General features: G+C 33.1%; 57 protein-coding genes (2 of these 57 cut by a window edge). 15 read left to right on the top strand and 42 right to left on the bottom strand.

Annotated features, from left to right (window positions below):
- The 8 genes from FNW52_RS04955 to FNW52_RS04920 all read right to left on the bottom strand — a co-directional run.
- Nucleotides 1–493, bottom strand: the 5' portion of a protein-coding gene (locus tag FNW52_RS04955; protein ID WP_143376360.1) for a DUF1572 domain-containing protein. It extends 83 nt beyond the left edge of the window; 493 of the gene's 576 nt are visible here — the first part of the coding sequence; it begins with the start codon at nt 491–493; the stop codon falls past the left edge of the window.
- A 133-nt stretch (nt 494–626) separates the two neighbouring features.
- Complete coding sequence (gene tnpA / locus FNW52_RS04950) at nt 627–1,091, bottom strand: IS200/IS605 family transposase (protein WP_143376359.1); 465 nt, start codon at nt 1,089–1,091, stop codon at nt 627–629.
- Nucleotides 1,092–1,516: 425 nt separating this feature from the next.
- Nucleotides 1,517–1,996 (bottom strand): DUF1016 N-terminal domain-containing protein, encoded by a 480-nt coding sequence (locus tag FNW52_RS04945; RefSeq protein WP_143376358.1) that lies wholly within the window; start codon nt 1,994–1,996, stop codon nt 1,517–1,519.
- 47 nt (nt 1,997–2,043) lie between these two features.
- Nucleotides 2,044–2,616 carry a pentapeptide repeat-containing protein gene (locus tag FNW52_RS04940; RefSeq protein WP_143376357.1) on the bottom strand — a complete coding sequence of 191 codons (573 nt, stop codon included), beginning with the start codon at nt 2,614–2,616 and terminating at the stop codon, nt 2,044–2,046.
- Entirely contained in the window at nt 2,616–2,834 is a 219-nt protein-coding gene (locus FNW52_RS04935) for a DUF6095 family protein (protein ID WP_143376356.1), read from the bottom strand. Before FNW52_RS04935 ends, FNW52_RS04940 begins: the two co-directional genes overlap by 1 nt.
- A 55-nt stretch (nt 2,835–2,889) precedes the next feature.
- Nucleotides 2,890–3,705, bottom strand: coding sequence for an N-acetylmuramic acid 6-phosphate etherase (gene murQ / locus FNW52_RS04930; RefSeq protein WP_143376355.1), 816 nt, complete (start codon nt 3,703–3,705; stop codon nt 2,890–2,892).
- A 191-nt stretch (nt 3,706–3,896) separates the two neighbouring features.
- Nucleotides 3,897–4,565, bottom strand: a complete 669-nt coding sequence (locus tag FNW52_RS04925; RefSeq protein WP_143376354.1) for a ZIP family metal transporter — start codon at nt 4,563–4,565, stop codon at nt 3,897–3,899.
- The gene (locus tag FNW52_RS04920; protein ID WP_143376353.1) at nt 4,565–5,341 is read right to left on the bottom strand and encodes a bifunctional 2-polyprenyl-6-hydroxyphenol methylase/3-demethylubiquinol 3-O-methyltransferase UbiG; all 777 of its coding nucleotides are present in this window, start codon (nt 5,339–5,341) and stop codon (nt 4,565–4,567) included. The genes FNW52_RS04925 and FNW52_RS04920 overlap by 1 nt, the downstream gene beginning before the upstream one ends.
- 93 nt (nt 5,342–5,434) lie before the next feature.
- Between FNW52_RS04920 and FNW52_RS04915 the strand changes: the two genes are divergently transcribed.
- Nucleotides 5,435–6,604: a class I SAM-dependent RNA methyltransferase gene (locus FNW52_RS04915; protein ID WP_143376352.1), complete on the top strand. Its 1,170-nt coding sequence runs from the start codon at nt 5,435–5,437 to the stop codon at nt 6,602–6,604.
- 107 nt (nt 6,605–6,711) lie between these two features.
- Here the strand turns inward: FNW52_RS04915 and FNW52_RS04910 are convergent, their stop codons facing one another.
- The 4 genes from FNW52_RS04910 to FNW52_RS04895 form a co-directional block, all read right to left on the bottom strand.
- Nucleotides 6,712–9,216 (bottom strand): hypothetical protein, encoded by a 2,505-nt coding sequence (locus FNW52_RS04910; protein ID WP_143376351.1) that lies wholly within the window; start codon nt 9,214–9,216, stop codon nt 6,712–6,714.
- Nucleotides 9,213–10,619 (bottom strand): serine protease, encoded by a 1,407-nt coding sequence (locus FNW52_RS04905; protein ID WP_143376350.1) that lies wholly within the window; start codon nt 10,617–10,619, stop codon nt 9,213–9,215. The genes FNW52_RS04910 and FNW52_RS04905 overlap by 4 nt, the downstream gene beginning before the upstream one ends.
- 179 nt (nt 10,620–10,798) lie before the next feature.
- Entirely contained in the window at nt 10,799–11,551 is a 753-nt protein-coding gene (locus tag FNW52_RS04900) for a glycoside hydrolase family 25 protein (protein ID WP_143376349.1), read from the bottom strand.
- A 46-nt stretch (nt 11,552–11,597) separates the two neighbouring features.
- The gene (locus tag FNW52_RS04895) at nt 11,598–12,284 is read right to left on the bottom strand and encodes a peptidoglycan-binding domain-containing protein (RefSeq protein WP_143376348.1); all 687 of its coding nucleotides are present in this window, start codon (nt 12,282–12,284) and stop codon (nt 11,598–11,600) included.
- Nucleotides 12,285–12,882: 598 nt separating this feature from the next.
- On the opposite strand from FNW52_RS04895, the gene FNW52_RS04890 reads away from it, so the two are divergent.
- A complete protein-coding gene (locus tag FNW52_RS04890) occupies nt 12,883–13,119 on the top strand; it encodes a hypothetical protein (protein ID WP_143376347.1) in 237 nt (78 codons plus the stop codon).
- Between the two features lie 212 nt (nt 13,120–13,331).
- Here FNW52_RS04890 and FNW52_RS04885 read toward each other — a convergent pair whose 3' ends face one another.
- The 6 genes from FNW52_RS04885 to FNW52_RS04860 all read right to left on the bottom strand — a co-directional run bounded on the left by FNW52_RS04885 (nt 13,332) and on the right by FNW52_RS04860 (nt 20,469).
- Nucleotides 13,332–14,159, bottom strand: coding sequence for a DUF6048 family protein (locus FNW52_RS04885; protein ID WP_143376346.1), 828 nt, complete (start codon nt 14,157–14,159; stop codon nt 13,332–13,334).
- Nucleotides 14,131–14,670 carry a DUF6452 family protein gene (locus FNW52_RS04880; RefSeq protein ID WP_143376345.1) on the bottom strand — a complete coding sequence of 180 codons (540 nt, stop codon included), beginning with the start codon at nt 14,668–14,670 and terminating at the stop codon, nt 14,131–14,133. The genes FNW52_RS04885 and FNW52_RS04880 overlap by 29 nt, the downstream gene beginning before the upstream one ends.
- A gap of 45 nt (nt 14,671–14,715) precedes the next feature.
- Entirely contained in the window at nt 14,716–16,128 is a 1,413-nt protein-coding gene (gene rlmD / locus FNW52_RS04875) for a 23S rRNA (uracil(1939)-C(5))-methyltransferase RlmD (protein WP_143376344.1), read from the bottom strand.
- A 447-nt stretch (nt 16,129–16,575) separates the two neighbouring features.
- Nucleotides 16,576–18,087 carry a T9SS type A sorting domain-containing protein gene (locus FNW52_RS04870; RefSeq protein WP_143376343.1) on the bottom strand — a complete coding sequence of 504 codons (1,512 nt, stop codon included), beginning with the start codon at nt 18,085–18,087 and terminating at the stop codon, nt 16,576–16,578.
- 390 nt (nt 18,088–18,477) lie between these two features.
- Nucleotides 18,478–18,942, bottom strand: coding sequence for a hypothetical protein (locus FNW52_RS04865; protein ID WP_143376342.1), 465 nt, complete (start codon nt 18,940–18,942; stop codon nt 18,478–18,480).
- 447 nt (nt 18,943–19,389) lie between these two features.
- A complete protein-coding gene (locus FNW52_RS04860; RefSeq protein ID WP_143376341.1) occupies nt 19,390–20,469 on the bottom strand; it encodes an AI-2E family transporter in 1,080 nt (359 codons plus the stop codon).
- Nucleotides 20,470–20,675: 206 nt separating this feature from the next.
- Between FNW52_RS04860 and FNW52_RS04855 the strand changes: the two genes are divergently transcribed.
- Complete coding sequence (locus FNW52_RS04855) at nt 20,676–21,086, top strand: OsmC family peroxiredoxin (protein ID WP_143376340.1); 411 nt, start codon at nt 20,676–20,678, stop codon at nt 21,084–21,086.
- Nucleotides 21,087–21,562: 476 nt separating this feature from the next.
- Here the strand turns inward: FNW52_RS04855 and FNW52_RS04850 are convergent, their stop codons facing one another.
- Together FNW52_RS04850 and FNW52_RS04845 are read right to left on the bottom strand one after the other, a co-directional pair.
- Nucleotides 21,563–21,994, bottom strand: coding sequence for a hypothetical protein (locus FNW52_RS04850; RefSeq protein ID WP_143376339.1), 432 nt, complete (start codon nt 21,992–21,994; stop codon nt 21,563–21,565).
- 17 nt (nt 21,995–22,011) lie between these two features.
- Nucleotides 22,012–22,692, bottom strand: coding sequence for a helix-turn-helix transcriptional regulator (locus FNW52_RS04845; protein ID WP_143376338.1), 681 nt, complete (start codon nt 22,690–22,692; stop codon nt 22,012–22,014).
- A 79-nt stretch (nt 22,693–22,771) separates the two neighbouring features.
- On the opposite strand from FNW52_RS04845, the gene FNW52_RS04840 reads away from it, so the two are divergent.
- Nucleotides 22,772–23,935 (top strand): cytochrome P450, encoded by a 1,164-nt coding sequence (locus tag FNW52_RS04840; RefSeq protein WP_143376337.1) that lies wholly within the window; start codon nt 22,772–22,774, stop codon nt 23,933–23,935.
- 11 nt (nt 23,936–23,946) lie between these two features.
- Nucleotides 23,947–24,303 carry an antibiotic biosynthesis monooxygenase gene (locus FNW52_RS04835; protein WP_143376336.1) on the top strand — a complete coding sequence of 119 codons (357 nt, stop codon included), beginning with the start codon at nt 23,947–23,949 and terminating at the stop codon, nt 24,301–24,303.
- Nucleotides 24,304–24,375: 72 nt separating this feature from the next.
- On the opposite strand, the gene FNW52_RS04830 is transcribed toward FNW52_RS04835, so the two are convergent.
- From FNW52_RS04830 to FNW52_RS04805, 6 genes are all read right to left on the bottom strand, one after another.
- Nucleotides 24,376–24,930 carry a hypothetical protein gene (locus FNW52_RS04830; RefSeq protein ID WP_143376335.1) on the bottom strand — a complete coding sequence of 185 codons (555 nt, stop codon included), beginning with the start codon at nt 24,928–24,930 and terminating at the stop codon, nt 24,376–24,378.
- Nucleotides 24,931–24,938: 8 nt separating this feature from the next.
- Nucleotides 24,939–25,826 carry a cysteine synthase CysM gene (gene cysM / locus FNW52_RS04825; RefSeq protein ID WP_143376334.1) on the bottom strand — a complete coding sequence of 296 codons (888 nt, stop codon included), beginning with the start codon at nt 25,824–25,826 and terminating at the stop codon, nt 24,939–24,941.
- Nucleotides 25,813–26,619 (bottom strand): serine O-acetyltransferase, encoded by an 807-nt coding sequence (locus tag FNW52_RS04820; RefSeq protein ID WP_143376333.1) that lies wholly within the window; start codon nt 26,617–26,619, stop codon nt 25,813–25,815. Before FNW52_RS04820 ends, cysM begins: the two co-directional genes overlap by 14 nt.
- Nucleotides 26,620–26,779: 160 nt before the next feature.
- Nucleotides 26,780–27,460, bottom strand: a complete 681-nt coding sequence (locus FNW52_RS04815; protein WP_185965921.1) for an SGNH/GDSL hydrolase family protein — start codon at nt 27,458–27,460, stop codon at nt 26,780–26,782.
- 274 nt (nt 27,461–27,734) lie between these two features.
- Entirely contained in the window at nt 27,735–28,193 is a 459-nt protein-coding gene (locus FNW52_RS04810) for a hypothetical protein (RefSeq protein WP_143376332.1), read from the bottom strand.
- Between the two features lie 363 nt (nt 28,194–28,556).
- Nucleotides 28,557–29,717: a histidine decarboxylase gene (locus tag FNW52_RS04805; RefSeq protein ID WP_143376331.1), complete on the bottom strand. Its 1,161-nt coding sequence runs from the start codon at nt 29,715–29,717 to the stop codon at nt 28,557–28,559.
- A gap of 154 nt (nt 29,718–29,871) precedes the next feature.
- Here FNW52_RS04805 and FNW52_RS04800 point away from each other — a divergent pair, with 154 nt between their 5' ends.
- Nucleotides 29,872–30,324 (top strand): Lrp/AsnC family transcriptional regulator, encoded by a 453-nt coding sequence (locus FNW52_RS04800; protein ID WP_143376330.1) that lies wholly within the window; start codon nt 29,872–29,874, stop codon nt 30,322–30,324.
- 47 nt (nt 30,325–30,371) lie between these two features.
- Here FNW52_RS04800 and cysK read toward each other — a convergent pair whose 3' ends face one another.
- The gene (gene cysK, locus FNW52_RS04795; protein ID WP_143376329.1) at nt 30,372–31,286 is read right to left on the bottom strand and encodes a cysteine synthase A; all 915 of its coding nucleotides are present in this window, start codon (nt 31,284–31,286) and stop codon (nt 30,372–30,374) included.
- A 168-nt stretch (nt 31,287–31,454) separates the two neighbouring features.
- The gene (lpdA, locus tag FNW52_RS04790) at nt 31,455–32,843 is read right to left on the bottom strand and encodes a dihydrolipoyl dehydrogenase (RefSeq protein ID WP_143376328.1); all 1,389 of its coding nucleotides are present in this window, start codon (nt 32,841–32,843) and stop codon (nt 31,455–31,457) included.
- 281 nt (nt 32,844–33,124) lie between these two features.
- On the opposite strand from lpdA, the gene FNW52_RS04785 reads away from it, so the two are divergent.
- The 3 genes from FNW52_RS04785 to FNW52_RS04775 all read left to right on the top strand — a co-directional run bounded on the left by FNW52_RS04785 (nt 33,125) and on the right by FNW52_RS04775 (nt 34,684).
- Entirely contained in the window at nt 33,125–33,685 is a 561-nt protein-coding gene (locus FNW52_RS04785; protein WP_143376327.1) for a TetR/AcrR family transcriptional regulator, read from the top strand.
- Nucleotides 33,686–33,755: 70 nt separating this feature from the next.
- Nucleotides 33,756–34,295 carry a carboxymuconolactone decarboxylase family protein gene (locus tag FNW52_RS04780; protein WP_221933382.1) on the top strand — a complete coding sequence of 180 codons (540 nt, stop codon included), beginning with the start codon at nt 33,756–33,758 and terminating at the stop codon, nt 34,293–34,295.
- Nucleotides 34,296–34,297: 2 nt separating this feature from the next.
- Nucleotides 34,298–34,684 (top strand): DUF302 domain-containing protein, encoded by a 387-nt coding sequence (locus tag FNW52_RS04775; RefSeq protein ID WP_143376325.1) that lies wholly within the window; start codon nt 34,298–34,300, stop codon nt 34,682–34,684.
- 250 nt (nt 34,685–34,934) lie between these two features.
- Here the strand turns inward: FNW52_RS04775 and FNW52_RS04770 are convergent, their stop codons facing one another.
- The gene (locus tag FNW52_RS04770; RefSeq protein WP_143376324.1) at nt 34,935–36,701 is read right to left on the bottom strand and encodes an ABC transporter ATP-binding protein; all 1,767 of its coding nucleotides are present in this window, start codon (nt 36,699–36,701) and stop codon (nt 34,935–34,937) included.
- A 93-nt stretch (nt 36,702–36,794) separates the two neighbouring features.
- Nucleotides 36,795–37,541, bottom strand: a complete 747-nt coding sequence (gene truA, locus FNW52_RS04765; protein WP_143376323.1) for a tRNA pseudouridine(38-40) synthase TruA — start codon at nt 37,539–37,541, stop codon at nt 36,795–36,797.
- Between the two features lie 284 nt (nt 37,542–37,825).
- Here truA and FNW52_RS04760 point away from each other — a divergent pair, with 284 nt between their 5' ends.
- Nucleotides 37,826–38,320, top strand: coding sequence for a metallophosphoesterase (locus FNW52_RS04760; protein ID WP_143376322.1), 495 nt, complete (start codon nt 37,826–37,828; stop codon nt 38,318–38,320).
- A 138-nt stretch (nt 38,321–38,458) separates the two neighbouring features.
- On the opposite strand, the gene FNW52_RS04755 is transcribed toward FNW52_RS04760, so the two are convergent.
- The 3 genes from FNW52_RS04755 to FNW52_RS04745 form a co-directional block, all read right to left on the bottom strand.
- Nucleotides 38,459–40,051, bottom strand: coding sequence for a tetratricopeptide repeat-containing sensor histidine kinase (locus tag FNW52_RS04755; protein WP_255515491.1), 1,593 nt, complete (start codon nt 40,049–40,051; stop codon nt 38,459–38,461).
- Nucleotides 40,052–40,210: 159 nt separating this feature from the next.
- Nucleotides 40,211–40,873: a response regulator transcription factor gene (locus FNW52_RS04750; protein WP_143376320.1), complete on the bottom strand. Its 663-nt coding sequence runs from the start codon at nt 40,871–40,873 to the stop codon at nt 40,211–40,213.
- Nucleotides 40,874–41,030: 157 nt separating this feature from the next.
- Nucleotides 41,031–41,444: a DUF4293 domain-containing protein gene (locus tag FNW52_RS04745; RefSeq protein WP_143376319.1), complete on the bottom strand. Its 414-nt coding sequence runs from the start codon at nt 41,442–41,444 to the stop codon at nt 41,031–41,033.
- A gap of 182 nt (nt 41,445–41,626) precedes the next feature.
- Here FNW52_RS04745 and rho point away from each other — a divergent pair, with 182 nt between their 5' ends.
- Entirely contained in the window at nt 41,627–43,438 is a 1,812-nt protein-coding gene (gene rho / locus FNW52_RS04740; RefSeq protein ID WP_143376318.1) for a transcription termination factor Rho, read from the top strand.
- A gap of 138 nt (nt 43,439–43,576) precedes the next feature.
- Here the strand turns inward: rho and FNW52_RS04735 are convergent, their stop codons facing one another.
- The 3 genes from FNW52_RS04735 to FNW52_RS04725 all read right to left on the bottom strand — a co-directional run bounded on the left by FNW52_RS04735 (nt 43,577) and on the right by FNW52_RS04725 (nt 48,407).
- Nucleotides 43,577–44,791 carry an RsmB/NOP family class I SAM-dependent RNA methyltransferase gene (locus FNW52_RS04735; RefSeq protein WP_116762675.1) on the bottom strand — a complete coding sequence of 405 codons (1,215 nt, stop codon included), beginning with the start codon at nt 44,789–44,791 and terminating at the stop codon, nt 43,577–43,579.
- Between the two features lie 330 nt (nt 44,792–45,121).
- The gene (locus FNW52_RS04730; protein WP_143376317.1) at nt 45,122–47,092 is read right to left on the bottom strand and encodes a KUP/HAK/KT family potassium transporter; all 1,971 of its coding nucleotides are present in this window, start codon (nt 47,090–47,092) and stop codon (nt 45,122–45,124) included.
- Between the two features lie 124 nt (nt 47,093–47,216).
- A complete protein-coding gene (locus tag FNW52_RS04725) occupies nt 47,217–48,407 on the bottom strand; it encodes a hypothetical protein (protein WP_143376316.1) in 1,191 nt (396 codons plus the stop codon).
- A 117-nt stretch (nt 48,408–48,524) separates the two neighbouring features.
- Here FNW52_RS04725 and FNW52_RS04720 point away from each other — a divergent pair, with 117 nt between their 5' ends.
- On the top strand, nt 48,525–49,586 hold the full coding sequence (locus FNW52_RS04720; RefSeq protein WP_143376315.1) for an oxidoreductase: 1,062 nt from the start codon (nt 48,525–48,527) through the stop codon (nt 49,584–49,586).
- Between the two features lie 239 nt (nt 49,587–49,825).
- On the opposite strand, the gene FNW52_RS04715 is transcribed toward FNW52_RS04720, so the two are convergent.
- The 4 genes from FNW52_RS04715 to FNW52_RS04700 form a co-directional block, all read right to left on the bottom strand.
- Entirely contained in the window at nt 49,826–50,284 is a 459-nt protein-coding gene (locus FNW52_RS04715) for a sensor of ECF-type sigma factor (protein WP_143376314.1), read from the bottom strand.
- 45 nt (nt 50,285–50,329) lie between these two features.
- Nucleotides 50,330–50,755 (bottom strand): hypothetical protein, encoded by a 426-nt coding sequence (locus FNW52_RS04710; protein ID WP_143376313.1) that lies wholly within the window; start codon nt 50,753–50,755, stop codon nt 50,330–50,332.
- A gap of 33 nt (nt 50,756–50,788) precedes the next feature.
- Nucleotides 50,789–51,331 carry an RNA polymerase sigma factor gene (locus FNW52_RS04705; protein WP_143376312.1) on the bottom strand — a complete coding sequence of 181 codons (543 nt, stop codon included), beginning with the start codon at nt 51,329–51,331 and terminating at the stop codon, nt 50,789–50,791.
- Nucleotides 51,332–51,677: 346 nt separating this feature from the next.
- On the bottom strand, nt 51,678–52,784 hold the full coding sequence (locus FNW52_RS04700; RefSeq protein WP_143376311.1) for an SRPBCC family protein: 1,107 nt from the start codon (nt 52,782–52,784) through the stop codon (nt 51,678–51,680).
- A gap of 191 nt (nt 52,785–52,975) precedes the next feature.
- Between FNW52_RS04700 and FNW52_RS04695 the strand changes: the two genes are divergently transcribed.
- Nucleotides 52,976–55,012: a dihydrofolate reductase gene (locus FNW52_RS04695; RefSeq protein WP_143376310.1), complete on the top strand. Its 2,037-nt coding sequence runs from the start codon at nt 52,976–52,978 to the stop codon at nt 55,010–55,012.
- Nucleotides 55,013–55,321: 309 nt separating this feature from the next.
- On the opposite strand, the gene FNW52_RS21065 is transcribed toward FNW52_RS04695, so the two are convergent.
- Nucleotides 55,322–55,510, bottom strand: a complete 189-nt coding sequence (locus FNW52_RS21065; protein ID WP_143376309.1) for a hypothetical protein — start codon at nt 55,508–55,510, stop codon at nt 55,322–55,324.
- 81 nt (nt 55,511–55,591) lie between these two features.
- Here FNW52_RS21065 and FNW52_RS04685 point away from each other — a divergent pair, with 81 nt between their 5' ends.
- Nucleotides 55,592–55,972, top strand: coding sequence for a nucleoside triphosphate pyrophosphohydrolase family protein (locus FNW52_RS04685; protein WP_143376308.1), 381 nt, complete (start codon nt 55,592–55,594; stop codon nt 55,970–55,972).
- A gap of 139 nt (nt 55,973–56,111) precedes the next feature.
- Here FNW52_RS04685 and FNW52_RS04680 read toward each other — a convergent pair whose 3' ends face one another.
- Nucleotides 56,112–57,179: a branched-chain amino acid aminotransferase gene (locus FNW52_RS04680; protein ID WP_143376307.1), complete on the bottom strand. Its 1,068-nt coding sequence runs from the start codon at nt 57,177–57,179 to the stop codon at nt 56,112–56,114.
- Between the two features lie 304 nt (nt 57,180–57,483).
- On the opposite strand from FNW52_RS04680, the gene mnmD reads away from it, so the two are divergent.
- Nucleotides 57,484–57,671, top strand: partial view of a tRNA (5-methylaminomethyl-2-thiouridine)(34)-methyltransferase MnmD gene (gene mnmD / locus FNW52_RS04675; RefSeq protein WP_143376306.1) — the 5' portion only. 472 nt of this gene lie beyond the right edge of the window; the window shows 188 of its 660 coding nt (coding positions 1–188); the start codon lies at nt 57,484–57,486; its stop codon lies off the right edge, out of view.

The following is a 57,671-nucleotide window of genomic DNA, read 5'->3' as shown; positions in this document are numbered from 1 at the left end:
ATTTGTTTTTAGGAATGGACAAACTATCCCAATCACTATTTTTCAGTTGCTTGGCATAAAAAACAATTTGTCCAATATGATACGGATAATGCGCCAGTTGTCTGTTGATGGCTTCAATAACGGTATGTCCCTCGTTCCGAATATAAATAATCTCCGAAAGTTGCTCAGGTTGCAAACTGTCTAAAGCTCCCAAAAAACAATCCCAACCTTTGTTCCAAAAAGCCAAAACGGCTTCTTTCGATTGTAAATCATTTTCAAATTCAGCATCGCGATTTCTAGTCTCTTTTTCGCCATCGGTGGTCAGAAAATCCGTCCAACGCGACAGCATATTTCCCGAAAGATGTTTTACAATTACGGCAATGCTATTCGTGTCTTCATTTACAGCCACAAAAAGTTGTTCTGGTTCCAGTTGTGCCATCGCTTTTTCTCCTAACATTTTATAGTAGAGAAATTGCTTTTTTACGCTTTCAAGGTAAGAAGTAGTTGCATTCATGATTACTCAATTTTGTTAGTTGAAAATTTGTTTCATTTTTATTACCATCATATTCTGAGGTGTTAAAACGGATTTGTTTAGCTATCTCTAAAACACCTTATAATTTCTGTTTTTCATGTTTATCACTATTGTTTTAATCTTCAAACCATTCAAATAAATATTCATTTTTAAATTCGATATTAAATTTTTCTAAAAATCCTAAATATTCTTCTTTGAACGTTTTTTTCTGATGATGTATTTTTTGATTTTGTATATATCCAATAACACTGTCCAATTGGCTATGACTGTATGAAAAAGCTCCAAAACCATCCTGCCAATTAAATCCTAAAGGACAAAAATGACTTTCTTTTATAAAACTATTGGACGCTTTTTTTATTTCTCTAACCAAATCCGATAAACAGCAAGTAGGTTTCATTCCAATAAAAATATGAATATGATCGGGCATCCCGTTTATTGCAAGTAACTTTTGGTCTTTATTTGTAATTATTCCTGTTATATATTTGTACAATTCTTCTTCCCACGAATGACCAATTAGAGATGTCCGATTTTGAACTGCAAAAACAATTTGAATGTAAATTTGAGAATAGGTATTTGCCATGCTTGTTTATTCTTAAAATTAATCAGATTTATGAAATGTCTTTTATTGATTGATAAACGTTCAACCCCTCTGGGGTTGTTGCAACGTGATTTGTTATTTCTATAAACATATAACCGCTCTGCGGTTAGAAAATTTGAGAGGGATTAAATGTCTTATAGTTATTCCTATAAAAAAAAACATAGCTCCATTGTGTTTATAGAATCCCAAAGGTATTATATGTTTTATCTTGATTTGTTATTTATTCGAATCAAGGGTTGAAAAAAAATGTGGATATCCTTTAGATCTGCGTTGAAAACCCAAAAGTTATAGTATCCCCTTGATTCACATTATTTCTATAAACATATAACCGCAATGTGGTTTGAGAATCCCAGAGGAATTACATGTTTATAGAAAAAAGGATATTACCAGTTTCAACCCCAGCGGGGTTATATGTTTATAGAAAATGAATCATGTTTTTGGTTTTGACCCCAGCGGGGTCGCATATTTTCTAGTGCTTGAATTGTTATGAAACCATTTTCATATCTATAATAACTTAATCGCTCTACGATTGTTTTAGATTTCTTACTCATTGTGATTTCCTCGGTATTCAAAATTATTTTGTCTTTTGGAAAAACTCGCGACAGTGTCGCGAGTTTTGGGAAATCTTTATAGGTCTCTACAAATTGCTTCATTCTCCATATATTTTGAGGAGAAAAACCAACTATATTGGGTTCTGACCGCTGAATAAAAAGGGACAAATCATTTACTACCGATTTCCCCCAAGTTTTCTTTTCTACTTGTTGACTTACATATTCCCCAACATGCCAATAGAGAGTTACCAATTCCTTGTTTACAGCATGGAAAGCATTCTCTTTTGCTTTTGATATGAGAGTCGTTATGTGTGAAAATTGTTCTTGGAGTTCCATCGGTTAAATTTTAAACAGCTACAATATACATAAGATAATTCAAACAATCACTCAATTTTTATATCATATTTATCCAAAAGACCAACGATTCCCTGACTAGAAAATTTAGCTTTTTTCATCGGATTGAATTCGGGGTCTATTTTATAATTGTAGGCTGTAGTAAAATCGGCTCCAGCCAAAATAGTATCGTTAAAAATAGCATTATCCAAATTACAGTTTTCAAAAACTGAATTGGTCAAATTAGTTCCAACAAAAGTTACTTCTTTCATCGAACAGGAATTGAATTTGGTTTTGGGCATTTTCTTATTCGCAAACGAGCAGTAATCCAAAGCACTATCTTGAAATTGCACATTGAATAAAAAATCTTCGCAAGTATGAAATTGAATTCCCAAGAGTTTACAGTTCTTGAAACTCACGGTTTTTAGACTAGTTCCTGTTAATTGAGTCATCGATAAATTGCAATCAATGAATTCACAATCCATAAACGTATTATAGGAGAAATCACTATTGGAGAAATCACAGTTTTTGAAAATGCAGTCTTCAAATTCTCGGTTATTGATTTTCTTGTCAATGTATATGACTTTATCGAATGTTTTTTGAACGTGAATTAGGTTTTCCATTAGTCGTTAAATATCCCTTTCATTATTATTTTCAAACCCAAAAACATCAAATACATAGATGCTAGACAAGCAATGATTCCTATGGCTAAAACCAAATAATGCCAGTCGTTTTTTTGATTCATAAATGCATTATAAATCACCGATGGGCCTATAAACATAAGCGGTAATGCACCCGATAAATATTTGATTCCTTTTGCTAAGAGTTCTTTGTTTGCCATTTTTGTATTTTAAAGTTTCAGGTTTAAAGTTTCAAGATTTACTGAAAACTGGTTTTTATTTTTTGTTATAAAAATCAACTGCTTTTCTCACGCTTCCGTGTGTTTTTAGCAATTCGGAGCCTTCTTCGTAGGTTACAGGGATTTCTCCCATAATCATTTTTACGCCACGATCCACTAGTTTGCTATTGCTCAATTGCATATCGACCATTTTGTTTCCTTTCACTTTTCCAAGCTGAATCATAGTGGAGGTGGTAATCATATTCAGTACCAGTTTTTGCGCCGTTCCGGCTTTCATTCTCGAGCTACCGGTTACAAATTCAGGACCCACAATAACTTCGATTGGAAATTTTGCCGTTTGCGAAAGCGGACTTCCAGCATTGCAGGAAATACTTCCAGTGCTAATATTTTGTGCATTGCAGGCTTGTAAACCTCCAATAACATAAGGTGTAGTTCCAGAGGCTGCAATACCCACAACAACATCATTTTCGTTTACATCAAAAGCTTTTAAATCTTCCCAAGCTTGTGTGGTGTTGTCTTCGGCGTTTTCTACGGCTTTGCGAATGGCGGTGTCTCCACCAGCAATAATACCAACAACCAAATCAAAAGGTACTCCAAAAGTAGGAGGACACTCGGAGGCATCCAAAATCCCCAAACGTCCTGAAGTTCCTGCTCCTATGTAGAATAAGCGTCCGCCCAATTTCATTTTGGCAACGATTTCGGTGACCAATGTTTCTATTTGTTGCAAGGCTTTTTCTACAGCAAGAGGCACCGTTTGGTCTTCCTGATTGATGTTAGAAAGCAATTCTTGAACCGACATTTTTTCTAAATGTTCGTATTTGGAGGATTGTTCGGTGGTTTTGGTGAAAGTCATAGTTTTGAGTTGCTATTTTTATTGTGAAAATACGAATTTTATTGTTTTGCCGTGAATTGCGTGAGGGATAGGAGCTAGCTACCTTGTAGCGTGTCCCGATAATTATCGGGAAGCCCGACAGCATTAGGGAAAGGGGCCGAATATGCGGTTGCTAGATTTGGCCCTTTTCCCTAATGGTGGCACGCCCAAATTTATATAAAATACGCCAAGGCTATTCCAATCACAATCATAGATACTTTGGCGATATTGAATTTATGACCTTCACTACTTTCGAAAATGATAGTCGATGAAATATGGAATAATATTCCAATAACCACGGCAGTTATCTGGGTGTAATAGTCATTCAATTGTGGTATAAAATCAGATGCTATCGTACCCAATGGCGTCATGATTGCAAAAGTGATCATAAAGAAAAAAATCGCCTTTTGGTCTAGGCTTGCATTAACGAAAAAGGTGGTCAATATGATGGCAATTGGCAAATGATGAATTGCGATTCCAACGGCTAGATCATGATGATGACCAACAGGAAATCCTTCGAGAAAGGCGTGTATGCAAAGACTGGTGAACAGCAACCAAGGTATTTGATATATTTTGGCATGACCATGAACGTGACCGTGCTCGGCACCTTTGGAGAAAAATTCTAATATGATTTGGAATAAAATTCCAAGCATAATAAAAAGTCCAATGTTACTGTTTTGACTTTCGTACACTTCCGGTAGTAGGTGCATTACGGTAAGAGACAACAGAAAAGAACCACTAAAAGCTAATAGTAGTTTAAGGTTAGTTTTGTTCTGGGGTTTTAAAAATAAAGCTATTATATAACCTATTATTACGGAAAGTAAGGGTAAAAGGTAATTCATTATTTAAAAATCATGATTAATCGTTCGCTTTCGGTTTTGTGGAATTTTTTTAATTTATAATCGCCAAAAATATCCAGTAAAAATATCCCTGCTTCTTCCATCATTTCTTCAAAGTCTTTCAGGGTTAGGGCTTTTACTTTTTCGGTGAAATGAAATTTTTGACCTTGATCTTCAAAATCGATTTCTTTGTAGATGTGTCCGTCTTTTAGATAACGTTTGATATGAAAATCGATTTCATCAACGGTCTTTACTTCTTCGGGAACCAAAGTGTTAAGCACGTTTGTTACATTCATAAAATCAATTACAGCAAAACCATATTCGGTTAAGCTTTCTTTGATGGCTTTTAGTGTGGTGAGATTGTCCTCGTCGTTTTCAAAATATCCAAAACTGGTAAACAAATTGAAAATAGCATCGAATTTATCTTCAAAAGTTTCACGCATGTCGTGTACTTGAAAATGCAAGGTTTCGTTGCTGTTTTTTTGTGCTTCGACAATACTGTTTTCGGATAAATCTGCACCGACGACGTTGAATCCTAATTGGTTTAAGTAGATAGCATGACGACCTTTGCCACAAGCCAAATCAAGCACTTTGGCTTTCTCGGGAAGATTGAGGTAGTGCGTCAGATTGTCCATAAACAATTGGGCTTCTCTGTAGTTTCTTTCTTTGTAAAGAATGTGGTAATACGGGCTGTCGAACCAAGAGGCAAACCAGTTTTCTGGATTGGAATTTGGGATTTGTCCCGAAGCTTCGGGATTGTTATTTGTAGAATCGGACATTTATTCTTTTTCAATTAATTTAGTCCCGCAAATTTAGTGTATTTTTGCTGAATATTAATGATAACAATTCCCCCATTTGGGGGTTAGGGGGCTATGGAGAATTTTAAGATGATTGCCAAAACCTTTTTTGGTTTTGAAGAAATACTGGCGAAAGAGTTAACAATGCTGGGCGCACAGGATGTGGAGCAGGGGGTGAGAATGGTAAGTTTTAAGGGAGACAAAGGTTTTATGTACAAAGCGAATTTGTCTTTGCGTACGGCTTTGAAGATTTTGAAGCCGATTTATTTTTTTAAAGCGAGAGACGAACAATCGTTATACAAAGGAATTCGAGGGACGAATTGGTCTAAATATATCAATGCCAATCAGACTTTTGTGATTGATGCAACGGTGCATTCGGAGTATTTTAACCACTCGGAGTTTGTGTCACAAAAATGTAAAGATGCGATCGTGGATCAGTTTCGTGAAAGAACGGGACAACGTCCTAGTATTGATAAAGCTTTTCCAGATTTGAGAATTAATATTCATATTGATAAAGATCAGGTTTCGGTAGCATTAGACACTTCTGGAAATTCATTGCACCAACGTGGGTACAGAACAGCTACGAATATTGCTCCTATTAACGAGGTTTTGGCAGCAGGAATTTTGCTGCTTTCGGGTTGGGATGGTCAAACTGATTTCTTGGATCCGATGTGTGGTTCTGGAACTTTCCTTGCAGAAGCGGCTATGATTGCGTGTAATATTCCCGCAAACATTAACCGTAAGGAATTCGCTTTCGAAAAATGGAACGATTGGGACAATGATTTGTTTGATAGTATTCAAGATAGTTTATTGAAGCGGGTACGCGAATTTCATTACACCATAAAAGGGTATGATAAAGCGCCGTCTGCGGTTCAAAAAGCGAAAGACAATGTGAAGAATGCCAATCTGGATGAATATATTAAGATAGAGGAGCAGAATTTCTTTGATACAGAGAAAACGTCTGAAGGGAAATTGCATATTGTTTTCAATCCGCCCTATGATGAGCGTTTGGATATTCACATGGAAGAATTCTACAAAAGTATTGGTGATACCTTGAAGAAAAATTATCCAGGAACAAACGCTTGGTTTATTACGGCAAACCTTGAAGCATTGAAATATGTTGGACTGAAACCTTCACGAAAAATCAAACTTTTTAATGCAAGTTTGGAAGCGAGATTAGTGAAGTATGAAATGTATGAGGGAAGTAAGAGGACGAAGTTTCAAGTTGTTCCTGATGCTGAATAAAGAGTTTTGATACTGAATATAATCCCGATGATTGCTATTTTAGAATAGTGATTATCGGGATTTAATTTTAGATTATTATTGTTTATAAAAAAATGTTTTATTGCTTTTTATTTTTTAAATTTAGGATAATTAACAAAATTAAATAGAGGTATATCAACTGATAAAAAAGCATTCCATTTCCAGTAAGGATTATTGACCTGAGTTGACTTGTCATCATTAATTCTTGAGAGACCAGGTCCATATTGCCCACCTATACCGATTGAAATAGGGATGTTAGCTCCAATTCCATAAACTATGTATGCTCCGGGCGAAAAAATTTGTCCTAGTTCGATTGTGTAATCTTTTGATTCAAGAGTTTCATCTGGTGTACCTTCATTTTCATATTCAAGCTTGTAATCTACGATAGCTCCCAAATCTAATAATGGAGCGAATAATGAAATCGATCCCCAATTATTATTCAATCCGTAACTTATACTAAGACCAATTGGAGCGGAAATTGCCACTCTGTCATTCCATGTACTTTGAGCGTTATTTTTCGGGTCAGTAAAACTATAACGAGCTCCAAGATAGGATTGAATATTAAAATTAAAATCAGAATGTTTTTTGATAGAAGAACTTCCAACAGGCAATATAACAGCATCGAAGGCAGCCTTAATATCAGCTTCTGTTTTAGCTTCTACCATATTTGCCATGAAGAGAGCATAAGGTTTTGCTTTTTGGGCGAAATTGAATAAGTTATTGAGTTTTAATTGATATAAATAGGCTTTTGTATTTTTTATTTCAGCCTCATTTAAATTTGAAATTAATTTGTCAATTTCAGAATTACTAACTGTTTCATTTTTCTCTAATTTCTCTAATATTTTCTTGGATTCATTTTTAATATTGTCAGGAGTATTTTCTTTAAATTTAGTTCCTATTATATTATTTGAAGAGATCTCATTTATTTTAGAAAAAATATCCATCGTGTTTATAATGGCAGCATTGTATTTTTCTTCGTAAATATTTTTATGTAAATCGTTACCTAATCTCATTAATTTGATTAAATCATCTGATACTTCAAAACTATCGTCAAAATGATTGTATAAAGAAAAACCATATTCAATTACATCTATCGAAGTACTGATATAAGTATAATATTCATCATTTGTAATTTTAATTTGATCTTCTTTTTTCGATTTAATTTCATTAACTATATTTTGTGTCTTAGCTGTTATATCAACAAACTCTTGTATTTTGTTTTGAAAAAAGAAAACATTATCAATTTGTGTAACAAGAATGTCATTGAAGTTTTTATTTCCATTTTTTTCATAAAATTTTATATCTCGGGATTTTTCATATAATAACCCTAGATAAATTTTAAATAATTCTTCATCTTCGAATAGTTTAACTAATTCTTTAGGATTTTGCCATTTTAGTTCTTCCAAATCTTTATGGCAAATGCTTTCACTAATTAGGTTTGCTATTTTTAAAGCACTACCAACATTTTTGAATTTATATTTAGTTTGATTTTCAGGAGCATCCCATTCTTTGAAAGCAGATAATTGATGTAAAACGCCTATTGCATTTAATCCTCCAGTTTCAAGTTGATGAATTAATCTCATAGAACGAACGATTACTGTTATTTCAGGGTAATTTTTGACTAGCTCATTGTATTTTGGCAACAATAATACATCGTCAATTTTAAATGTAATTTTACGAAGGTCATCTAGGAAATTATTACGTAGTGTAGGAAGCATTTCAGGATATTTATAACTTAATAAAGTTGAAACGACTTCAGATGTTTTTGGGAAAAGAATTTTAAATTCTTCATTATCTTTAATAAAATTTTTAAACTTGTTAAAGAAAGCAACTGTTAATTCTTCTTTGGCATGTTTAATCATAACTTCTGCCATTGCATTTGCATATTTAGTGACATCTAATCCACTAATCGATTTCCCTAATAACATTGAGATACCACCACCACCTTGTGTATTTATTTCTTTATCTGTTAAAAATAAAACTGATTTTAGGCTTTCATTTTGATTAAAGAATTCATTACCGTTGAAATCAATAGAATTAATAGTTTTTTTTATGTCAATCTTAATATTATATTTATTTAGAATTTCATTAGTCTTATTTTTGTCTTTTTTTTGTATTGCTTCTTGGAGAAGTTTAGCATCTTCAAATGCATAACCAGTGGGTTTATCTAGTGTTATGGTTTTATTTTCCTGAGTTGCATTATTAGTTGTTGCTGATATTGAATTTTCTTTTGAAAAAGGTATGCTGATTTTTTCTAAAAGTTTATCTTGGTTATCGCAAATTATTATTGAGAGAGTGTCTTTTTGCTTATTTAAAATATCTTTGGTAATTGTTACATATGATTTTACACCTTCATCAGTTTTTTTTAGTTCATGTTTCTTAAAGTACATTGAATTGACATAACAAATTTTGTAATTGCTAACCTGTGTTTTATCAAAAATAATTTTCACATCGTCTGTCTTATTAACTTCCTTAGGAGTACTCATCCATTCTTTGTTTATATTGACATCAGTTTGGGCTATAGCATTGTTTAAATTAAAGATTAGTAACCCTAGTGTCAGTATTTTTTTTGTGAGAGTAAATGTTATTTTCATACCAATTCAATGTTTAGTTGTTCAAAAATTGTTTCAATGGGAATGGCATACGTATGGGTATCATTGCCAGCTACTACTATTCCGATGACATTGTCATAATTATCTAATACAGCTGAACCTGAATCTCCTGGTACTGAAATTGCTTTATTATTATTAGAAATGGTTATTAAGTCCTCTAAATTCCATTTTTCGTATCCAGTTCCATCAGGCAATTCATAATTTATAACAACATCGTGATTTTTACCGGAAACTTTACCAACTGCGCTTGTTTTATTGGTTTTGTAACCATAGATTCTTGCCTCAAGGTTATTAATTTCACCACTTAAAGGATTTGTTTTTATAATATTTTTGCCATTGGGTAATTTGTTTGAAATAGAGAGCGTATCGCTAATGTCTATGATTGCTACGTCTATGGAATTGTTTCGAATACCATTTCTAATTGAGCCTACAACGGTAGTGCTGTCATGAGGAGAAATTATATTTTCTTCACCTATGTAATTGAAATCATTATAATTATGTCGTTTTCCAATTACCACATGATAACAAGTGAGTAACATTTTATGGCTACCATTCGTGCCTTTAAATTTCACAGCTAATCCATATGACCCATAGTTTGCAGGTTTGTTTTGGTTTGTTAAATCGCTTTTAAAAGTTAAGTTTCCATGGGTGACAATTGGTGATGAAACTATAATTTTTACGTCTATTTTTCTAACACTATTGTTGGGTAAATAATAAGGGAATGAGTTTGGAATGAGATGTGTATTATTATTTGTAGTTACTACTTCTATATATTTCGTTTCATTATTGTGACCTATTCCAACTGAAATTACATCTTGAATATTTTTTAGGATATTTTTATTTTCTTCAAACACTTTTTTTACAATATCAGCTTCTGTAATTGCAATCCATTCATCTAATTCTTTTAAGGTGTTCATTTTATAAGTTTCCTTATCACTTAATTTGGATTTCAAATCTTTCGCATAAAATAACATATCAAGTGTGTCATGCCAAAATTTAGATCCTAAACTCATTAATAACCCCCCAATTATACACCCAATTAATTCTAAATGAATATTTGACCATTCAAACTTTTGCCATCCCAAACTTGTTGTTGGATCCTCTTTTAATATTGTGAATAAATTAGCATGAATTAAAAAAGCAATGAAAATACTTAATGAAATATTTAATGCTAGAATTCTTTGTTCACGCTCTTTTTCAAAAGCAGGGTCTTCAGTTTTGACGGAATAATCTTTTTCCCAGTTAAAAAAATAACCGAATAATGTATTTCCTTTTTTGAAAAAATAGAGTTTAAACCACGTAATAGCCCGCTCGGAGATTAAACTGAGAATAAAAAAGACTGTTACAATTGCAATTGACTTACTTAACATATCCATATTTTGCATAATTTAAATTATTTGATTTTTGGGGTATAAACTTTTTTGTTACTATCAATTTGCTCTTTTTTTATCCAAGATGCACCAAAAAAGAGTAATGCGGTTGTTTCAAAAAAGTAAATGATTGGTATACTTTTAATAATTACATCTTTTTTAAGGAAGTGAAAAAAAAAGGGAGATATTAACAATTATCTATTCCAAAATTGGTTTAATTCTTCTTTATTTCCATTAAATGCATTGATATCAATATCGAATGCTGTACCAGGTATATTATACCAGCAGTTTCCCGTTTTTGTACAATTTATTTCGGAGCTAAATTGCCATAGCGAAACCTTATCCCATACTTTATTACTTAAATTGGGTAACGATGTAACAAACCTAGCATACCAAAGGGGACATTTTGCAAAAACGCTATTCTTATTGTATTTCAAATTAATTTGCGTAAATACCTTGTTGTTAATGTAAAGTATTGGGTATTTATTCGTCTTTTCAAATATCCTGTTAATAAATTTTATTGCATTTGTAAGTGGTATATATGGTTTTTTAGGATTTTTCAAATCCAATTCATAATCTTCAATATCTATTGCCATAGGTTGATTTAGATTATTTTTTATGATGGTTAAATAAAAGTCAGCTTGTTTTATTGGATCTGAATTATTACCTAAATGATAGGAAGCAAAAAGCAAATTCTTTGTTTTTGCAATTTTGCTTCTAGTTAAATATTTACTATCTGCATTCAATCCTTCTGAAGCTTTGTGAATTATTCCCATCACTCTTTTATCTGTACTGAGTTTGTCGAAATCAATTATATTTCCATGATAGGGGTCAATAATAATGGGATAAATATTGTTATTCCAAGGTTTTGTGTTAAAACTACTGTTTTGTCCAAAAACATTAAAACTCCCTAAAACAATAATTGTGAAAAATAATATTCTTTTCATAGTTTACAATATTTTTAAATTTCTTTTTTCGGCTATAGGGGTTTATTTACAATATTATTTTTAAACTTTTTAAAGTTTGTTTACCCATAATACCATCTACGATTAATCCTTTCATTAGTTGATAATTGTGTACAGCTATTTGCATATTTTGATCATAATTGTCATTCAAGTCTCCTGGATTTATACCAAGACTTAATAATACTTGTTTTGCTTTTAGAATAATAGGGTCTTTTATTAGAGGGGTATTTAAGAAGAAGTTATATTTTGGTTCTTTGTGCGTTTTTGTAATTGTTTCAATATTTTTTGTATAAGTTACTCCATTTATTAGTAACGCTTTATGCCAAGTTCTACCAGATATATCACCTTTAGTGACACCTTTTTTTGTACTCATAGCTTCAATTGTTTGATTTTTACCATCGCTAAAAACAATATGACCTATAATTGAGCCATGGGGGATTCGTAATAGTATAGCACCTGGGGTAATGCTTGCTTCTTCAATAGTTATTTCTTTGCACATTGTTTTGGCGTCATCAGCCCAAAATCCTGTATAAGCTTCACCTTTTTTCACTCCAATAAGTAAACTAGTAGCTTTATATACACACCAAGAAATAAATTCGGCACAATCCCACGGACCAGTATAATTGAGATTGGTGTATGGAACTTTTGAACCAAAAATATATTTTTCGCCAATATGTTGATTGGCAATATCTATTAAATCTTTACCTGTACTCATGATTTTTATAATTTATTTTTTGCCTACTCTATATTCCTCTTTTCGGCTTACGAGGGTTTATTCATTCCTAAATCTTTACAAATTCACCACTATTAGGATCATATTTCATTTAGAACTTACCTAGATCGGTTAGTTTTTTTATTGTATCCATTACTGTTGTTATTCTAATTATACCACCAATGTTAAATTTTGTTTCGGTTGAATTAATGAGTTGCGCATTATAAACGGTTCTTCCGCTTGGTGTGACAGCGCTTGTGATAGAAAAATCAATTACCATAGTATTATGTTTTAAAATTATTACATGCTTATTTCTTCGCTAATTTTAATTTAGCTATGCAAGAATTAGAAAGTAGGGGGGTAGGGATTCTAATTGTAAATGTATTCACTTGGTATTTAGGTGAATGTACAGTTTGTTTTTGGAAGCGATAAATTTAGTATATAAATCAATACAAAATTAAAGAAAGTTAATTATTGTTAAATTTTAGCTAAATAAAACTTTCTTTAGCGATTAATTCAACGCTGGAAATAAATAGTAGTTTTTTCTGAGAATTCTCTAGATTTTCAATTAATTTTGAAAAACATAATTAAATACGATAAAATGACAAAATTACAAGTAAGAGCATTTCTATACAATCTAGGTTGTTTTGCAATATTGTTTATCTCATTCCGTTATTTGGTAGAGCAATATACCAATTTGACTGGCTTTTGGATTCCGATGGTAGCTTTTGTAGCAGGAACTCTTTTGTCTCCAAAATTTCAAGCAGCAAAGACTAAAGACGGCGAAAAATTATTCATGTCTTGGTTGTTTATAAAGGGGATTAAGGAAATAGGATAATTAGAATAGACCAAAAAGGAAAAGGCGTACAATTGAATTTTCAGATTCAATTGTACGCCTTATTTATTGATATAAACCGTAACCTAACAAAAAAACGAACACTCCCGATAGCTATTGGGATTCCTGAGTTTTCACAAATTGAGAATCTGTGCTAATCTGTGACCCCAGCGATAGCGAATAGGCGTAGCAAATCGGTGTCTTAAAAAAAACTTTTATTTCTTTGGAGTTATTTTTTTTGGAATAACTTTCTTTTTGTAGATAGGGACAAAATAAGAAACGGTATAATTAAACCCAGCTCCAAAATTCCCATCGTATGTTCTGTTAAAACCTGGAATGTAAAGATTCTCAAAATTGGTAGGCTCAGTATTTGTTACCAATATTTTCAATTGCAAGCTGATACCAACATACACATTGTTAAACACTTTTACATTTACACCTGCAGCTACTTCAGCCCAACTAGCGGTTAATCCGTTGTGGATTTGTCCCGAAGTAATAGTTGGTGCTTGTCCGAAATATGGATTGGGATTGTAGATGTCATAACTGTTTAGTTGTTCGCTAAAGGTGCTAAAACCATAGCGCATCCCAAGAGTAATTAGGTTTTCCATGTCCAACCAATTGGTATAGGCATTGTAATTAAAACCTACTTTGGCATAAGAACCTTTGGTTGTAGTGTTCAATTGTGCATCGTCGATAGTGATGTTTTCATTACCAACTTCTCCATACAAATAGTATTTCTTTGTCAATCTATAATCGCCTACAAAAGCAATTCCTTTATAGTCAGAATCATAAAAGGAACGAGTAGCTTTGTACACATCTACCCCAACAATCAATCCGTAACGATCAGTTTTTGGTTTAATGGTGTCGGTTTTTACAGCTTCGAGTTTTTTTTCTGAATTCTTCTTTATCGGAGCGACACTTTTGGTTTCTGTTATCTTTACATCTTGCTGGATGTTTGTTGTAGTAGTCTTTTCTTGTGCCTTCACAAAAAACAAAGACAACAAAAAGAAAATACTAAAAGAATATTTTAATGATTGTCTCATTTTCGGATGTTATGTTAATTTTTTCCACTATCACATATTTTACCCACTTTTGATCGGCAGGAGTTGAATCGGTATGTATAAAAGGATTGCTTTGATCTAAATTGAAAACGGTTTTGAAACCACATGCTCTAGAAACATAAATATTTTCCCGAGTATATTTAAATTCAAAATTATCTTCGTTGATCAGTAAAGGATTTTTGTTGCCGTAATTTAGAATAAACTTGTATTTCACGACATCAGCATCTGTTTTTAACGGAAGCAATATGCTGTTCCCATTAGTAAGATATTTAGCATCACCAATTCCTGTAGGATTTAAAACAACCCCATTCGTCACTCCTTCTCCAATCACTTTTAAATTGGTTACGTTTTTTTGAAGCGACGCATTCGAAATGTCGTAAAATTTAATGAGCATCCTAGGTGTGGTAGGTGTATTTGGATCACAAATATCATCGGGCTCACAACTAGAAGAAGCGAACCCGAGAATCAGTAAAAAAGCAATTATTTTTTTCATATAGTCTAAGGTATTCCCCTTTAGGGGCTAGGGGTGGGTGGTGGCTTATCGTCTTTCCAAAAGGACTACATTTTCAACATGATGCGTTTGCGGAAACATATCGACCGGTCTCACTCGTGTTACTTTGTATTTTTCATCCATCAAAGCCAAATCTCTTGCTTGTGTAGCCGAGTTACAACTCACATAAACCACTTTTTCAGGAGCGATTTTCATAATTTGTTCAATTACATCTTTGTGCATTCCGTCTCTTGGTGGATCAGTGATAATCACATCAGGATGGCCGTGTTGTGCGATGAAACTATCGTTAAAAACCACTTTCATGTCTCCTACAAAGAACTCGCAATTGGTGATTTCATTGCGCTCTGCGTTTAATTTAGCATCTTTAATTGCTTCAGGAACGCTTTCTACACCAATTACTTTTCTAGCTTTTTTAGATACAAATTGTGCAATTGTTCCAGTTCCAGTGTATAAATCATAAACGATTTCATTTCCGGTAAGTCCTGCAAAATCTCTGGTTATTTTGTATAATTCGTAGGCTTGATCCGAATTGGTTTGGTAAAAAGATTTAGCATTAATACTAAATTTCAATCCTTCCATTTCTTCCAAGATGTAATCTCTTCCTTTGTATAATTTTATGTCGGTGTCGTATAAAGTGTCGTTCGCTTTATTGTTAACCACATATTGCAATGATGTAATTTGAGGGAATTTCTCGTATAGGTGATCCAGAATCAATTCTCTGTTGGCTTTGTCGTTTTCAAAAAACTGAATCAAAACCATGATTTCTCCAGTCGAAGCTGTTCTCAACATCAAGGTTCTTAGTAAACCTTCGTGCGCTCTAGGATTAAAGAAAGTCAACCCATGTTCGTTAGCAAAAGCACGAACTTCGTTACGGATCGCATTCGACGGGTCTTCTTGTAAATGACATTTGTTGATGTCTAAGATTTTGTCCCACATTTTTGGAATATGAAAACCAAGCGCATTTCTGTTTCCTAAATCTTCGGTGCTTCCAATTTCATCTTCGGTCAACCAACGGCTGTTCGAAAACGAAAATTCCATTTTATTTCTATAAAAAAACTGTTTTTCAGAACCTAAAATTGGTTCAAATTCAGGAAGTTCAACTTTTCCAATGCGTTGCAAATGGTTTTTTACCTCATTTTGTTTGTAGTACAGCTGTTGGCTGTATTTCATATTTTGCCATTTACACCCACCGCAAACACCAAAATGTTCACAAATTGGCTCTACACGATGCTCTGAGTATTCATGAAAATGAACTGCTTTACCCTCATAATACGCCTTACGCTTCTTGAAAGTTTGCACATCTACCACATCCCCGGGAACTACATTTGGGATAAAAACAACTTTTCCATCGGGAGCTTTTGCCACCGAAACGCCTTTTGCACCAGCATCAAGGACTTTTATTTGATGAAAGACAACTTTGTCTGTATTTTTCTTAGCCATAGCGCAAAAATAAGGCTTTGAATTTATTTATGGATTTTAATTGTGATTTTTTTTTGAAAAGGAAGTGTGTTTTTCTTTCGTAAGGAAAAAATAATTTTGTTGAATGTCTGTATTTCCTTCATAAGATAACAATTACCAAATGTTTTTTTATTGTTTTAGTAATTTTTTGCAATGACATTTTTATTTAAAAAAGAACCTTCCTTAAGAGAAATTAAGGAAGGTATTTTTTTTTTTGATTACATTTAATGTTTGGATTTTGAAAAGAATTATAAAATCATCTAAATGGGCAAAGTAATCTATTTAGATTGATTGAATAATCTTTAATAAGTAATTGTTTTGTTTGTTGGGACTAACGGAAGTTTATTGATAGCAGATTACAAATCATGCTTTTAGTTTTAAATTGTCTGCACTTAAAAGATTAGGAATGATTGATTTTTGTCAGTTCGATTACATCTTCATAAGTTTGTAATATTGTCTCTGACCTTGAGAGCTTAATTCAATTATATATAATCCTGACGGTTCATTTAATTTGAATTGATAAGTTAAAACGTTGATGTTTTCTTTATAATAAATCATTTGCCCATTTACACTAAAAACTTTAATAGTTACATCTTTTAAGTTCTTCAAATCAATATTTACTATTCCGAGGTTTGGATTAGGGAAGATAGAAGCGCCATCAAACAAAGTGCTATTCTCGAAGTTTCTTATATTAAGAGATGAAGAACAATTTGTGATATCTTTAATTAAAAGGCGATAGTTGGTATAATCCACTTGCCCCAAATTTATATTGTCATAATAATCATAAATAGAATTATTAATAGCAGTTGTATTAGTAGTTCCCCACCAATTATTGATTGCTGTTATATTTTTGCTTGACTTATTTTGGATATTATAAGTTGTATTATCGTAAAAATTAGAGTTGTCTATAGTTACAATGTTAGAATTAGTTATTTCTAGTCCAATAGAATTGTTTTTAATTGTTGAGTTTGTCATGACAAAATTCCCCCACATATATCCACCTCCAGTTATTTTAATAGCAGTACCTATATTATTACCTGTTATTTGTGAACATTCAAATTTCCCATTACCGAAGATTAAACCATTTGAAGTATTATAATTAATTTCACTTTCTGAGATTTCTAATCTTGCTACAGGTAAATTTATAGGAGTATTATTTATTTTACTGTCTTTTATTATAATAGGTCCATTTGCATCACCATGGCCATCAATAATGTAAGAATCAGTTAATTCAGATTTAATGATCTCAATATTTGCTCCGCAACATCCTATACTTAATTGAGTGTTTCCTATAATACATTCATCTATTATTATACCATAATTGTATGAATCTGAATTTATTAAAGAATTATTAATGGTGCTATTTTTCACCTTAATTTTTTCACTTCTAGGATAAACTCCTTTAATTGTTGTTCCCGAAATTATTGCATTTTCAATAATTAAATTTGCGGTACTTTGATAACCTTTACTTTGTACTTTAGTATTTGTTAATACAATATTTGAAACTAGTAAAGTGCCAAAGTTTTTAATTAAATCTTCATTAAATTCAGATTCATTTGCTAGCTGAAATGCATTTTTAGGACCAATAAACTTCACGTGAGATAATTGACTATTGCTTAAATTTGTACTTTTAAACAAAAGCATTGATTTGCCTGAAAAATTCCCATTAAATATGATGGGGAAATTATTTGTTCCATTGGCAACAAGTGTACCTTTTATCAAAATTTCATAGTCAGAGTTGAAATTAATTTGTACGCCGGGTTCGATTGTTAATGATACACCATTTGGAATCTGAACATCGCCAGTTAAATTGTATGGACTACCTGATAAGCTCCAAATTGTATTTGTAAAGTATGGCCCGCTAACATTTGTTTGTGCAATTACTTTTGTACACATCAACGATAAAAAGATTAGTAGCCCGAATAGTATTGTTTTTTTCATTTATAATAGTTGTTTTTTATTTTTCAAATATAATTAAATACTTACTAAAGCGGGTTAAATCTAATAAAAAAAATTTGCCCAGTTATTTTTTAAATTGTTTGTCTGGAAATAAGGCTTTTGAATTTATTTATAGATTTTAATTCTACTATTTTTGGGAGAGTAACGTTTTTATTTTGGTTTCCGACGATTCGAAATCTCCTTTTTTGATACAAAAGGCATATTTTTGGAGAAGAAGTGGATAGATGACTTCCTAAAATTTCGAATAATTAATTTTAATAGGATTCAGCGAAAAAAGTATAAAAAATTTGTAATACTCAAGATTATGAAGTAAAAGCTTAGTTGTTTTTTTACTGCGTTCGAGATGATGCTAAAAATCAAGCGTGTAACTGTTTATTCAAAAATATCCTTCCAGTCTTTGGTCGTGATTGCCGAAGCCTTGTTTTCGGAGTTCATGGTTACCCGAAGTTCCTTATTGGCTTTAGCGTATTCAAAAAGAGCTTTAAATCGAAACACATTTGTTTTGTCGGTTTTGTTTGGAATCATTTCTACAAATTGAAGATCCTTGAAAAGACCATATTTTAGGTTGTATTTCACACAGATTTGTTTGATATTCTCCGGTGTAGATTTAGCAATTACTTTGTCAGTGGCTTCACTTTGTGTAAAAGGCTTGAATTTAGCGTTATTACAAGTTGTTAAAATCCTTTTGCCTAATTCGTAGGCTTTGTTTTTTTGCGCTTCTTCGGCTGTGCTCATTTCTGTTTGGAGAACACTTTTCCCCATTAATTTCCCGTTTACGTTTTTAGTTTTACAACCCATCAACGATAATAGACACCCTATTATAATTAACTTTTTCATATAATATAAGTTTCTGTAAAAACGCAAAATAGAGAAATAAAGTATAAAAAAACAGCCTTATTTATGTGGCTAATCCCGCTTTTCGGTACAAATCCTCATTCTGGAAGCAATAGCACTAAGTCCGGAAAGGAGCTTTTTTGGCTCCACTCTCTTTTGGAGACGGGCTGGGGTGAGGAGTCGCTCTTTCTGGGCAAGTGTTGCAATGCTTCCAGAACTCCGGGTTTTTCGCTGCAAACTAGGTTTGCTGAACACCTCTGAAAATACAGTTGAGTGAAGTACTCGGGGGCAGGGAAGTTGTTGGTTAGAATTGGGTTTAGGGGGGAGACTTTGACTCGATTGGGATTAATGCTCGAATCTCTTATCTTTAAATGAAAACTTAAACTATTTACGGTAAACGTTGTTTTTTAATTGCCATTAAAATTGCCATTGAAATTGCTATTGAAATTGCTATTGTTTCAGCTTCCCATCACTCAATAACATGGATAAAGTTTTAAGACTTTCGGTTCGATCAGCAATAAGTTTTATGATGCTAATAAATGGAATAAACAGAATCATTCCTGATGCCCCCCAAATAATTCCGCCAGCTATAATCATAACCAAAATGGCGAGTGTATTTATCTTTAAGCGACTTCCCACCGCATAGGGAAATATGATGTAAGCTTCGAGAACTTGAACTACGGAAAATATTGTGATAACGCCCAGTGGGTACCAAATAGAATTAAACGTTATCCAAGCCACAGTAATAGGTAAAAGTGAAGATACCATAATACCAACATACGGTATAAAGGTAAGTATAGATGCTGTGAAACCAAAAAGGAAAGGGTAGGGAATGCCAATGATGGCGAGTCCAATACTATTCAAAAGTCCAACTATCAAATAAACCACCAGCATGCCTTTTATGAATTTATAATATTCATGAATGGTTTCAATGATGATTTCGTGTATCATTTCTTTTTTGTTCGGTGGAAAAAGATGGTACAGCGCCTGAATCAATAATTGGCGATAGGATAATATTAGTGCCGAGAAGATGGGGACTATTAGAAGATAATACAATGATTCCGAAAAGGAATAAACGGTATTTTTAAGGAATGTGAATATCTGTGAACTCGAATTGTTTACTGCATTTCTAATATAACTCAGTTGTTTATCTTCGTTTACGCCAAATTGTTCGGTCAGAAATACACTCAGCTGATTTAACGTTTCTTCAAGTTTTAGTTCTAATGTTTGCCATTCATCCGAAAATTGAAGAATTTGCGTAAAAAGAAGAAATAGTATCGTAGCAAATAGTAAGGCAACAGTAATTAAGGAAAGTCCAATCGCTACACTGGGGTGTATTCCTTTTTGTTCCATCCATTTGCAAACAGGATAAAGTATAAAACTAATAAGCATGGCAAAACTCAACGGGATGAATAGCGTTTTTCCAAAGTACAAGATCACTAATGCGATAAATAGATACTGAAAAATTTCAAGAGTGGTAATTTTTTTAGGAAAATCAGTTGGAATAGGCTTTTTTGGAATTGCTGCCATATAGTTTTTGTTTTAACTGTTGAGGTTTTTTTTGTAAAACGGTATTTTCTTTTAACAGGATAAATAACTGAATTACAAGGTACAAAATATTATGGGAACGACATTCTATGTTCTCATTCATTATTGAATTTCGTTAAAAGAATCAGTTCCTAAGATCATTTTTTACATTAAAAATGCTAAATTTGAGTAAACTAAAAAAAACTATTATGAAGAGAAATGCAACCGCAGTTTGGAATGGTTCACTAAAAGAGGGAGCCGGTAAATTAACAACACAAAGTAAAACTTTAGAAAATACACAATATTCATTCAAATCCCGATTTGAAGAAGGAGTAGGTACGAATCCCGAAGAGCTAGTTGCTGCTGCACATGCGGGATGTTTTACCATGCAGCTTTCTGCTTTTATTAGCGAAACGAGCGCAGCAATTGAAAGTATAGAAACGAAATGCGTTATTAATTTAGTAGAAGGAACAATTGTAGGTTCTCAATTGACGGTCAATGCTAAAATAAGCGGAATTTCGAATGAAACTTTCCAAGAATTAGTTACAAAAGCGGAAAAAAATTGCCCGATTTCGAAACTACTCAATGCCGAAATTACTACAACAGCTACTTTGGTTTAATCCTGAATCCGTATTAGACGTCATGTTGAAGATAAATTATAGCTCATCCAAACCCCGAAAGGGGTGAAATGATTATAGAAAATACATAATGTTGGCGATCAAACCCTGAAGGGGTGAAATTATTTAGTTTTTTTATTAAAAATTATCCGTCGAAATAATCAATACATTCAGATGGTATAATACCACCTCTTCGGGGTTTTGGGATGATGGAATTACTTATTTCTATAATCATTGCACCCTTTCAGGGTTTTTACAACGTAAGGAAGGTTATATTTGAGCTATAAAAAGACAATCAGAAATCTCAATATATTTGTAATTAGTGATTTGTGTTAAAGTGGTGCTGTTTTATCAGAGTTGTGATTTATAATTTTAATGCCGAATCTGGGTTTAAAACAATAATAAAACAGCAAAAGGTTCAGTTTATGATTAAACCGAACCTTTTGTATTTTAGAGAATCCCTTATTTTATAGAAACGACTATCCTTTTTTCTTAATCAATTCGTAGTTGACAATCGATAAAACGTAAAAAAAAGAATCAGCAGTAATTTTACCAACAATAATCCCAAGGAAATAATTCCCGGTCAGTATCGGCATCCAATACATGCAAAAGGGGCGAACAAAAAAGAAATCCAAAGCTGCTGGATAACCAAACTCGAGAAATAAATTCCGAATTAAGTACATGATTCCCTTTAGAGTCGTTTTCTCATGGTGAAGTTTATGTGTTTTATAGGATCTGTAAATCATGACACCATAAAACGCAAAATATTCGGCAAATGTAATTATATATGCCGTGGTCAATCCACTAAAAATTCTGCTGAATTGTGACGCAAGCAATGCTGCGCTTGTGGCTGCAAGCTCTGAATATTTATAGCGGTCAAACCACTCTTTAAAATTCGATTTATTGAACATATTTTTTTTTTTATAATTTAGACAGCAATTCCTAAACGGGATTTAAATTCTTTTTTACCCTTTGCAGTTACAATGAGTGCTCTTGAGTCTTTGGTTTTACGAAGCCAATCCTCGTGTAACATTTTATCAAGTAATGCCGTGGCAAGTGAACCAGCTATATGAGGTCTTCTTTCACTCCAATCCAAACAAGGTCGAAGGAAAGAACGCTTTTGTTGTTTTAAAACGGTTAATGGAATTCCAAATTCAGTAAACCATTTTTCACCTTCAGGACTTATTTCTAATCCTCCAGAGGTGTCAATCAATAACTGTTGCTGCAATAAACTATCTGTTAGAGCCACACCTACTTTTCCTGCCAAATGATCATAACAAGTTCTGCAATGTTTTATATCAGAGACTTTTTCGGTTTTGTTTTTTTTGGTACTTATAGATGGTGGTACCAGACTTATCATGGCTTCAATGGCATATGCAATTTCTTTTCTGGCAAAGCGGTAGTATTTATGTCTCCCCTGACTTTCTACCACCAATAAGTTTGCCTGTACTAATTTAGTTAAATGCATACTGATATTCTGTGGGGAAGTACTAACGGTAATGGCCAATTCAGTTGCTGTAAAGGCTTTCCCTTCTAGTAAAGTCCACATTATGGTTGCCCTTGTTGGGTCACCTATAAGAGTAGCGATTTGTTTAAATTGATTTTCCATTTATAGAGGTCGACAGTTAAGTGCAAAATGAAGTGTTAGGAGGTAAAGGTAATTATCTTTGTAAAATAATTTAGATCACATGACAACAACTTTATTTTTACAGTCGGAAATTGAAGATCCCTATGGTCTTTATAAAACGATGATTGCCCAGAATCCCGTTTATTGGGACAAGGAAAACCAAATTTGGGCGCTCTATTCGTATGATGCCTGTGTATCAGTTCTCAATAGTACTTTGGCTCACATTCCAGAGATTAACCCAAACAACGAGCAGGGTTTAAACGACAGTGCTTTAGAAATATCGAATCAGTTGGCACGGTTGAGTAATGGAATTAAGCATGATATCTCAAGGGAAGTGGCTATGCTTTTATTTTCTAATATGAATGCCGTGGCCACTAACAAAATTCTAGAAGAGTTGCTAGAGAGTAGAGAAAACAAATCTGAATTGAATTGGGTAAATTCTGTTTGCAAACAATTGCCTGTGTTGGTGGTTTTGAAAAGTTTTGATTTTAATGATAAAGATTCCCTTTTTATTTCTGAAAACATAGAACAACTTACCAAAATAATGCTGCCAAACAAAACTCAAATGCAGGTGGATGCTATCAATACAATTGCAAAGGAGATTTATGAAATTGCCGAAAAACACTTAGTTGCTTCTGCTTTTTATACTATTTTAGAGAAAACACTTTTTGAAAAATATCAAATAAGTGCAAAAGAAATTTTGTCATTGTGTGTGAGTAATATAATTGGGTTGTTCATTCAAAGTTATGATGCCGGACGAGGGCTTTTGAGTAATGCTTTGCTGCAAATACTTAATAAGAATCATTCCCTTTTGAAGTTAGCGATCGAAAGAGATTGGATGCAAAGTGCCATAATAGAATCATTGAGATTTGATCCACCTATTCATACCACACGTAGGGTTGCAGTAGGAGATATTGTTCTGAACGATATGGTAATCAAAAAAGGAGACAAAATAGTTTTAGTACTTGCCTCTGCCAATCGGGACGTAAATCAGTTTTTAAATCCTGAAAATTTCGATCCAACACGTGTTAATAATGGAGAGCATTTAACCTTTGGTATTGGAGGGCATGGATGTTTGGCTAAACATTTTTCGATACGATTAGCTACCGATACTTTACTGTATTTATTTGAACAATATAAAAATGTCTCGCTTCTAGATGAAAATATTGAATATGAACCCTTATCGAATGCTAGGCTACCTAAGAATATTTTAATTTCAATTTAATAAAAAAAACTATGATTGCAGTAATTTTTGAAGTAATCCCTAGTGAGGGAAAAAAAGCAGAATATTTAGAAATCGCTTCCCAATTAAGACCTGAATTGGATAAAATTGATGGATTTATTTCTATTGAAAGGTTTCAGAGTTTGAACGATCCGGAAAAAGTTTTGTCTTTGTCATTTTGGAAAGATGAAGAAAGTATCCAACAATGGAGGAGTCTTGAAATGCATCGTTGGGCACAATCCAAAGGTAGAGATGGTATATTTAAAGACTATCACCTTCGAATAGCAGAGGTAAAACGTGATTATGGAATGTTTGATAGAAATGAAGCTCCAAAAGACAGTAAAACATTTCACTTTAAAAATCAGAAGTGATTTTATATTGATTTTAAACATGGATTCAGCAATAGAATTTGGTATTTATAATTCTTCTTGCTGAATCTGTTCTTAATGCTTTTTAGAGAAATATTTATTTTTGGCAACAGCCAATAAAGTTATAATAAGAATAATGAAATAAATAGAAGTGAGTACACTCTTTAAAACCGAAAAAGCACTTGTAATTTGAACTTGCAATACGCTAACGTTTGGGTAATCTCTCAACATATTTATAATCCCAATATTTTCACCATAATCAAATAATCCCGAAAATAAAGGAATCAAACACAAATAGAATAGCGGACTGTCTAACCTTTCTAGTTTGTTTAGAAAATAGGCGAGTACTAGACAAGAACTAATTCCAAAAAGAGCGGGATATGTTAGATCTAACGGAAGTTGATGATATAAATAGGCATGTCGCCCTTGTATTCCCAAGGTATTGAAAAGTGTGTTGACATAATGAAAATCATAACCCGTAGGCATCATATCCAAGATTTTCATACCTCCCGAATGATGCATTACTTCGGGGATAGTAATAATGAGCATGGTGGCATAAACTATGTTGGCTAGTATAAAAAGCAATAACACTTTTTTGCCGCTTATGTTTTTCTGGATAAGATCTTTCATTTCTTTAATTAATCAAATAAATCCGAAGACAAATAGCGATCTCCACGATCACAGATAATGGCAACTACAACTCCGGATTCCAATTGGTTTGCAATTTTTACGGCTACCGCTACCGATCCTCCGCTGCTCATTCCTGCAAAAACACCTTCTTCCAGTGCTAATCTTTTGGTCATTTCTCTGGCTTCTTTTTCGCTGACATCAATGGTAATATCTACTTTTGAGGGATCAAAAATTTTAGGTAAATATTCTTGCGGCCATTTTCTAATACCTGGAATTTGAGAGCCTTCACTAGGTTGTGCCCCAATGATTTGAATGTTTGGGTTTTTCTCTTTCAAGTAAGTTGAGGTTCCAATAATCGTTCCCGTTGTTCCCATAGCCGATACAAAATGTGTTATGGTTCCGTCGGTATCATTCCAGATTTCGGGGCCTGTGGTTTTGTAGTGGGCTTTCCAGTTGTCATCATTTGCAAACTGATTCAGCATCACATAACCACCTTCGGCCACTTTCTTATCGGCATAATCTCGGGAACCTATTATTCCTAAACTGGCAGGCGTCTGGATTACCGTTGCCCCATAAGCTTGCATGGTTTGCGTACGCTCGATGGTAGAATCTTCGGGTAATACCAATTCGATTTCTATTTGGAATAACTGCGCTATCATGGCCAAAGCAATACCTGTATTGCCACTGGTCGCTTCAATTAATTTGTCTCCTTTTTTGATGTCTCCTCTTTCGACTGCCGATGCAATCATATTGTAGGCAGCACGATCTTTTACACTACCTCCAGGATTGTCTCCTTCGAGTTTTAATAAAAGTTTTACATTTTTATTTTTAATCAAACGAGTTGTTTCTACCAATGGAGTATTCCCGATTAATTCTACTAATTTATAGGTCTTCATTTTGTTTTTTCTCTTTTATTTTGACTTCAGTTGTGGTGGTGTTCAATACAATTGAATCCGCAGGAATGGACTTGGTTATCCATGAATTTCCTCCTACAATACTGTTTTTCCCAATAATTGTGGTACCACCCAAGATGGTTGCATTGGCATAAAGACAAACGTTTTTCTCTACTGTAGGATGTCTTTTGGAGTTTTTCATGTCTTTGCTCACGCTCAAAGCTCCTAAAGTTACTCCTTGGTATATTTTTACATTTTTTTCGATAACGGTGGTTTCGCCAATTACGATTCCAGTAGCGTGATCGATAAAGAAAGGCGAAGCAATGGTAGCACCTGCGTGAATATCTGTACCCGTAATACGATGAGCATATTCGCTCATTAATCTCGAAAAAAGCATTAAATCCAACAAATACAATTCATGACTCAGTCTATAAATTGCTATGGCATAAAACCCTGGATAAGCAAGGTAAATCTCCTCAATTCCGTTGGAAGCAGGGTCGTTTTCTAAGATATATGAGGCGTCTTTATTCAGATTTTCGAGTACGGTTGGGAGTTTTTCTAAAAAACGATCCCAAGCAAACTCACATAAATCTTGTGGTTTTTTGCAGGCAATAGCCGCTATTTCTTTAAATTGTTTTTCTAAGGCATCAATACTTTCGTTTAGTGGTGCATTAGAATCAAATAAAGTGTAAAATAATTTCTCGGTAAAGGCTTCTGTTTTGGTCTTGATGCTATAATTTATAGAAAAATGACTTTTTAAAGCACTAATATTGTGGACAATCAGATCCTTGGTCATGATTATTAAATTGAATTGTTATTTTGAAGGGATAAAAGTAAGGCGTTTTTCAGAAAAAATAACAACGTTTGACTAAAGAATTAGGTTAATTGTTCTTGAAATAAATGGGTTTAAAAAGATATAACATAATTGTAATTTTTTTGGAATTATATCACACAATTTATAAATGACTAATAGTTTTCTCTACTATAGGTCCCATCACCTGATACCCTTCTTTATTGGGATGAACACCATCTTGAGAATAAATAGATTTTAACCCTTTTCGATCATCTACCATAGCCGAAAAATAATCGACATAGGCAATGTCATTTGCTTTGGCATATTTTTGAATCATTTTATTGAGTGCTGCAATTTTATCGGCTGGCTCAAGACCGGATTTCCAAGGATAATCATACGCAGGAAGAACAGAACAAAGAATCACTTTTATACCATTTGCTTTGGCCAATTCGCACGTAGAAACGAGATTTCCCAGAATCATTTCGAGTGTCGTAGGGCCAGTGTTTCCTGCAATATCATTGGTTCCTGCCAAAATAACAACAATTTTTGGTTTCAGTTCAATAACATCAGCTCTAAAACGGAGGAGCATTTGTGGGGTGGTTTGACCGCCGATCCCTCGAGTGATATAGGTTTTCCCGATGAAAAAATCGGGATATACGGTTCCCCAGCCTTCGGTAATGGAATCGCCAAAATACACTATCCTTTTTTCTCCCGATGCAGGAGGAGCAACGAGCATATTTTCGTTTTTGTATTTGTTTAAATTTGCCCAGTCTTGTGCTTTTGTTTTTCCCGCCATAATAATTGTCAACAGTAGTATTAGGTATCTAGAATTTAATTTTCTCATTTGGGTATCAATTTCTTGAACGATAATTTTAAATCATTGTTGTTCGATTAAATTCTAAGATAAGTTTTATTTTGTGTTATTTTCTCGCTAAGTTGCCAAGACGCAAAGCGATGTGTTATTTTTCTTTGCGACTTTGCGTCTTTGCGAGAAATTTTAAAAATTAAGAGGGTTATTTATTTGTCTATTAAAAGCGACTTAAATTAAGTTTTTAATTGAATGTTTGAAAATCGTTACCGTGCAAGAATACTTTTAAATAATCTTAAATTGAATAAAATTACTCTTTTACTCGTTTGTATTTTTCAACGATTGTTCGGTCAACTCCAAGTTTTTCTACTTTTTCAATGCCTTTTTGTGTAAGGGTGTCATTTTGTATTGAAACTTTAAATTCAAATTTATTGTTTTCCCATTCTCTGTCAATGAAGTATTCTAAATATTCGGTATAGGTATCATTGATCAAAGTGTATTTTCCTGCTCCAGCCGTGAATTTCGGATTAGGCTCTTTACCCATTGTTAAGTCGTGTTGAAAAAAGGAAAAGTGAGTTGGATTAATGATTTTTATCATTTTGACTTTCGGATCAAAAGTAGAAAAAGTCGAATCTTTCTCTGTCCTTGTCGCCGAAATGAGCTCCCAAGTTCCAATAATGGGCAAGCCACTTTGTTGAGTTTTGTTTTGGTTAACACTACAGGAAAAGCAGATTATTGCAATAAAAAACAGGGGTAGTTTGATGTTCATTTTTAGTTTTAATTATGGAAAATTATAAAAAAACTAAAATACAATTTATTTCTCCATTTTAGATTTGTTTCAAAATATTTTCTTTCAAGAATAGAAGGACCAAAATTGACAAAGGGATACAAGGAAAGAAAATGACTGAAATTGTGGGAAGTAAAAGCGCTGTTTTTAAGGAGTTTTCCTTGGGAATTATAAACTTCCAATTTGCAGATAAAGAAGCAATTAAAATAAAGCCACAGATTACTTCGTCTATTCGCTATCGATTGGGTTACGGATTAAAAAAAAATAAAAAATCCGTGGATCGAAGCTCAATGAAGTCAATTCTGTGACAATACTTTTTAAAAACTAAAAACTAAAAACTAAAAGCTAAAAACTAAATTCTACTGTTTCTTCTGGTTTTTCGACACAATTTTCTATGTCGTTGATGAATAGATCAATTTGTTCTTTGGTCACATTGGGCATGCAAATAATGTGTGAGATATCGCCTTCGGTGGCCAATTGCCATTTTGATTTTACTTCCTCAGTCGTTTTAGGAAAAACAACCGTAATAGCATTTGGATTTCTCCATGCAGCAATACCTATACTTTTTAATCTTTGTTCGCAATATTCGGCTACTTCCAAGCTGTGTAAATAGCGTTTTTTCAATCCTTGAACTCCAAGTTTTTTGATGGCATACCATAAAAACAATGGGCAATGACCGTTTCTAGATCCTGTAATTGTAGTGTCTAAAGAACCAATATAGGATATTCCTTTTGAGATACGGTCTCTGTTAGAACGTTTCGTGATAATAACTCCAGTCGGAATAGGTGATCCTATAAATTTATGCCCGCTGATAGAAATACTATCGGCACCATCTTTAAAGTCAAACGGAAATTTAGGTTCCATAAAAGCACCGTAACTGCCTGATAAGGCCGCATCACAATGGATGTAACTGTCTTGAATGGCCAATCCTCTTAGAATATCCCTAATTTTTGAAACATCGTCTTTGGCTTCTTTCATGGTTGTACCAAAGGTGGTAAGCACAATAGCGGGCTTATGGCGATTCATTTTTAAGGTATTTTCAAAATCGACATAATCGATCTCCCCATTTTCTTGGGAACGAATAACGATGCTCGGAATGTTAAGCAAATGAATGTTTTTGCGGACACTATAATGAGTCGATTCCGAGTAGTACACCATTGCTTTTGGGTATAATTCTCGAGCCAGATACAAACCGTATAAATTACTTTCGGATCCGCCATTGGTTACGTAGCCCCAATAATCTTTTGGATTGGCACGAAATAATTTGGCGAAAAAGGCAACGACTTCTCTTTCGAGTTCATGGGTTTGTACTTTATAGGTGCAATCTTCAAAAGGATCTCCCAAATTGTTGATGGGGTATTTCAAGAAATGGTTGATTTCTGAATAGTCAAAATCTTTGGATACTGGATAACCCAAGAAATTATCTCTTGCGTTTTCTATATATTGATTCAAATCGAATAAACGTTGATTGTCTTGTTCGGATAATGATTCTGAAATGGTTTTCATGGTATTTAATTTTATGGTAAAAGTAGTTTTAAAGATTTAAAATGCTGTATATTAATTGATATTCAGAATATAATTCTAATTTTGTTTAAAATTTCAGTTTTATATTATTGAAATCATTAATTCGTATTTTCTAAACCATATAATTATTCTGAACATGGATGCCATTGATAAAAAAATTTTGATGCTTTTGCAACAAGATGCAAAGCTAAACACCAAAGAAATAGCCGAAAAAGTAGGGTTGTCAGTTTCCCCCACCTTTGAACGAATAAAGAAACTCGAGCAAAAAGAGTATATCAAGAAATATGTTGCCTTGCTAGATCCAACCAAAGTAGGTAGATCAATATGTGTGTATTGTCAAGTGACATTGGCGGTACATTCCCGAGAATTGATTGATGATTTTAAACAACACATTCTTGCATTTCCCGAAATTATGGGATGCTATCACGTTTCTGGGAATTATGATTTTTTATTGAAAGTGGCGGTTAATGATATGAATGAATACCAAAAGTTTGTTATAGATAAATTATCGGTTATCAAAGGGATTTCTAATGTACAAAGTTCTTTTGTGATGGAAGAAATAAAAAATGACTTTGCTTATAATTTGTAAAAACCGACTTGCTTTCACAAATCGGTTGGTTATTGAGAGGCTGTTTTTTATTCAAATAAACCTTCGATACTCAAATAGCGTTCTCCAGTGTCGTAGCAAAAAGTAAGTACTTTGGCATCTGACGGAATCTCCTTTAGTTTTTTGGCAACTGCCGCCAAGGAAGCTCCCGAAGAAATTCCTAGAAGAATCCCTTCTTCTTTGGCTGCTCTTTGGGTATATTCAAACGCTTCATCTTTGCTCACTTGTATGACACCATCAAGAATTCCAGTATGTAAATTGGTTGGGATAAATCCAGCTCCAATACCTTGAATAGGGTGGGGTGAAGGAGCACCACCGCTAATAACCGGAGAGGCTTCGGGTTCTACGGCTAAAACTTTTAGGTTTGGGAAGTGTTGTTTTAGTATTTCGGCACAACCCGTGATGTGTCCGCCAGTTCCAACCCCTGTAATCAGGTAATCGATGCCATTTGGAAAGGCTTTTATGATTTCCTGTGCAGTAGTAGTTTTATGAATTTCAATATTGGCTGGGTTGTCAAACTGTAACGGAGACCAAGATTGCGGAATTTCGGCTGTTAATTCTTGGGCTTTTTCTATGGCGCCTTTCATTCCTTTTTCGCGGGGTGTAAGTACAAATTCAGCTCCATAAATGCTCATTAATCGGCGTCTTTCTACCGACATGGATTCTGGCATTACCAAGATTAATCGGTAGCCTTTTACGGCTGCGACCATGGCAAGTCCAATTCCAGTATTTCCAGAAGTAGCTTCGATTATAGTACTGCCTTTTTGCAGTAATCCTTTTTGCTCTGCATCTTCTATCATTGACAAAGCGATTCTGTCTTTGATGCTGGCACCTGGGTTTGCTTTTTCGAGTTTTACCCAAACATTAGCATCGGGACCAAATAATTTATTGATTTTTACGTGTGGCGTATTGCCAATAGTTTCTAATATGTTGTTGTGTAGCATTTTTTTATTTTTATAGTAAATGTACTCTACATTTCAGGAGTAGCAAAATAGAATGCCGATTATTGTTAATTGAAATTTCGATCTTTTGGATTAAAAAAAATCCGTTTTGCTCTCACAAAACGGATTGATTATTTTTCAAGTCTGCAAACTGCGACTGAACACTGAATACTACAAATGAATCACTTCTCCATAAGCATCGGCAACGGCTTCCATTACCGCTTCACTCATTGTTGGGTGAGGGTGAATAGATTTTAGGATTTCATGTCCAGTAGTTTCTAGTTTACGCGCTACAACAGCCTCAGCAATCATATCTGTAACACCAGCACCAATCATGTGACATCCTAACCATTCGCCATATTTGGCATCAAAAATTACTTTTACAAAACCGTCTGGAGTTCCAGCAGCTTTTGCTTTTCCTGAAGCTGAGAATGGGAATTTACCAATTTTTAATTCGTATCCTTTTTCTTTGGCTTGTTTTTCTGTTAATCCAACAGAAGCGATTTCTGGAGTTGCATACGTACAACCAGGAACGTTTCCGTAATCGATAGGGTCTACATGTAATCCTGCAATTTTCTCTACACAGTTAATACCTTCAGCAGAAGCTACGTGAGCCAATGCTTGACCTGGAGTAACGTCTCCAATCGCGTAATATCCTGGGATATTCGTTTGGTTGTAAGCGTTTACCAAGATTTTATCTTTATCAGTAGCAATACCTACTTCTTCTAATCCTATGTTTTCGATGTTAGTTTTGATTCCAACAGCAGACAATAAAATGTCAGCCTCAAGAACTTCTTCTCCTTTTGCAGTTTTAACAAATGCTTTTACTCCGTTTCCAGTTGTATCAATACGCTCAACTGAAGAGTTGGTCATAATTTTGATACCCGCTTTTTTCAAAGAACGCTCAAATTGTTTAGAGATATCTTCGTCTTCTACAGGAACTACGTTTGGCATAAATTCTACGATGGTTACATCTGTTCCCATTGAGTTGTAGAAATGAGCAAACTCTACTCCAATCGCTCCAGAACCAACAATAATCATAGATTTTGGTTGGGTTGGTAATGTCATTGCTTGACGGTATCCAATTACTTTTACACCATCTTGTGGTAAGTTTGGCAACTCGCGTGAACGGGCTCCAGTAGCAATAATAATGTGATCCGCACTGTATTCAGTAACTTTTCCTTCTTTATCAGTAACGTCTAGTTTTTTTCCGGCTTTTAGTTTCCCAAAACCATCAATAACGTCAATTTTATTTTTTTTCATCAAGAATTGAACTCCTTTGCTCATTCCTTCAGCAACGCTTCTACTTCTGTTTACCACAGCAGGAAAATCTTTGTCGAATTCTTTTACAGTTAGTCCGTAATCTGAAGCGTGTTTTAGATAATCAAAAACTTGAGCCGATTTTAATAATGCTTTAGTTGGAATACATCCCCAGTTTAAACACACACCACCTAGGTTTTCTTTTTCCACTACGGCTACTTTAAATCCTAATTGTGAGGCTCTAATTGCTGTAACATATCCTCCAGGGCCACTTCCTAAAACTATAATATCGTATTTCATTTTGTTTTCTTTTTATTTAAATTATTGTAAAAATGAATTCATAAAAACTCATTTTGTTTTTTTTAAGTTGAAAAATGGAATTGATGACTTTTTCTATTGATTTTTTTGTAACATCTAACTTTGTTTAAAAAAAGCATTTTCCATCTGTATTTTTCTTAGTGAATTGAGATGGCGAAAATAAGAAATATTTATTGAAGAGTAAAAAAAGTGACTCATTATTTAGTTTTTAAAAAAACATAGACAAAGTTGTCTATTTGTGAAAAATTGTTTACTATTGCATTATGAAAAATATTTTAGGGCCTAAAGAAAGAATATTAATAACGGCGTATCAATTGTTTTATACTCAAGGGTATAACGTTACGGGTATTAATCAAATTTTGAAGGAATCAAAAGTGGCCAAAGCAAGTCTTTACACTCATTTTGGTTCTAAAGAGGATTTAGGTATTGAATATGTTAAGAAAGTGAGAACAGATTGGTTTCTTTTATTTGATGATTATTTGAAAGATAATGATACCGCTGTAGCTAAAATTCTTGCCGCTTTTGATTTTTTAGAAAAGACTATAGTTGTCAATGATTTCAAAGGATGTAGATTTTTGAATCTCCTTGCCGAAATTGATCAATCAAGTCCACGTATGCAATTGCAAATAGTCCAACATAAGAATAAGGTTAGGTTGTTTTTTAAAAACACTGTTGCCGAAGTAGAGGGTCAAAATACAAGTACAAGCGATACCATTTATTTGCTTTTTGAAGCGGCTATTATTGAAAGTAAAGTATATCATGATATTTGGCCTATTCTTGCTGCAAAACAAGCCGTTCAAAAAATATTGAATAAAACATCTTAAAATTTTTTGCTTCAAATATAGACAAATCGGTCTATTTTTTATTAATGTAAATACAATTAAAATGAGAAAAATGAATCCAATTGCACTTGAATCAGCTTCCGAAGCTGCAAAATTGACTATGGAAATGGTTAGTAAAAAATTGGGGCGTGTGCCTAATATGTATCAAGTTATGGCAAATTCACCCGCGGTACTCGAAGCATATGTTAAGTATAATGGAGCTTTAGCTATGGGGACTCTAGGTAGTAAAATGGGGGAACTTATCGCACTTGCCACTGCCGAAAGTAATAATTGCTCCTATTGTCTATCTGCTCATAGTTTTTTCGGAAAAAAAATAGGACTTTCTGAGGAAGAAATTTTGGAAGGAAGGAATTTTATTTCTAATGATGTAAAAATGAATGAGGGATTAGCATTTGCAAAAAAAATGCTAGAAACACCAACATTAATTTCAAGTAATGATTTAGAACCATTACGAAAAGCACATTTTTCGGATGGTGAGATTCTAGAAATTGTGGCGCATGTGGTTAGAAATATTTTTACGAATTACATTAATATTATAGCAGAAACCAATGTTGATTGGCCAGAAGTTGTAGTGTCTCTAAAAGTAAAATAAAAATGGATATGATCTACGTAGAAAGAATAGTTGATAAACCTTTTTTTGAAATAATTGACTTGGCAAAGAGTGCAATTACTAAAAACGGATTTTTAGTATTACATGAAATAAATACCACGGAAATAATGATGAAATTTGATTTTGAAATAAAAGAATTAAGACAATTGCTGTTCTTTCATCCTGAATATATGAAGCTAATTCTGGAAATTGATCCTTCGGCTGTTATTAAAGTCCCGTTAAAAATGGTTGTCAGAGAAATTAATGAAAATCAAACAGCAATAATTTGTACAAATCCCATTGATTTGTTTTTGGGTATGGAGAGGTTTCATGATTTGTCTCTAGAATTAAGCGGAAGTACTACAATGATTCTCAAGGATGTTATTAACTAATTCCAAACATAAATATAATAGTTCAATAGCCCCCTCTTTTTGGGAGGAGGGGTTGGGGGGGTGAAGTTAAATAATTGGTCTATATTGTATTTGGTGTAATTATCACATATTTAAAAATCAAACAGATATGCTTTTTGAACTATCTGTTTGATTTTTTATTTGAAAGAAGGTGAATTTTAATTAATAATTTAATTGTATGACTTGAAATATTTAAGAGAAAAATATTGAAGAACATAGCTGAAAATGATTTTTAAAAACTGTCAATATTCGGCGTGACAAACTGTGAATCATACAAGTTTTTATAATATCCTTTTTCTTGGTTTATTAATTCTTGATGCGTTCCTTGCTCTACAATCAACCCTTTGTCCATAACCACAATTTTATCGGCATTCACGATAGTTGCCAATCGATGCGCAATAACAATCGATGTTCTGCCTTTGGTAATGGTCTCGGTAGCACGCTGAATGAGTTCCTCAGAATGTGTGTCGATAGAAGAAGTCGCTTCGTCCAGAATAAGAATGCTTGGGTTACTGACATACGCTCGTAAAAATGCAATTAGTTGTCGTTGCCCGGAGGATAACATTACCCCACGTTCTTTTACGTCGAAATCGTAATCGTCCGGCAAACTCATTATGAATTCATGCACGCCTATTTTTTTGGCTGCAGCCAAAACTTGGTCACGCGAAATATCGGGATTATTGAGTGTGATATTATTGAAAATAGTATCTGCAAAAAGAAAAACATCCTGCAAAACCACCGCAATTTGTTTACGCAAAGTACTCAAAGTATAGTTCTCAATAGTGTGATTGTCTATATATATCGAGCCGCTGTTAATTTCATAAAAGCGATTCAGCAAATTAATAATTGTCGATTTTCCGGCTCCTGTGGAGCCTACTATGGCAATGGTTTGCCCAGCAGTTACTTCAAGATTGATTCCCTTGATGACTTCTTCATCCGGAATATATCCAAATCGAACTTCCTCAAAGCGTATGTCTCCTTGAAATGTAGGTGCTTCAATGGTTCCAGTATCTTGTATTTGATCCTGAGTATCCAGAATATCAAAAACACGGTTGGCAGCAATCATTCCCAATTGCATCTCGTTGAATTTATCAGCAATTTGGCGCAACGGGTTAAATAACATTCCGATGAACATGGTATACGAAAATAAATCCCCAAATGTCGTCGAAGTATCGCCTTCTAAAATGTGAAATCCTCCGTATAAAACGATGAAACCAAGTGTCAATGACGAAATAATATCGGCAATAGGAAAGAAAATCGAGTTGTATAAAATGGTTTTTATCCAAGCTCTATTGTGTTTGTCATTGATTATTCTAAATTTTTCGGCTTCAATATCTTCGCGATGAAACAGCTGAACAATTTTCATACCCGTTACTCTTTCTTGAACAAAGGAGTTCATATTGGCAATTTGAGTTCGTACTTCTTCAAAGGCAACTTGCATCTTTTTTTGAAAAATACGGGTAATAAAGACCAAGACAGGCATAGCCACAATCACGATCCAGGTCAGTTTCCAGTTCATATAAAACATGAAAATAAGTACAACCAACATTTTCATCAAATCACTGATAATCATAAACAATCCTTGGCTAAAAATACGGGCAATGGCCTCAATATCAGATACAGAACGCGTTACGAGTTGACCTACAGGAACATGATCAAAATATTTCATCCTAAAACTCAAGATGTGTTTAAACAGTTTTACCCGAATATCCTTTACAATATCCTGCCCCAACCAGTTGGCCCAATAGACAAAGAAAAATTGCGACAAAACCTCAAGAATAAGAACAAATCCCATTAAGGTAATGTATATTAATAAACCATTTTGATCTTTGGGTTGGATATAACTATCGACAGTTTGTTTCAATAAATAGGGGCGTAGAGCCGCAAAAACCGAAAGTGAAATAGCAAAAATAATCACGCCATTAAAACGCCATTGATAGGGTTTGGTGTATTTTAATATTCTTTTGAATAATCGGGTGTCAAATGCTTTTGCTTTCAAAATTGAATTTATGCGTTAATTGTTATGCGTTAGGTGTTCCTGTAGTCAATCTAAAATCTGTTATCTCTTCGTCTATTCTCTATTTTCTATTCTCTATAATTCTATTTTCTCAAAATCATACTCTATTTTGGTTAAATATAACCCATGTGCCGGAACCGAAAAACCAGCTTTGTCTCTGTTTTTACTTTCTATTATCGTTTCAAAATCGGCTAATGTAATTTTATGTAAACCTATATTTATCAAAGTTCCTACAATAGAACGAACCATATTTCTTAAAAAGCGATTGGCCGAAATGGTGAAAATTAATTTGTTATTTTCGTATTTCCAATAGGCTTCAAATATACTACAATCAAAGGTGTTTACGTCGGTATTTACTTTAGAAAAGCATTGAAAATCGGTATGGTTTAATAATGATTTTGCGGCTTCATTCATTAAATCCAAATCCAGTTTTTGATGAAAGTACCAGCTTTGTTCCTGAAGAAATGCATCTTTAATGGTGTTTATGTGGTATTCGTAGGTTCTTTTTGTCGCATCAAAACGAGTGTGTGCTTCATTGGTAACAGGGAAAATAGCATACACAACAATATCTTTTGGCAAAAAAGAATTGAGTTTGTGTAGTATATTCGGAATGTCAAAAGGGGTTTCAAAATCAAAATGGGCGTACATTTCTTTGGCGTGAACTCCCGTATCGGTTCGGCCTGCTCCCATGAGATTAATTTCGGAATTGAGAATAGTCGAAAACGCTTTGTTCATCGTTTCTTGTACAGAGGCTGCATTGGGTTGGTATTGCCAACCGTGGTACTGGGTTCCGTTGTATGCTAGTTTTATAAAATACCTCAAGGTCGAATTTTAGAATTTAGTCCCGATAGCTATCGGGATAGATTTCAAATTATTTGGATTGAAATCAAATTGAATGTTTACAGAAGCAAAGATACTTATTAATTTTTTTGCCTCGAATACGCTTTGAAGTAAAGTTTTTTGAATTGAAAACTTATTTTTATTTAAAGCTAGAATGTCTATTTTTGTCGAAATGTCATAGCCCTGATAGTAGTGGAAATCCTTTTCTATTTTTCCTTTAAAAATAGAAAAGATTGAAGCGGATAGCAGGATTAGCTCCTGAAAATATGAAAAAAATCCTCCTCCTTTCCGATACTCACAGTCATATAGATGATACTATTTTAAAATATGTTGATCAGGCTGACGAGGTTTGGCACGCTGGAGATATTGGAGATTTGATAGTTACGGATGCGATAAAGAAGCTAAAACCTTTGCGTTGTGTGTATGGAAATATTGATGATGCAAAAGCGCGATTAGAGTTTCCGCTGCACAACCGTTTTTTCTGCGAAGGCGTAGATGTCTGGATTACACACATAGGCGGTTATCCTGGGAAATACAACCAAGCTCTGAAAGCTGAAATGGCTACGAATCCTCCAAAGTTGTTTATTTGTGGACATTCTCATATTCTAAAAGTGATTTTTGATAAAAAGCATAATTTGTTGCACATGAATCCGGGAGCGGCTGGAAAAAGTGGTTTTCATCAGGTGAGAACGATGCTTCGTTTTGTAATTGATGGAGATAAAATAAAGGATTTGGAAATTATAGAAATAGGGAAGAAATAGTGATTATTTAGTGATTAGCTTTAAGGGATTGACTTTTGTAATTGATAGCTAAAATTTTTCTTGAATAATTATACGTTTTGGGATGGCTAACCGCTAATTACTTTTACTAATCACTAACAGTTACAATAAATTTGGTCTTTATTTGGTTAAAATTGGGGTTTTTAAGGTAATTGTTGTTCCAGTATTAAGAATAGAATTGATAATGAATTCCCCTTTCATGTTGTTTATTCTGGCTCTAATTTGATTGATGCCAAAGCCTTCTTTTAACTCGAATTCATTGTTGACAAAGCCATTTCCATTATCTGTAACCACAATAAGAAGGTTATTGTTGATTTCTTCTAAAGCTATTTTTGCATTAGTGGCCTGACTGTGTTTTATAATATTGTTCAGTAACTCGGTAACGATAAAATAAAGTTTCATTTCAAACTCTGCGTTGTAGCGTTTTTTTATTAGGACAAGACTGTTGAATTCTATTTTTATGTTTGAATTCGAATTTTTTTCACATAAATCTTCTAAGCCATAAAGCAATCCAAATCGAACTAAAAGGGATGGCATAAGTTCGTGGGATAAATTTCTAATTTGATTGTGGGCTTCTTCCAGTATTGTTTTGGTTTTTATTATTTCTTCTGGTTGTAGAAGACTTTTTGCGGTAAAAACTTTGAGATGTATCCCTGCCGATGAAAGTAAGGAACTAATATTATCATGTAAAAAAGAGGCTATTTTTTTTCGTTCTAATTCTTGTCCGTCTATAGAGGCATTAATGATGTTTTGCTGTATTTTACTTTGTAAATCATTAAGGTTATTTTTTTCTTTTAGACGCAAATTTTGAATAAAGTAGTAGAAAAATATAAATGCAGATATGAGAAGTAAAAAAACAACAATTACAATTTTTTTGTTTCTAGATTGTTCTTCAATAAGTTTGAATTGTCTTGCCCTATATTGAGATTCAATTTTATCTATTTCCCTTTTGTATTGATCTACTTCTAAATTTACTCCAACAATATTTGCTTTTTTGAGTTTCTCTTCGATATGAAGTTCCTCATTAATTTTGTTGTAAAGCCGAAGGTTTTTAAAAGCGTTTTTATAGGCTCCAATTTTATTTAAAAAATTTGAATATTCTAAATAGGAATATGCTAAATCTGATTTTTCATTTCCTGCATTTCCCTCTTTAATCGCTAGATTGAAATATTTCGAGGCTTTTTTATTGTCGTTTTTATTGTTGTAGTAGATTCCGTTGAGCATGTTTAGGGCAACAATGGTAGATTCGTCTCCATGAATGGACTGATATTTATTGACATGCTCTAAATAAGAAAAACCGTCATCGTATTTATTAATGTCAAAATAAGCCCAAGCAATATTAAGATTGGTAAGTAATATTTGATCCGTATCATGGATTTTTTGACTGATAATTAATGATTTCTTGTAATAATAGATGCCTTTGTCATACTGTTTTTTGTCAAAACAATAAATGTTTCCTAAGTTGTTGTAAAACTGATTTTTTAAAATATTATTATTGGTTTTCTTAGCGTAAGAAAGTCCTAGATTGTAATAAAATAAAGCCTTTGTTGGCTCTGTTAATTCGTCAAAGTTTGCCGCAATGATTAGGTAAGAATTGGCAATTAAGTCTGAATTTTTTATGTCACTAGCTTGCTCTAGGGCAACTCTAGATTTTAATAATGATTTTTCATAGTCATCATTATTCAGTTCTGTGCTAGCATCGTTTATTAACAAAATGATTTGTTTTTTAGTAAACGTTTTTTTCTGAGCAAAAGAACTTTCGCTAACAAAAAAAACAAGAATGAATGGCAATAAAAAAAAGAATCGATTTTGAAACATAAATGAGCTCAATCAGTAAAAAGAAATAAGGTTGGTTGCTAGACGGTAATTGGTTTAAGAAAAAACTAAATGGTTGTTCATTGCGTATTTAACAATCCCTATAGTGTTTTTTGCTTTTAATTTTTTTATGATATTTTTTCTATGCGTTTCAACAGTATTTATGCTAATAAATAGTTGATCGCTTATTTCCTTTCCGCTAAATTCTAGTGCAATCAAGATGATGATTTCTATTTCACGCTCTGTCAACAAAGGATTTACGTTGGGTTTGTAGGCGTTTAGCTTAGGGTTATTTTTAATAGCTTTATTAAATATTTTTTCACGTATCGATTCGCAAAAATATTCTTCTCCATTTGCTACTGCCTGTACCGCTTCAATGATGTTTTCTCCTGCACATTGCTTTGTTAAATAACCGCTTACTCCAAGATCCATGATTTCCTTTATTAGTTTTAAATCATCATAGCTAGAAAGAATAATGACTTTGCATGGAAAACCTTTTTCGGCAAATTCTTTTACCACTTCAATTCCGTCTTTTTCGGGCATGCTTATGTCTAGTACAAGAATATCTGCATTATTGTTTGTGACATCGTCAAAAATAGTGGTTCCGTTTAATGAAAAACCCACGACTTCAAAATTAGGTACAGTATTGAGTAATGTTTGAATTCCGTGGATAATTATTTTATGATCATCTGCTAGATGAATTCTGGTATTTTTTGTCATGTTTTCTTGAGCTGGTTTTCAAATTTATGAAAAATATGATCTTTAATAGTTGTGTTTCGGTATTTTTTTAAAAAATAATCGTTCTTTTCTGTAACAAAAAAACCCGAACTGTTACATTCGGGTTTTCTTCGCACATTAATAAATTAACTTTATAGGTTTACCTCAATCGATCCACAGATTTTACAAGATCTTCGTCCTTCTTGATGGCTTTATTAGCCAAGACTAATAATACGATAGCCAAGATAGGTAGAAACATCCCAATACCTTTCTCTGAAACAGCGGGTGTTTCTCCAGATATATTTAGTGAATGATATACAAACAATCCTAATAAAATCAAATTTAATACGATATTCAATCGGTTAACAACAAATTGAGTTTGTCTTTTTTTAAATGTTATAATGCTATAAACGGTTACAGCGGTGCTTAATCCTAATAGGACAACATAGATTTGATTTTGCATGAAAAAATAATCTTTTCCGTTATCCATTGTCCATAACGGAAAAATATAAGGCAAAACCCCTACCATTATAAAAGTAAGGAATAAATATATAGTTTGAATTCTTTGTATCATATTCTTAAATTGTTGTACAAAAATATATTTTCTTTTTATTAAATACTATTGTATGATAAATTTTATTTGTATTATTGCATAACATTACCGTAAGCACTTCATACTGCGGTCTATTTAACTAAGATACTACCTGAAAAATCTTTTGCATTTTTTCCAAAATTAATTAAACAAATAGAACATTCATGTTTGATATTTCTGCATTAAAAGAATTGAAGCTTTCTGAGCTTCAAGAAATAGCTAAAACAGCTAAAACCATAAAATATAACGGTGTAAAAAAAGAAACTTTAATTAGTCAAATTTTAGAACATCAAGCCGCAGCTGTTGCAACAACTGTAGAAAAAACATCAGAAAAGAGTGTAGAAGAAGTGGATAATCCTAAAAGAGCTCGAATTGTCTCTGTAAAAAAAGGGACGACTCCAAAAATAGTTCCAGCTTCTCTATTTGTTAATGAAGAAGTTCAAAACGAAACGTTTGATGAAATAGCACCGCAAAAAAGGGCGGAAGATTCAGTGTTAGCTAATCCGGACGATACAGTAGCTGCAGTTGCTTTAGAAAAAAAAGAACCTAAAATTGTGAAATTCAGCAAGTCTGCTTACGAGAAAAAGATGGCTTTGCAAAAAGAAAAAGAAGCGTTAAAAGAAGCTACGGCTAATGAAGAAGCTCCTTCAGACACAAATTTGGATGTAGTAGATGAAACAACTGAATCAGTTGAAAACCCTGCTCCTGAAAAAAAAATAAATCCAAACCAGTTAAATAAAAAGGTTTCAAACTCAAACGGGAATGCCAACCCAAACTCAAATCCAAACGGGAATTCAAATCAAAACCAAAATCCTAATTTTAAAAACAAGAAAAGCAATTTTAAAGATTCTGATTTTGAATTTGATGGGATTATTGAAAGCGAAGGTGTTCTTGAGATGATGCCTGACGGTTATGGTTTCTTGCGCTCTTCAGATTATAATTATTTGGCTTCGCCAGATGATATTTATTTATCTACCTCGCAAGTGCGTTTGTTTGGATTAAAAACCGGTGATACGGTAAAAGGTGTGGTTCGCCCTCCAAAAGAAGGAGAGAAGTTTTTTCCTCTAGTTCGAGTTTTAAAAATTAATGGACATGATCCGCAAGTGGTTCGTGATAGAGTTTCATTCGAGCATTTAACTCCTGTTTTTCCATCGGAGAAATTCAGATTGGCCGAAAAACAAAGTACGATTTCAACCCGAATTATAGATTTGTTTTCTCCAATAGGAAAAGGACAACGTGGTATGATTGTGGCTCAACCAAAAACGGGTAAAACAATGTTGCTTAAGGAAATCGCTAATGCAATTGCTGCCAATCATCCTGAGGTTTACTTAATTGTTTTATTGATTGATGAGCGTCCGGAAGAGGTTACAGATATGCAACGTAGTGTGCGTGGCGAGGTAATTGCTTCTACATTTGACAGGGAACCTCAAGAACATGTTAAGATTGCTAATATTGTTCTAGAAAAAGCAAAACGTTTAGTAGAGTGTGGTCATGATGTCGTGATTCTTTTAGACTCCATAACCCGTTTGGCAAGAGCTTACAATACGGTACAACCTGCTTCTGGTAAGGTGTTGAGTGGTGGAGTTGATGCGAATGCTTTGCAAAAACCCAAACGTTTCTTTGGAGCGGCTCGTAATGTCGAAAACGGTGGCTCATTGAGTATTATTGCAACTGCATTGACAGAAACAGGTTCTAAAATGGATGAAGTTATCTTTGAGGAATTCAAAGGAACAGGTAATATGGAATTGCAATTGGATAGAAAAATTGCAAACAAACGTATTTTTCCTGCTATTGATTTAACATCTTCTAGTACGAGACGAGACGATATGTTATTAGATCCAAAAACATTACAAAGAATGTGGATTATGCGTAAGTATCTTTCAGATATGAATCCTGTTGAAGCGATGGATTTTATCAATGATCGATTTAAGAAAACCAAAAACAACGATGAGTTTCTTATTTCGATGAATGACTAAAAGAAATAGCAATATCAATTTCAAAAATCAATTTTTTTAATTTGGTTTAATAGAATAAAAAACTCCAATTTTCAAAATGAAAATTGGAGTTTTTTTTGTTTTGCAATTGCAATTGATTTTTGCAATTGATATGAAATTTTACTCTTTTCTTTCTAACAAAGCCATATAAAACCCATCAAAACCAGATTCTGAAGCCAGTATTTTTTGGTCTTTTATAAAATTGAATTGTTTTCCAATGTCTGTTGTCAAGAAACGAGCGATTTGCTCTTGATTTTCAGAAGGTAAAATTGAACAGGTTGCATACACTAATTTACCGCCCGGTTTGACAATTTTAGAATAACTTTCTAAAACCTCTGATTGTACTTTACGGATGTTGTCAATAAATTCAGGTTTTAGTTTCCACTTGGCATCAGGGTTTCTTTTAAGAACTCCTAATCCGCTACAAGGGGCGTCAATCAAAACTCTATCAGCTCTTTCGTGAAGTTTTTTGATGATCTTTGTAGAATCAATGATGCGGTATTCAATATTGAAGGCGCCATCTCTTTTGGCTCTAATTTTTAATTGCTTTAATTTGCTTTCATACAAATCCATTGCAATTAATTGTCCTTTGTTTTCCATCAAAGAAGCGATATGCAATGTTTTTCCTCCAGCACCAGCACAAGTATCCACTACACGCATTCCCGGTTTTACATCTAGAAAATGAGCGACTAATTGTGAATTGGCATCTTGTACTTCAAAGAATCCTTGTTTGAAGGCATCCGTCAAGAATACATTGGCTCTTTCTTTTAGCACTAAAGCATCAGGTTGATCTTTTAAGAATTCTGTTTCGATGTTTAAATCCATCAAAATAGCTCTTAAGTTTTCTTTGGTTGTTTTAAGCGTGTTAACTCTCAAAATTACTTTTGCAGGTTGATTTTGAGCTGCAATTTCTGTAGCCCAAACTTTTTCTCCAAGTTCTTTTACGCCCAATTCGTCCATCCAGTCTGGAATAGATTCTTTTAAGGCTCTCACCTTTGAAAGTTCATCAAAACGACCTTTTATTTTTCGCTCAGGAGTCCCTTCTAATTGTCTCCAATCCGGAATTGGGTATCCTCTTAGTACCGCCCATACTGAGAACATTCTCCAAAGATTATCTCTGTCAAACGGCTCTTTTACTTCGGCAATCTCGGCATATAATCTTTTCCAACGTACCACTTCGTAGATGGTTTCGGCAACAAATTTTCTATCTGAACTTCCCCAACGTTTGTCTTTTTTTAGGGATCTTGCTACTACTTTATCGGCATATTCTCCTTCGTTAAAAATAGCGTTAAGTGCATCGATGGTAGTGTAAACTAAATTTCTGTGTAATCTCATTTTGAATAATTGAAGTGCAAAGGTACTATTTATTGATTAAATCTAAGATTTATATTTTAACCAAAAAAAAACACTGTTTTGAAGCAGTGTTTTTTGGATATTTTTAGTTTTCACTTAATTCTATAAGAAACAGCATTTTTAACTTCTATTCCTTTTAAGCAGATGTTTAAAAAAAACACTCCCGACTTCCGAAGCGTATGGATCGTGATGAAAAGGTGTACCATATAAGAAATATAAGAACAGATAAGTTATTGCTTTTTTTTTTAGCTTAAATGATCTTATATTTCTTATATGGTTAAAATTAAATGCTGTTTGTTTTAGAATACTGCCTTAGTTTTTAACAAATACTCTAGTTAGTCCAATATTTTCTGGTGGGTGGAGTACCATAGGGAATTTTTCAATTTTCACTGAGCTACTATCCAATCCAAAGGCGCTTTCTTCGGATAAACTTAGTTTTTTAATAAAGAAATAAGAATTCATTATTAACTTTTCATGCCATAACATATCACTATCATTAGACAAGAATTTCTCCGATAATACAAATTTAAAGTCGCCAATAATGTTGTTTTTGTTTAAGGACTCGTATCTACTGGTGATGTCAACTTCGCCATTTTTCACCATGTCTTTAATCACTTCTTTAAACATTAAGTTGATTTTGGTAGGCTCTCTAAATCCTAAGTTGAAATCAACACGGTACAAATCGTCTTTCAGAATCTCTTTTACTTTATATTCGGTTTTGTAAGGTTCTGGTAAAATATTTACGTGAACGAACCAGTAAATATCAGCTCTTTTAGGTCTTTTTTGTAATATGGAAAACATTACTTTTTCTTCTATTTCATCAGAGCGATTGGCATTGGTCATGTACACCAAATGCGTTGCATATTTAGGGATAGATAAATCGGCACTTAGTTCTTCTAGTACTTTTTTGTAATCGTCTATTTTTACAATTTTAGTATAGCTTTTACTAATCTGTTTTGCTCGGTACCAAACAGTCATAACTCCTGTCAAAATCAAAGCGATAAAAAGGGTTACGTAACCGCCTTCTGCAAATTTTGTGATATTGGCTATTAAAAAACTAAATTCAATTCCTAAGTAAATGGTAATTAATGGAACGAAAAAATACCATTTTACCCTTTTCATTATTAGATAATAATTCAGTAAAATAGTGGTCATTATCATACATAATATAATTGCCAAACCATAGGCATGTTCCATGTTGCTTGATTCTTCAAAATGCAAAACGATTCCAACACAGCCAAGAAATAATAACCAGTTAATAGATGGGATGTATATTTGTCCTTTAAGCTCAGTAGGGTATTTGATTTTAACTTTTGGCCAAAAGTTCAATTTCATTCCTTCATTTATTAAAGTGAATGATCCTGAGATAAGTGCTTGAGAGGCAATCACAGTGGCAAGAGTGGCAATGACAATTCCAAAAGGTTTGAACCATTCTGGCATCATTAAATAAAAAGGGTTTGCAAATTTACCGCCTAAACTTTCTAAGGTAACTCCTTCATGATGAATTAAGTAAGCTGCTTGCCCAAAGTAATTAAGAACTAGTGCAGTTTTTACAAAAATCCAACTGATTCTGATGTTTTTTCTCCCGCAATGTCCCATGTCAGAGTATAAAGCTTCGGCTCCAGTGGTACAAAGGAATACAAAACCAAGTACAAAAAAACCTTCAGGATGAATGGACAATAAGTTATAAGCATAATAAGGATTTATTGCCTTGAAAACCTCAGGATGTAAAGATATTTGATAGATACCTAATGTCGCCAACATTCCAAACCAAATAAGCATCATTGGAGCGAAGAACTTTCCAACTAATTTAGTTCCAAATTGTTGAATCGTAAATAAGATGAATAAAATCCCGATGACAATTGGTACTGTATTAATATGCGGAAAATAGGTTCTCATTCCTTCAACTGCTGATGAAACGGAGATAGGAGGAGTGATAATTCCATCTGCAAGTAAGGCGCTTCCACCAATAATGGCAGGAACAATTAACCATTTAATTTTTGTTTTCTTGACCAAGGCATATAAGGCGAAAATCCCACCTTCACCATGATTATCCGCGCTTAAAGTGATTATTACGTATTTAATGGTGGTTTGAAGAGTTAATGTCCAAAAGACAGCAGATATGCCACCTAAAACAACATCTGCATTTATAACGTAATTACCCAGTATGGCTTTCATTACGTATAATGGAGAAGTTCCTATATCTCCATAAATTATTCCTAAAGAAATTAATAGTCCACCTAAAGTTAATTTACTGTGGAGATCTTTGTGCGTTGCGCTCATTTAAAATTTTTAAAAAACTTGTCAAATTTACTGTTTTTAAATAAAATAAAAGGGCTAATTTTTTAAAATAACAAAAAAGACTTTGTATGTTTTTACAAAGTCTTTTTTTGAATTTAAATTGTTTTTAGATTCTCCTGTTTGTGCCTCTAGAAGCGTAATTGGTATCTCTATGTGATTCAGTTCTTTGAGTGTCGTTTTCTCTTGGAGTGCTTGTTCTATTTTGAGAATAGTCTCTTTGAGGCTCTGCTCTTTGAGTGTTGTTTTCTCTTGGAGTGTCTGCTCTATTTTGTGAATAATCTCTTTGGTTTTCTACTCTTTGAGTGTTGTTTTCTCTCGAAGTGTTTGTTCTATTTTGGGAATAATCTCGTTGAGGCTCTACTCTTTGAGTGTTATATTCTCTTGAAGTGTTTGTTCTGTTTTGAGAATAATCTCTTTGAGGTTCGACTCTTTGAGTGTTATATTCTCTTGAAGTACTTGTTCTATTTTGAGAATAGTCTCTTTGAGAATTGTTGTTATAATTCGCATTGTTTCTAGAATAGGCAATCTCATTTCGAGATCTATTATCAGGACTGTATCTTCTTTGGTCTAGCTCATATCGGTTTGAAACTCTATTGTTTCTTCTAGAAAAAGCGTAATCAGGATACTGTCTTTCGTAACTATTGCAGCTATAAGAATTGTAAATTACAGTCGCTCTATTGCATCTTCTATAATTTACATAATTGTAGTTATTGTAGTAGTTTACACAACCATATATGTTGTTTCTATATCGGTACAAAGGATACGGATTCCAAGATGCATAGTAGGTTGGGTAAAAATTCCATGTCCAAGACGAGTAATAAGGTTGGTAAGTGTTGACCCATAATGAAGCGTAGATTTGAGGCGTATAACAATATTCAGGTTCGTAAATGTAATTTTGACCATACATATAAGTGTTTCCAACTATTTGTATCGAAATGTTGTTTTGTCTGTCTTTCTCAACCTCGATTGTAGCAACATCTTGATAAAGATCACGACCAATAACCGATTGTACAATGATTACGTGTGTTCTTTTTTCTACGGATTCAATTACTCTCAAGTAGTCAACTTCATTGTCGTTATTCAAATCTAAATTTGATATTTTAGTTCTCGGATCGTTTAATCTTCTTTCAAAATCTTTTAAGTTTTGGGATTCTCCAAAGATTGAGGATACGGCTCTTAAATCTAAATTATCACTAATTTCAGAGTTCATTGCGTTTACCGTTGTTCTGTCTTGTGCATTCATCTGTAATGCAAAGAATGTAGCTATAAGTGCTGCAAATTGTAATTTTGATTTCATGGCTATTGGGGTTGTTATTTGTTTTTAAGATATAAACAACTATTGTGCCATAAATAAATGATACTGCTAATTTTTGTTTGACATTGTTCTATATTTGTTCTAAAAAATATCGATACAATGAGAAAAATTTTTATAACTATGCTGTTTTTGAACGCTTTGTTTTTTGTTGAAGCTCAAAATCAACCAAAAAGTAAAATCACACCAGCTGTTTTTAACGGCGTACAAGTTGATACTTTGTTTCAAGATAAAATAAGTATCAGGGCGATAGTACTGGATAACGGTAAAATATGGTATGCTGCGGATCAAGGAAGATTTGGATTTTATGATTTAAAATCAAATAAAAAATTTGAAAAAGTTATAAAAAAAGATACTTTAAATATTGAATTTAGGAGTATAGCCAAAACTTCAAAGTTTATATATGCGCTTAATGTGGCGAATCCTGCGTTGTTGTACCAGATTAGTAAAGATGGTAAAGAGGTTCAATTAGTGTATCAAGAAAATAATAAAAAAGTATTTTATGATAGTATGCAGTTTTGGAACGATAAGGAAGGAATAGCTGTTGGCGATCCTATAGATGATTGTCTTTCGGTTATTGTAACCCGCGATGGAGGGAATTCATGGGACAAAATCCCTAACAGTAAATTGCCAAAAGTTTTTGAGGGAGAAGCTCATTTTGCCGCAAGTAACACCAATGTCGTTATAAAAGGGAACGATACTTGGATTGTTTCTGGCGGAAAAAAATCAAGAGTTTTTTATTCTTCGGATAAGGGAAATTCTTGGGAAGCCTATGAAACACCTATTGTGCAAGGAAAACAAATGACTGGAATTTTTACAGCTGATTTCTATGACAAAAAAAATGGTTTTATAGCTGGTGGAAATTATGAAGTGCTCAATCAGAATTTTGAGAATAAAGCAATTACCAATGATGGCGGGAAAACATGGCAACTCATTGCCGAAAAACAAGGGTTTGGATATGCTTCTTGTGTGCAATATGTCCCTAACAGTAACGGGAAAGGATTGGTCGTTATAGGAGCTTCGGGTTTGAGTTATTCATCGGACGGTGGTGTGACTTGGGTTCAATTGCTGCAAGATTCAAGTTTGTTTACCATTCGTTTTTTAGACAAAAACACAGCAATTGCAGCTGGTCGTAATAAAATGATCCGAATTCGTTTTAAATAAAAAAATCCCCGCTCAATAGGATGAACTATCAAACGGGAATTTTCTGAATTAAAATTATTGTTACTATTCAGCCTACACCAAATTAACGTAGGATTTGAAGAAAAACAGACACGAATTACACAAATTTGCACAAATTGCATTGTGATTTTTTTTTGTGAAATTAGATTCAATTTTGATCCTGAATTCGTGTTAATTCGTGAAATTCGTGTAAAATTTTTGTTAGGATGAATAGTTATAAATTATTTTTTTGGAGCTTTGTCTCTATATTGCTGCAATAATTTTCTACTGAAATTTTCTTCTGCTTTTTTTAATTTAATGATTTTTATAGCAGGAAGTACGTCTTTTAGATTACTGATGAATTTTTTTCTTAACTGAAATAATTCCTCTTCATTGCTTTCAATTTGGGTTAAAAGTATTGTTGCTTCTTTGTCGGATAACTTATCTAATTCATCATCATCCATTTTTCTAAAAAAGCCTTTCATTTTTTTGTGTCTCAATTCAAACTGCTTATCATCAAAAGTGTTGTAAATAGGCCAAAATTTTTCGGCTTCATTAGAGGTAAGGTTTAATTCGGTGGTTAAAAACGCCACTTTCATAGCTTTTATTTGCTCCTTTTTTTCTTTCATCCTTTCGCCTTGAGCGTAGAAAGTAAAAGAAATAAATAAAAATAATATTGGATATAATTTTCTAATGTTCATTGTTCCTAATTTTGATTTTGTTGTACTTTGGGTAATAGTGTGTGTTTAATTTTCGATAACTAAATTCTCTATGTTTGGGTTTGTGACTAAAATATCTTCTAATGTTTCATCTTCTAGTTTTGTTGAATTTACAATTTTGTTGCTTTCAAGTTCGGTTTCTCCAATTAACTCGTATTGATTTATATTAGATTCTTCGGCTAGATAATTTTCTATAGTTGCAGAATCTAATTCGTTATTTTTTGTTTCAGCGGTATAAAGTGTCGGAATCATTATGGCAAGTACTAATACTGCCGCAATTGCTATTAGTATAGTCTTTCTTTTTCTATAGATCGATACTACTTTTACGTTATTGGTTATTTCTTCTTTTGGTAAATTCTCTAGAAATTTTGAAGAAAAAGTACCATGATACCCTTCAGGAGTTTTAAATCCTGATTTAATTCTTGGTTCATTTTCTAGTTTAAATGCTTTCATAATGTGTATTTGACTTAATCTTGACTAAATGGTTTAATTGGTTATTACAAATGTTTCAACTTTTTTAACAGCATGATGATAAGACGCTTTTAATGCTCCTACAGAAGTACCCAGTATTTCGGATATCTCTTCATATTTTAAATCTTCAAAATATTTCATTTTAAAAACCAATTGTTGTTTTTCGGGTAAAGTTGCTATTGCTTTTTGTAATTTGATCTGAATCTCATCGCCATCAAAATAGATGTCGGCTTTCAGATTGTCAATGGCTTTATTTTGCAATTCAACAGATGAAATGCCACTTTTCTTAGCCTTTAGATTCAAAAAAGTAAGGGCTTCATTGGTTGCAATGCGATACATCCAAGAAAAAAGTTTGCTTTCGCCTTTGAAATTCTTTAGATGCTGGAACACTTTTACAAACGTGTTCTGCAAAACATCATCGGCATCATCATGACTTATAACGATATTCCGAATATGGTTGTACAGCGGTTTTTGATATTCGTGTAGGAGTTTTTGAAACGCTTGATTCTGCGTTTTCGGGTTCAATAAATTGGTAATGAATTCCTTTTCTTCCTGCAATTTCTGTTTCTTTTATAATTAGATGCAAATGAACCAAAAAGGTTTAATCTGAAATAAAAAAAAATGGTGCTATTTTAAATTCAGTAAAGAATGAGTTTAAACCATATAAGGAATGTAAGAAAATATAAGTTCTACATTCTTTAACTTATATCAATGTCGTTTCCTTAAGAATTTAATTTCCTTCAGTTTGTCATTTCGACGTCCCGAAAGCTTTCGGGACGTCGAAATGATAAAAACAAACCTTAAGGAAACGACATTGACTTATATCTATATTGTTAAGATTTCAAAATAGTCCAGCTTAAATGAACGTATAGTACTGATATGGTTAGAAAATGTCTAAAACAAATTAAAATTCAGATTGATCTTCGCTCTTAATTGTGCTAGGAGCGGGTGTAAGACTGTCTTTTATAACTCGTTTGTAAGGTGCTGGGATTACTTTTGGTTTTATAGGAGAATAGATTTCGGTTACCCATTTTGATGGGCTTTTGGTTTCTTTTTTTCCAACGGTGAAAATTTCCATGTGCGAAAAAGTAGAATCAGCAATAAGCTTATTTGTAGTAAAATAGTCTGTAGATTTATCTAATGCCTTTGTTTTATAGGTGTAATTGCCTTTTAAAGTGGTTTTTACAGCTTCAAATGAGACTAATTTTCCAGATAAAATATCACTTCCTGCACTTGTAAATATCTCCTCTTTTATAGGAATGCAAAAAGAAACTTTGGTAAGATCATGGGTCAAATCATATTTATGGTAAATGATAAATGGTTTTCCATTCAAAACGATGTTGTTTTGTTCGCAAAAAGCCAATATTTTAGGGAAAATAACATTTGCATTTCTTGTGATATCGGATATTTTACTGGTAAAAGATTGTCTTAAATAAAAAGTCTCTAATTTTTTTACGACACCATTCACTTTTACCTCAAAAGTATTGGTTTCAAAATCAAGTGATTTATTCAAATTCGCTAAACATTTGTCATAGACTTTTGTTAATGAATTTTGCGTTCCTCCATTCAAAAAAGAATTCACTTTTGTTAAAAAATCCATTTTTCCTTTCGACTTCCAAGTTACTTTTGTGCCTCCCAAAGTGTCTTTAAAATGCCAAGTTGCATCTGTAGTAGATCCATCAAAATTCATTTTTTGAACAATACTGTCATTTCCTTTTGTATATAATGTTTGAATGTTACCCAAATTATTTGCTCCATCCCAAGAGAAAGAACTTCCTTTTCCTATGGTAATTGGGGAATAGGACAGTTTTATATTCGCATCTGTTTTAATCCAAGAACTAAATTGTTCCCAGTTTTTATAGTCATTAACATAATTAAAAACGGTTGCTTTTGGAGAATTTATTGTCTTACTGCTTTCTACTGTGAAATTTCCTTTTTGTGTTGCGATAAATATGGTAAGTGCCACAAGGCTTAATAGCAGCAAAAGAAAAAGGTATTTAATGATTCTCATAATAGGTTAGGTTGTTTCTGTTGTAAAGTTAGAAATTTTATTAATATTCTAAAGGAACTGCCCTTAAAATGTCAGGGTAAAAACAACTCATGCATTTGTACTGTTTATCTAGCCTAGAGATTTATTATATATTTGAAGAATGTTTATATTTGTTGCGTATTTATTTGTTTAACATCTAAAAAATAATAATAATGAAATTACTTAAAAGTGCTGGGTTTTTTATGGCTATTGCGGTTTCAGTTGTTTGCAACGCTCAAAACGAGAAGACTACTGTAGTAAAGTCTACGGAGAGCCCTCAATTTAATTATTTGGTAGAGCAATTCTCTGACATAAAAGTGTTGCGTTATCAAATTGCAGGTTGGGAAAATCTTACTCTAAAAGAGCAAAAGTTGGTTTACTATCTAACGCAAGGTGGTACTTCTGGTCGTGATATTATGTGGGATCAAAATTATAAAAACAATCTAAAAATTAGAAAAGCATTAGAGAATGTTTATCAAAATTTTAAAGGAGATAAAAATACTGCGGATTGGAAAAATTTTGAAATTTATTTAAAAAGAGTTTGGTTTTCAAACGGGATTCATCATCATTATTCAAACGAGAAAATTAAACCTGGTTTTTCATTAGCTTATTTTAATGGTTTGTTGAAGGATTCTAAAACGACTTTGTCTCCACAAATAGCTGAAATTTTATTTAATGATGTAGATTCAAAAAAAGTAAATCTCGATTCTTCAAAAGGATTGATGGAAGGCTCAGCTATTAATTTTTATGAAAAAGGAATTACTCAAAAACAAGTCGAAGCGTTTTATGCTAAAAAAACAAGTCCAGACCCTAAGAAGCCGTATTCGTATGGTTTAAATTCTAAATTGGTTCGTAATTCAAAAGGGCAATTAGAAGAGAAAGTTTGGAAAAGCAAAGGAATGTATGGTGCTGCAATTGATAAAATGATTTATTGGATGGAAAAAGCGCAAACCGTAGCCGAGAATAAAAAACAAGCCGCTGCGATTGCCTTATTAGTTAGTTTTTATAAAACTGGAAGTCTTAAAACGTGGGATGATTATAATATTGCTTGGTTGCAGGCAACTGATGGTAATATAGATTACATCAATGGATTTATTGAAGTGTACAATGATCCATTAGGATACAGAGGGTCTTACGAAGGGGTTGTTCAGATAAAAGACTTTGATATGTCTAAAAAAATGGAAGTAGTATCTAAAAACGCACAATGGTTTGAAGATAACTCTCCGTTATTACCAGAGCACAAAAAGAAAAACGTAGTTGGAGTCTCATACAAAACTGTTGTTGTTGCTGGAGAATCTGGAGATTCGTCTCCGAGTACACCTATTGGAGTGAATCTTCCAAATGCCGATTGGATACGTGCCGACTATGGTTCTAAATCGGTTTCTCTAGGAAATATTATAGATGCGTATTCTAAATCTGGAGGAAAAGGGAAGCTGCAAGAATTTGCAAATGATGAAGAAGAAATCAGATTGGGTGAAAAATATGCTGAGTTAGGCGGTAAATTGCATACTTCTTTGCATGAAGTGGTAGGTCACGCTTCGGGTCAAATAAATGCAGGTGTTGGAACTCCAAAAGAAACATTAAAAAATTATGCTTCGACATTAGAGGAAGGAAGAGCTGATTTAGTGGGATTATTCTATTTGTACAATCCTAAAATTCAAGAACTTGGATTAGTAGATAATTGGAAAGAATTGGGGATGCAGTGTTATGATAGTTATATTAGAAACGGATTAATGACACAGCTAGTTCGTGTAGAATTGGGTGCAAATATTGAAGAAGCACACATGAGAAACCGTCAATGGGTAGGCGCTTGGGTGTATGAAAAAGGGAAGAAAGATAATGTTATTGAAATGATTTCTCGTAATGGGAAAACGTATTTTAATATTACCGATTATGATAAACTACATGATTTATTTGGGCAATTATTGAAAGAAGTACAACGTATAAAATCCGAAGGCGATTTTGAAGCAGGAAAAGCACTGGTGGAAAATTATGGAGTAAAAGTAGATCAAAAAATACATGCCGAAGTATTAGAACGCAATAAGCAATTTCCAGATGCACCTTATAGTGGTTTTGTAAATCCAGTTTTGGTTCCAAAATTAAATGCTAAAGGAGAAATTACTTCGATAGTTGTAGAACAACCTAAAACATTTGCTGAACAAATGTTGAGCTATTCTAAAAACTTTGGTTTTTTACCATTAGAAAATTAAAAAGAAAAAATGCTATAATACTAAAAACGCCTACTGAAGTGGGCGTTTTTATATTTTGGAATTAATAAATCCCAGAACCCTGAAAGGGTGGAATGATTATAGAAGTAAGTAATTTCATTACCCCAAACCCCGAAGGGGTGGTATTTTTACATCTGAATGGTTGATTATTAGGATTGAAGTTTTTTAATGAAAAAGAGTCAAATAATTTCACCCTTTCAGGGTTTGCTTGCCGATGTTATATGTTTTCTATAATCATTACACCCCTTTCGGGGTTTGGATGAGCTATATCAATTTAGCATCTCCCAAATATTAATGCTTAAAATAAATTTTTATCACAAACAAGAGTCCAATGAAAACAAGGAAACCTATTAGAATTTTATAATTTCCTTTGTAGAAAACTTTGTGTAAATTGGCATCTTTTCGATAGGCAATTACCATTGCAATAACAAAGGCTATAAAAAAACAAATTGCAAATATTAATTGACCTTGACTAAACATGTTTAAATAATTTTTGGCAAATTTAGGCAATAGTTTAGAAATAGTTGTTAATTTTCCGTTTCAAATCAATAATTATAAAGGATGCAAAAACAAATCAACGCTGTTAAGGAATTTCACACCGCATTTAGGATCGGGCATAGCGAAACTCCAATTGCTAATTTGGGAGAAAGTAAAAACATACTTCGTTACAATTTGATGAAGGAAGAAAACGAAGAGTATCTTGAAGCGGTTCAGAATAATGATTTAATAGAAATTGCCGATGCACTTGGGGATATGATGTATATTCTTTGCGGTACCATTATAGAACACGGATTGCAACATAAAATTGAGGAAGTCTTTGACGAAATTCAACGTTCTAACATGAGTAAATTAGGCGAAGACGGAAATCCGATTTACAGAGAAGATGGTAAAGTGATGAAAGGGCCTAATTATTTCAAGCCTGATTTTTCGAAGCTGATTTAGTTTTCAGTCTCAGTCTTCAGTCTCAGTCTTCAGTCTCAGTCTTCAGTCTCAGTTTTCAGTCTCAGTTTTCAGTTTTGGAAATCTAATATAATTCGGAAATAAAAAATCCCACTTGCTTTCAAGTGGGATTTTTTGTAAACTATACTTTAACCGTCCAACCGAAGCTATCTTCAGCTAGTTTATGTTGAATGTTGGTTAGCTTCTCTTTAAGCAGAGAAGCGTATGAATTCTCAACTTTAGGTAATTCATAATAAACATCTTTGTAAGAGTAACCAATAATTGGATTAACCACGGCAGCAGTTCCAGCTCCAAAAATTTCTTTCAAAGAACCGTTTTTAGAAGCTTCTACTAATTCAGAAACCAATACAGGACGAACATCTACTTCAATTCCTTCTTTTTTGGCCATATCAAGAAGACTTTTTCTGGTAATACCATCCAGAATACGCTCACTTACCGGTGCAGTCAATAAAGTGTCGTTTATTCTAAAAAACACATTCATAGTACCTGCTTCCTCAAGTTTGGTATGAGTGGCGTCATCAGTCCAGATTACTTGTTGAAACCCTTGCTTGTTAGCCAAAGTTGTTGGGTAGAATTGAGCCGCATAGTTACCGGCCGCTTTTGCAGCACCAATACCACCGTTGGCAGCTCTACTATAATGTTCAGCGATCAAAACTTTAACTTCACCAGCATAATAGGATTTAGCAGGAGAAAGTATAATCATAAATTTATAGTCATCAGATGGATTTGCAATAACTCCATCTCCAGTTGCAATCATAAAAGGTCTGATGTACATGGTGTTCCCTTTTCCTTTTTTTACCCAAGCTTCATCCAATTGCAGTAATTGATTCAAACCATCCATAAAAACATGCTCTGGAACTTCTGGCATAGCCATTCTCACGGCAGATGTATTGAAACGTTTGTAGTTTTCATCCGGTCTAAAAAGCCATATGTCATTATTGTCATCTTTGTAAGCTTTCATACCTTCAAAAATAGCTTGGCCATAATGAAAAACTTTTGCAGATGGGTCTAGTAAAAAAGGAGCGTAAGGCTTGATAACTGGTTTTTGCCATTCGCCATTCGTGAAATCACATTCAAATAAATGATCGGTAAAAACGGCACCGAAGCTTAAATTATCAAAATCAACTTCGTTTATTTTTGAAGTTGCAGCTTTTATTATTTCTATTTTGTTAGTTTGAGTTGTACTCATAATAAGGTATGGTTTAAAAAAATATATTTTAGTGTTAATAAAATGAATTAAAAAAAATAATTTCTTAATTGTTCTAATATTGATTGCAAAATTAAATAAAAATCAGATTAATCCTTGCTAAAATAACATTAATTATACTGTTTGACTGTGATTTATTTATATTTTAAGTTTATTTAAAAATTAGAGTAGAATTCTGTGAATTATATAAAAAAAGTTGAATTTTAGATAGCTATACCATATTGTTTTAATTAATTTTGAAGTGGAATTTGAATTTAAATGTTACTAAACACCTCAAGACACTATTTTGGAAAGAGAAATTATACAAACACTCGATGGATCTACTACAATTCATATCAAAGAATGGAATGAGTGTTACCATTCTAAACATGGTGCCATTCAGGAAGCCAAACATGTTTTTATTAAAAATGGATTGGCATTATTTCCAAATCAAAGCATTTCTATTTTAGAAATTGGTTTTGGTACGGGTTTAAA

The sequence above is a fragment of the Flavobacterium sp. ZT3R18 genome (assembly GCF_007097385.1).
In the GTDB taxonomy this organism is placed as follows: Bacteria; Bacteroidota; Bacteroidia; order Flavobacteriales; family Flavobacteriaceae; genus Flavobacterium.
The sequence above is the reverse complement of the archived record's forward strand: the minus strand, read 5'-3'. Positions and strand labels throughout refer to the sequence as shown.

What these genes read in the sequence shown, in the direction of transcription:
- FNW52_RS04720 (WP_143376315.1), top strand. Translation starts at nt 48,525, where the DNA reads ATGAGAAAAATTTTTATAACTATGCTGTTTTTGAACGCTTTGTTTTTT.
- rlmD (WP_143376344.1), bottom strand. Translation starts at nt 16,128, where the DNA reads ATGGCTAAGAAAAATACAGACAAAGTTGTCTTTCATCAAATAAAAGTC.
- FNW52_RS04850 (WP_143376339.1), bottom strand. Translation starts at nt 21,994, where the DNA reads ATGTTCAATAAATCGAATTTTAAAGAGTGGTTTGACCGCTATAAATAT.
- FNW52_RS04840 (WP_143376337.1), top strand. Translation starts at nt 22,772, where the DNA reads ATGACAACAACTTTATTTTTACAGTCGGAAATTGAAGATCCCTATGGT.
- FNW52_RS04945 (WP_143376358.1), bottom strand. Translation starts at nt 1,996, where the DNA reads ATGGAACTCCAAGAACAATTTTCACACATAACGACTCTCATATCAAAA.
- FNW52_RS04895 (WP_143376348.1), bottom strand. Translation starts at nt 12,284, where the DNA reads ATGAGTACAGGTAAAGATTTAATAGATATTGCCAATCAACATATTGGC.
- murQ (WP_143376355.1), bottom strand. Translation starts at nt 3,705, where the DNA reads ATGACTTTCACCAAAACCACCGAACAATCCTCCAAATACGAACATTTA.
- FNW52_RS04910 (WP_143376351.1), bottom strand. Translation starts at nt 9,216, where the DNA reads ATGAAAATAACATTTACTCTCACAAAAAAAATACTGACACTAGGGTTA.
- FNW52_RS04885 (WP_143376346.1), bottom strand. Translation starts at nt 14,159, where the DNA reads ATGAGACAATCATTAAAATATTCTTTTAGTATTTTCTTTTTGTTGTCT.
- FNW52_RS04800 (WP_143376330.1), top strand. Translation starts at nt 29,872, where the DNA reads ATGGATGCCATTGATAAAAAAATTTTGATGCTTTTGCAACAAGATGCA.
- FNW52_RS04835 (WP_143376336.1), top strand. Translation starts at nt 23,947, where the DNA reads ATGATTGCAGTAATTTTTGAAGTAATCCCTAGTGAGGGAAAAAAAGCA.
- FNW52_RS04775 (WP_143376325.1), top strand. Translation starts at nt 34,298, where the DNA reads ATGGATATGATCTACGTAGAAAGAATAGTTGATAAACCTTTTTTTGAA.
- FNW52_RS04725 (WP_143376316.1), bottom strand. Translation starts at nt 48,407, where the DNA reads ATGAAATCAAAATTACAATTTGCAGCACTTATAGCTACATTCTTTGCA.
- FNW52_RS04685 (WP_143376308.1), top strand. Translation starts at nt 55,592, where the DNA reads ATGCAAAAACAAATCAACGCTGTTAAGGAATTTCACACCGCATTTAGG.
- FNW52_RS04700 (WP_143376311.1), bottom strand. Translation starts at nt 52,784, where the DNA reads ATGAGAATCATTAAATACCTTTTTCTTTTGCTGCTATTAAGCCTTGTG.
- FNW52_RS04880 (WP_143376345.1), bottom strand. Translation starts at nt 14,670, where the DNA reads ATGAAAAAAATAATTGCTTTTTTACTGATTCTCGGGTTCGCTTCTTCT.
- FNW52_RS04815 (WP_185965921.1), bottom strand. Translation starts at nt 27,460, where the DNA reads ATGAGAAAATTAAATTCTAGATACCTAATACTACTGTTGACAATTATT.
- cysM (WP_143376334.1), bottom strand. Translation starts at nt 25,826, where the DNA reads ATGAAGACCTATAAATTAGTAGAATTAATCGGGAATACTCCATTGGTA.
- FNW52_RS04935 (WP_143376356.1), bottom strand. Translation starts at nt 2,834, where the DNA reads ATGGCAAACAAAGAACTCTTAGCAAAAGGAATCAAATATTTATCGGGT.
- FNW52_RS04730 (WP_143376317.1), bottom strand. Translation starts at nt 47,092, where the DNA reads ATGAGCGCAACGCACAAAGATCTCCACAGTAAATTAACTTTAGGTGGA.
- FNW52_RS04940 (WP_143376357.1), bottom strand. Translation starts at nt 2,616, where the DNA reads ATGGAAAACCTAATTCACGTTCAAAAAACATTCGATAAAGTCATATAC.
- FNW52_RS04680 (WP_143376307.1), bottom strand. Translation starts at nt 57,179, where the DNA reads ATGAGTACAACTCAAACTAACAAAATAGAAATAATAAAAGCTGCAACT.
- FNW52_RS04715 (WP_143376314.1), bottom strand. Translation starts at nt 50,284, where the DNA reads ATGAACATTAGAAAATTATATCCAATATTATTTTTATTTATTTCTTTT.
- FNW52_RS04870 (WP_143376343.1), bottom strand. Translation starts at nt 18,087, where the DNA reads ATGAAAAAAACAATACTATTCGGGCTACTAATCTTTTTATCGTTGATG.
- FNW52_RS04820 (WP_143376333.1), bottom strand. Translation starts at nt 26,619, where the DNA reads ATGACCAAGGATCTGATTGTCCACAATATTAGTGCTTTAAAAAGTCAT.
- FNW52_RS04745 (WP_143376319.1), bottom strand. Translation starts at nt 41,444, where the DNA reads ATGATACAAAGAATTCAAACTATATATTTATTCCTTACTTTTATAATG.
- rho (WP_143376318.1), top strand. Translation starts at nt 41,627, where the DNA reads ATGTTTGATATTTCTGCATTAAAAGAATTGAAGCTTTCTGAGCTTCAA.
- FNW52_RS04780 (WP_221933382.1), top strand. Translation starts at nt 33,756, where the DNA reads ATGAATCCAATTGCACTTGAATCAGCTTCCGAAGCTGCAAAATTGACT.
- FNW52_RS04785 (WP_143376327.1), top strand. Translation starts at nt 33,125, where the DNA reads ATGAAAAATATTTTAGGGCCTAAAGAAAGAATATTAATAACGGCGTAT.
- FNW52_RS04750 (WP_143376320.1), bottom strand. Translation starts at nt 40,873, where the DNA reads ATGACAAAAAATACCAGAATTCATCTAGCAGATGATCATAAAATAATT.
- FNW52_RS04805 (WP_143376331.1), bottom strand. Translation starts at nt 29,717, where the DNA reads ATGAAAACCATTTCAGAATCATTATCCGAACAAGACAATCAACGTTTA.
- FNW52_RS04865 (WP_143376342.1), bottom strand. Translation starts at nt 18,942, where the DNA reads ATGAAAAAGTTAATTATAATAGGGTGTCTATTATCGTTGATGGGTTGT.
- FNW52_RS04710 (WP_143376313.1), bottom strand. Translation starts at nt 50,755, where the DNA reads ATGAAAGCATTTAAACTAGAAAATGAACCAAGAATTAAATCAGGATTT.
- lpdA (WP_143376328.1), bottom strand. Translation starts at nt 32,843, where the DNA reads ATGAAATACGATATTATAGTTTTAGGAAGTGGCCCTGGAGGATATGTT.
- FNW52_RS04905 (WP_143376350.1), bottom strand. Translation starts at nt 10,619, where the DNA reads ATGCAAAATATGGATATGTTAAGTAAGTCAATTGCAATTGTAACAGTC.
- FNW52_RS04830 (WP_143376335.1), bottom strand. Translation starts at nt 24,930, where the DNA reads ATGAAAGATCTTATCCAGAAAAACATAAGCGGCAAAAAAGTGTTATTG.
- FNW52_RS04855 (WP_143376340.1), top strand. Translation starts at nt 20,676, where the DNA reads ATGAAGAGAAATGCAACCGCAGTTTGGAATGGTTCACTAAAAGAGGGA.
- FNW52_RS04810 (WP_143376332.1), bottom strand. Translation starts at nt 28,193, where the DNA reads ATGAACATCAAACTACCCCTGTTTTTTATTGCAATAATCTGCTTTTCC.
- FNW52_RS04760 (WP_143376322.1), top strand. Translation starts at nt 37,826, where the DNA reads ATGAAAAAAATCCTCCTCCTTTCCGATACTCACAGTCATATAGATGAT.
- FNW52_RS04925 (WP_143376354.1), bottom strand. Translation starts at nt 4,565, where the DNA reads ATGAATTACCTTTTACCCTTACTTTCCGTAATAATAGGTTATATAATA.
- FNW52_RS04920 (WP_143376353.1), bottom strand. Translation starts at nt 5,341, where the DNA reads ATGTCCGATTCTACAAATAACAATCCCGAAGCTTCGGGACAAATCCCA.
- FNW52_RS04900 (WP_143376349.1), bottom strand. Translation starts at nt 11,551, where the DNA reads ATGAAAAGAATATTATTTTTCACAATTATTGTTTTAGGGAGTTTTAAT.
- FNW52_RS21065 (WP_143376309.1), bottom strand. Translation starts at nt 55,510, where the DNA reads ATGTTTAGTCAAGGTCAATTAATATTTGCAATTTGTTTTTTTATAGCC.
- FNW52_RS04735 (WP_116762675.1), bottom strand. Translation starts at nt 44,791, where the DNA reads ATGAGATTACACAGAAATTTAGTTTACACTACCATCGATGCACTTAAC.
- FNW52_RS04860 (WP_143376341.1), bottom strand. Translation starts at nt 20,469, where the DNA reads ATGGCAGCAATTCCAAAAAAGCCTATTCCAACTGATTTTCCTAAAAAA.
- cysK (WP_143376329.1), bottom strand. Translation starts at nt 31,286, where the DNA reads ATGCTACACAACAACATATTAGAAACTATTGGCAATACGCCACACGTA.
- FNW52_RS04695 (WP_143376310.1), top strand. Translation starts at nt 52,976, where the DNA reads ATGAAATTACTTAAAAGTGCTGGGTTTTTTATGGCTATTGCGGTTTCA.
- tnpA (WP_143376359.1), bottom strand. Translation starts at nt 1,091, where the DNA reads ATGGCAAATACCTATTCTCAAATTTACATTCAAATTGTTTTTGCAGTT.
- FNW52_RS04845 (WP_143376338.1), bottom strand. Translation starts at nt 22,692, where the DNA reads ATGGAAAATCAATTTAAACAAATCGCTACTCTTATAGGTGACCCAACA.
- FNW52_RS04915 (WP_143376352.1), top strand. Translation starts at nt 5,435, where the DNA reads ATGGAGAATTTTAAGATGATTGCCAAAACCTTTTTTGGTTTTGAAGAA.
- FNW52_RS04890 (WP_143376347.1), top strand. Translation starts at nt 12,883, where the DNA reads ATGACAAAATTACAAGTAAGAGCATTTCTATACAATCTAGGTTGTTTT.